The sequence below is a fragment of the Rhizobium sp. CF142 genome (assembly GCF_000281145.1).
Taxonomy (GTDB): domain Bacteria; phylum Pseudomonadota; class Alphaproteobacteria; order Rhizobiales; family Rhizobiaceae; genus Rhizobium.
In genome coordinates, this window is sequence record NZ_AJWE01000033.1 from 1 (window position 1) to 40,975 (window position 40,975).

The 40,975-nt window shown below is 60.1% G+C and carries 37 protein-coding genes; 27 read left to right on the forward strand and 10 right to left on the reverse strand.

The genetic code is table 11. From position 1 onward, the window contains the following. Positions 1–35: 35 nt before the first annotated feature. Positions 36–761, reverse strand: coding sequence for a sugar transferase (locus PMI11_RS09435; protein WP_037071045.1), 726 nt, complete (start codon positions 759–761; stop codon positions 36–38). Between the two features lie 672 nt (positions 762–1,433). Next, positions 1,434–2,231, reverse strand: coding sequence for a 3'(2'),5'-bisphosphate nucleotidase CysQ (gene cysQ / locus PMI11_RS09440; RefSeq protein ID WP_007816021.1), 798 nt, complete (start codon positions 2,229–2,231; stop codon positions 1,434–1,436). A gap of 506 nt (positions 2,232–2,737) precedes the next feature. On the opposite strand from cysQ, the gene PMI11_RS09445 reads away from it, so the two are divergent. The 7 genes from PMI11_RS09445 (at position 2,738) to PMI11_RS09475 (ending at position 9,391) form a co-directional block, all read left to right on the forward strand. Continuing rightward, entirely contained in the window at positions 2,738–3,640 is a 903-nt protein-coding gene (locus tag PMI11_RS09445) for a branched-chain amino acid ABC transporter permease (RefSeq protein WP_007816023.1), read from the forward strand. 3 nt (positions 3,641–3,643) lie between these two features. Continuing rightward, a complete protein-coding gene (gene livM, locus PMI11_RS09450) occupies positions 3,644–5,041 on the forward strand; it encodes a high-affinity branched-chain amino acid ABC transporter permease LivM (protein WP_007816025.1) in 1,398 nt (465 codons plus the stop codon). Then, positions 5,041–5,907 (forward strand): ABC transporter ATP-binding protein, encoded by an 867-nt coding sequence (locus PMI11_RS09455; protein WP_007816026.1) that lies wholly within the window; start codon positions 5,041–5,043, stop codon positions 5,905–5,907. The genes livM and PMI11_RS09455 overlap by 1 nt, the downstream gene beginning before the upstream one ends. Next, positions 5,907–6,638, forward strand: a complete 732-nt coding sequence (locus tag PMI11_RS09460) for an ABC transporter ATP-binding protein (RefSeq protein ID WP_007816029.1) — start codon at positions 5,907–5,909, stop codon at positions 6,636–6,638. The genes PMI11_RS09455 and PMI11_RS09460 overlap by 1 nt, the downstream gene beginning before the upstream one ends. A 25-nt stretch (positions 6,639–6,663) precedes the next feature. Beyond that, entirely contained in the window at positions 6,664–7,017 is a 354-nt protein-coding gene (locus PMI11_RS09465) for a DUF6867 family protein (RefSeq protein ID WP_007816031.1), read from the forward strand. Between the two features lie 120 nt (positions 7,018–7,137). After that, entirely contained in the window at positions 7,138–8,262 is a 1,125-nt protein-coding gene (locus tag PMI11_RS09470) for a branched-chain amino acid ABC transporter substrate-binding protein (protein ID WP_007816032.1), read from the forward strand. A 160-nt stretch (positions 8,263–8,422) separates the two neighbouring features. Further along, a complete protein-coding gene (locus tag PMI11_RS09475; protein WP_007816033.1) occupies positions 8,423–9,391 on the forward strand; it encodes a 2-hydroxyacid dehydrogenase in 969 nt (322 codons plus the stop codon). A gap of 15 nt (positions 9,392–9,406) precedes the next feature. Here the strand turns inward: PMI11_RS09475 and PMI11_RS09480 are convergent, their stop codons facing one another. Continuing rightward, complete coding sequence (locus PMI11_RS09480) at positions 9,407–10,318, reverse strand: response regulator transcription factor (RefSeq protein WP_007816034.1); 912 nt, start codon at positions 10,316–10,318, stop codon at positions 9,407–9,409. Further along, entirely contained in the window at positions 10,311–13,694 is a 3,384-nt protein-coding gene (locus tag PMI11_RS09485) for a hybrid sensor histidine kinase/response regulator (protein WP_007816035.1), read from the reverse strand. Before PMI11_RS09485 ends, PMI11_RS09480 begins: the two co-directional genes overlap by 8 nt. Before the next feature lie 178 nt (positions 13,695–13,872). Between PMI11_RS09485 and PMI11_RS09490 the strand changes: the two genes are divergently transcribed. The 19 genes from PMI11_RS09490 to PMI11_RS09580 all read left to right on the forward strand — a co-directional run bounded on the left by PMI11_RS09490 (position 13,873) and on the right by PMI11_RS09580 (position 31,923). Then, the gene (locus tag PMI11_RS09490) at positions 13,873–15,777 is read left to right on the forward strand and encodes an acid phosphatase (RefSeq protein WP_007816036.1); all 1,905 of its coding nucleotides are present in this window, start codon (positions 13,873–13,875) and stop codon (positions 15,775–15,777) included. A gap of 183 nt (positions 15,778–15,960) precedes the next feature. Continuing rightward, complete coding sequence (gene urtA / locus PMI11_RS09495) at positions 15,961–17,253, forward strand: urea ABC transporter substrate-binding protein (protein WP_007816037.1); 1,293 nt, start codon at positions 15,961–15,963, stop codon at positions 17,251–17,253. Between the two features lie 194 nt (positions 17,254–17,447). Continuing rightward, positions 17,448–19,067 carry an urea ABC transporter permease subunit UrtB gene (gene urtB, locus PMI11_RS09500; RefSeq protein WP_007816038.1) on the forward strand — a complete coding sequence of 540 codons (1,620 nt, stop codon included), beginning with the start codon at positions 17,448–17,450 and terminating at the stop codon, positions 19,065–19,067. Further along, positions 19,064–20,227 carry an urea ABC transporter permease subunit UrtC gene (urtC, locus tag PMI11_RS09505; protein WP_007816039.1) on the forward strand — a complete coding sequence of 388 codons (1,164 nt, stop codon included), beginning with the start codon at positions 19,064–19,066 and terminating at the stop codon, positions 20,225–20,227. Before urtB ends, urtC begins: the two co-directional genes overlap by 4 nt. A gap of 4 nt (positions 20,228–20,231) precedes the next feature. After that, a complete protein-coding gene (urtD, locus tag PMI11_RS09510) occupies positions 20,232–20,987 on the forward strand; it encodes an urea ABC transporter ATP-binding protein UrtD (RefSeq protein ID WP_007816040.1) in 756 nt (251 codons plus the stop codon). Position 20,988: 1 nt separating this feature from the next. Further along, positions 20,989–21,684 carry an urea ABC transporter ATP-binding subunit UrtE gene (gene urtE / locus PMI11_RS09515; RefSeq protein ID WP_007816041.1) on the forward strand — a complete coding sequence of 232 codons (696 nt, stop codon included), beginning with the start codon at positions 20,989–20,991 and terminating at the stop codon, positions 21,682–21,684. A gap of 176 nt (positions 21,685–21,860) precedes the next feature. Continuing rightward, positions 21,861–22,685 (forward strand): urease accessory protein UreD, encoded by an 825-nt coding sequence (locus PMI11_RS09520; RefSeq protein WP_037071047.1) that lies wholly within the window; start codon positions 21,861–21,863, stop codon positions 22,683–22,685. Between the two features lie 20 nt (positions 22,686–22,705). Continuing rightward, positions 22,706–23,008, forward strand: a complete 303-nt coding sequence (locus tag PMI11_RS09525) for an urease subunit gamma (RefSeq protein ID WP_007816043.1) — start codon at positions 22,706–22,708, stop codon at positions 23,006–23,008. Between the two features lie 10 nt (positions 23,009–23,018). Then, positions 23,019–23,270 carry a DUF1272 domain-containing protein gene (locus tag PMI11_RS09530; protein ID WP_007816044.1) on the forward strand — a complete coding sequence of 84 codons (252 nt, stop codon included), beginning with the start codon at positions 23,019–23,021 and terminating at the stop codon, positions 23,268–23,270. A gap of 10 nt (positions 23,271–23,280) precedes the next feature. Beyond that, a complete protein-coding gene (locus PMI11_RS09535) occupies positions 23,281–23,586 on the forward strand; it encodes an urease subunit beta (RefSeq protein WP_007816045.1) in 306 nt (101 codons plus the stop codon). Positions 23,587–23,613: 27 nt separating this feature from the next. Then, positions 23,614–24,024 (forward strand): lysozyme inhibitor LprI family protein, encoded by a 411-nt coding sequence (locus PMI11_RS09540; protein WP_007816046.1) that lies wholly within the window; start codon positions 23,614–23,616, stop codon positions 24,022–24,024. A 16-nt stretch (positions 24,025–24,040) separates the two neighbouring features. Next, on the forward strand, positions 24,041–24,664 hold the full coding sequence (locus tag PMI11_RS09545) for a hypothetical protein (protein ID WP_007816047.1): 624 nt from the start codon (positions 24,041–24,043) through the stop codon (positions 24,662–24,664). Between the two features lie 3 nt (positions 24,665–24,667). Further along, the gene (ureC, locus tag PMI11_RS09550) at positions 24,668–26,380 is read left to right on the forward strand and encodes an urease subunit alpha (protein ID WP_007816048.1); all 1,713 of its coding nucleotides are present in this window, start codon (positions 24,668–24,670) and stop codon (positions 26,378–26,380) included. A 21-nt stretch (positions 26,381–26,401) separates the two neighbouring features. Then, the gene (locus PMI11_RS09555) at positions 26,402–27,076 is read left to right on the forward strand and encodes a TIGR02117 family protein (RefSeq protein ID WP_037071049.1); all 675 of its coding nucleotides are present in this window, start codon (positions 26,402–26,404) and stop codon (positions 27,074–27,076) included. A 407-nt stretch (positions 27,077–27,483) separates the two neighbouring features. After that, entirely contained in the window at positions 27,484–28,347 is an 864-nt protein-coding gene (locus PMI11_RS09560; RefSeq protein WP_007816050.1) for a GGDEF domain-containing protein, read from the forward strand. A gap of 85 nt (positions 28,348–28,432) precedes the next feature. Continuing rightward, entirely contained in the window at positions 28,433–29,035 is a 603-nt protein-coding gene (locus tag PMI11_RS09565) for an urease accessory protein UreE (RefSeq protein ID WP_007816051.1), read from the forward strand. Between the two features lie 5 nt (positions 29,036–29,040). Next, the gene (locus PMI11_RS09570) at positions 29,041–29,712 is read left to right on the forward strand and encodes an urease accessory protein UreF (protein ID WP_007816052.1); all 672 of its coding nucleotides are present in this window, start codon (positions 29,041–29,043) and stop codon (positions 29,710–29,712) included. 87 nt (positions 29,713–29,799) lie between these two features. Then, positions 29,800–30,411 carry an urease accessory protein UreG gene (gene ureG, locus PMI11_RS09575; protein WP_007816053.1) on the forward strand — a complete coding sequence of 204 codons (612 nt, stop codon included), beginning with the start codon at positions 29,800–29,802 and terminating at the stop codon, positions 30,409–30,411. 75 nt (positions 30,412–30,486) lie between these two features. Further along, positions 30,487–31,923: a DUF6880 family protein gene (locus PMI11_RS09580; RefSeq protein WP_007816055.1), complete on the forward strand. Its 1,437-nt coding sequence runs from the start codon at positions 30,487–30,489 to the stop codon at positions 31,921–31,923. Between the two features lie 2 nt (positions 31,924–31,925). Here PMI11_RS09580 and PMI11_RS09585 read toward each other — a convergent pair whose 3' ends face one another. Next, entirely contained in the window at positions 31,926–32,612 is a 687-nt protein-coding gene (locus PMI11_RS09585; RefSeq protein WP_007816057.1) for a Crp/Fnr family transcriptional regulator, read from the reverse strand. A gap of 111 nt (positions 32,613–32,723) precedes the next feature. Beyond that, the gene (locus PMI11_RS09590) at positions 32,724–32,921 is read right to left on the reverse strand and encodes a hypothetical protein (protein WP_007816058.1); all 198 of its coding nucleotides are present in this window, start codon (positions 32,919–32,921) and stop codon (positions 32,724–32,726) included. A 156-nt stretch (positions 32,922–33,077) separates the two neighbouring features. Here PMI11_RS09590 and PMI11_RS09595 point away from each other — a divergent pair, with 156 nt between their 5' ends. Further along, a complete protein-coding gene (locus PMI11_RS09595) occupies positions 33,078–34,139 on the forward strand; it encodes a LacI family DNA-binding transcriptional regulator (protein WP_007816060.1) in 1,062 nt (353 codons plus the stop codon). Positions 34,140–34,196: 57 nt separating this feature from the next. On the opposite strand, the gene PMI11_RS09600 is transcribed toward PMI11_RS09595, so the two are convergent. The 4 genes from PMI11_RS09600 to PMI11_RS09615 all read right to left on the reverse strand — a co-directional run. Beyond that, positions 34,197–37,517, reverse strand: coding sequence for an efflux RND transporter permease subunit (locus PMI11_RS09600; protein WP_007816062.1), 3,321 nt, complete (start codon positions 37,515–37,517; stop codon positions 34,197–34,199). Positions 37,518–37,529: 12 nt separating this feature from the next. Beyond that, positions 37,530–38,762, reverse strand: coding sequence for an efflux RND transporter periplasmic adaptor subunit (locus PMI11_RS09605; RefSeq protein ID WP_007816064.1), 1,233 nt, complete (start codon positions 38,760–38,762; stop codon positions 37,530–37,532). A 411-nt stretch (positions 38,763–39,173) separates the two neighbouring features. Continuing rightward, the gene (locus PMI11_RS09610; protein WP_007816066.1) at positions 39,174–40,145 is read right to left on the reverse strand and encodes an ABC transporter substrate-binding protein; all 972 of its coding nucleotides are present in this window, start codon (positions 40,143–40,145) and stop codon (positions 39,174–39,176) included. Positions 40,146–40,199: 54 nt separating this feature from the next. Continuing rightward, a partial coding sequence (locus tag PMI11_RS09615) for an ABC transporter permease (protein ID WP_007816068.1) occupies positions 40,200–40,975 on the reverse strand: 776 nt, incomplete at its 5' end.

Here is a 40,975-nt window from a genome sequence, read left to right on the forward strand (position 1 = left end):
CGGCTGCTGTAACAGCCGATACCCTTCTTTTCCAATCAGAAGCCTTTGCCGCCAGTCAGCTCGGAAACCAGCGTTCCGATGATGATGCGGATGTCCATCAATATCGAGAAGTTCTCGACATAGTGGAGATCGCTGGCGATGCGGGCGCGTGCCTTGGCCGGACGGTCCGTCGGACCGCGCAGGCCGCGCATCTGCGCCAGGCCAGTGATGCCCGGACGCATGGCGTGGCGGTGATGATATTCCGGAACCAGCTCTTCATAGAGCATGCCGCCGGCACGCATGCCGATTGCATGGCAACGCGGCCCGACAACCGACATGTCACCCTTCAGCACGTTGAGGAGCTGCGGCAGCTCGTCAATGTTCGAGCGGCGCAGGAAGGCGCCGACGCGGGTGACGCGGGGGTCATTCCTGACCGTCTGTGCAACGCCGCTGACGTCCTGCATGTCTGTGCGCATGGAACGGAACTTGTAGACCTTGATGGCCCGGCAGTTCTTACCCCAGCGCGTCTGCTTGAAGAGGACTGGACCGGGGCTGTCCATCTTGATCAAGGCTGCGACGACGAGAAGCAGTGGAGCAAGCACGATGAGTGCGCTGATCGAGGCAAAAATATCGAAGGCACGCTTCATCAAGAACTGCACGGAGGCAGGTGGCGGAACGATGCTGTCGAGTGCGGTAACTGGGAACCTCGCGTTGACCTGACGAACAGGCGTAACGCGAAAGCTCTCTTCAGAAATACTCTTGTTAAGGTCCATGACGCTCAAGGATCTACCCTTTGTATTTTGAAGCTCTCGGCGGTGTGATTAGATGGCTTGGTTAGCGCCACATTAAGGCGCCAGAATGTTAGGCGACGTTTAACCCTACTACATCCTAAATTTGCGACATTTGTTTAACCGAGTCCAGAGAAATTTCGCATCGCAGCAAACTTCGCAGTTGCGTTAAGTTTATGCAAAATCAGGAGTTTTATTTTTCAACCGGGGTTTTTATTAGGAATCTTAGGTGTTTGACCGGATTCGGGACGGCAGACGACGGTTGTAATGGTTGAGGCCTACACCGTGCCAAAACGCTCCATTGCCCGCAGGGCTTGAGAGATCACGGTCCCGGCGGGATCGAATTTATCGTCTAATGTGCGGGGTAGGAGTGGAGGGAGTTAGTGGAAACGCTACTCCATAATTGGGAATATAATTATATAATTACGTATGCCTTTGTCGAAATGTTACCGAAGTCACACGAGGACGACCGTTTCAATTGTGGCGAGAACGTGGCGAGAAAAACATGCCGCCGGGAAAGGGAAAGATGCACCCTTCGAATCAAAGAGGAGACCGGCGATGGAAATTGCCAGTTGATTTTCCTGGTCGGAGACAGTGAAGCACCGGTTGGCGGCAACCGCTAAAATATCACTGCAACAAATTGAAAGACACCGATGTTCGGTATCGCTACGCCTGCTCGAGCGCAGGCTTCGTACCGCCCCAGGAGACGAAATGGGGATTTGCGAAGTCGAAATCGGCAGCTGCACCGGTTTTACCGTAGAGGAGCGGCTGGCCGTCCATGGTGACAGTGGATCCGCCGGCTGCGCGCAATACCGCATCGCCGGCCGCGGTATCCCACTCCATGGTACGGGTGAAGCGCGGGTAGACGTCAGCCTTGCCTTCTGCCAGCAGACAGAATTTCAGGGACGAGCCGATATTGGTGCATTTGGAGATCGCATGCCTGGCGAGGAAGAGGCCGGTCTCGGGACTATCATGCCGAAAACTTGCGAGCGCCATACTTTCTGCCGGCTGTTTGCGCACTTTGATCGGCATTTTCTCCGTTATCGCAAAGTTCTCGTCAATCAGCAGTTTCTCCGCGCTTCCGCGCTCGCCGGAAAAAGCGATGCCGAGCGCTGGGGCATAGACGATACCGGCGACGGGGATGCCATTTTCCACATAGGCAATATTGACGGTGAACTCCTGGCGCTTATCGAGGAATTCGCGGGTGCCATCCAAGGGATCGACCAGAAAGAAGGACTTTCCGGCGATATCAGGCACTCTGCCGGCGGCTACCGATTCTTCGGCGATGACGGGGATCTCGGGGAAATCGTGCTTCAGATGCACCAGTATGATGCGCTCGGCCTCCTGGTCAGCGATCGTCACCGGGCTTTCATCAGCTTTCATTTCCACCGGGCAGCCATCGCAGAAGACTTCTATGATGGCTTTGCCGGCTTCGAGTGCCGCCCGTTCAAATGTCTTCAGCATATTCCTGCCGTTCGTCTGCAAATTCGTCTTGGGACCACCGCGCCATATATAGTGTATAGGAGGAGCTGCTGCACCCCTTTGCTGGAATCCCCGTAACACTAGCACAGGCTTGCAGGGTTTGCACAAAACGCGTCAGAAGCAATTGCCCGTGAAATGCCATTTGCAATTGACAGCATCTTCGAGTTTGAAATTTCGTCGATTTCCTTACTTGTGGAACAGTTTACGCATAAGGCGAGCGTTTCTGGCTTCGTTCGGTGCTAAAATTGATTGACGAAGCCCGCTCTGGCTAAAAAATTGCCAGTCGGTGCCGCTTTTGTGTGGATTTTGGTTTGAATTGCGCCATTTAGGCCTGTTTGCCCAAGATTCTGGCGCGGTAAATCCTTTTTGTCTTCACATTTCCAACGAAACCGCTATGCAATGCGACTAGTGGCTCGTGTGAAAGCACGCGCGATAAAACTAATAAGAGATGCAACTTAAATTTGGTTCGCATCCAGGGGAAATGACATATGGAGTATTTTGTCCAGCAGCTCTTCAACGGGCTGACTCTCGGATCCATCTATGGCCTTGTGGCTATTGGCTATACGATGGTTTACGGCATTATCGGCATGATCAACTTCGCCCATGGCGACATTTTCATGCTCGGTGGTTTCGCTGCTCTTATCGTCTTTCTCGTTCTCACATCCATCTTTGCAGGTCTTCCGGTAGCCGTGCTGCTGCTGGCGATGCTTGTGATCGCGATGCTGATGACGAGTTTGTGGAATTGGACGATCGAGCGTGTCGCCTACCGCCCGCTGCGCGGCTCATTTCGCCTGGCGCCGCTAATTACAGCGATCGGCATGTCGATCACGCTGTCGAATTTCATTCAGGTTACGCAAGGCCCGCGCAACAAGCCGATCCCGCCGCTTGTCGGCACGGTTTATAATATCGGCGGTCTCTCGATCTCGCTGAAGCAGATCATCATCATTGTCGTGACGGTCGTCCTGCTTGCCGCCTTCTGGTATATCGTCAACAAGACGGCACTCGGACGTGCTCAGCGCGCGACCGAACAGGACCGCAAGATGGCCGCCCTTCTGGGCGTCAACGTCGACCAGACCATTTCGATCACCTTCATCATGGGTGCGGCACTCGCAGCCGTCGCCGGTACGATGTACCTGATGTATTATGGTGTCGCGTCCTTCACGGACGGCTTCACCCCGGGCGTCAAGGCCTTCACCGCAGCCGTTCTCGGCGGCATCGGCTCGCTGCCGGGCGCCGTTCTCGGCGGGCTGATGATCGGCCTCATCGAATCCCTGTGGTCGGCCTATTTCACCATCGCGTACAAGGATGTCGCTACCTTCGCCATTCTTGCATTCGTGCTGATCTTCAAGCCGACGGGCATTCTCGGCCGGCCGGAAGTCGAGAAGGTATAAGTCATGGCAAACATCGACACTTCCGCTGGCAAGTCCGACGCTGGGCTTGTCCAGAAGGGGCTTAGGGAAGCCTTCTTCTCCGGCCTCATCGCACTTGGCCTGTTCGTTCTCTATGTCGGTCTCGGCACGCAGCAGAACATCAACAACGAGTTGATCGTCGTTCAGCGCTGGGGATTGCTGGCCATTTTCGTGCTGGTCGCCGCCATCGGCCGTTTCATCATGGTCGTTTTCGTCAGGCCGCATCTCGATCAGCGCAAGCTTTCGAAGGCGCGTCACGGCGACCTGGATATTTCAACGGAAAAGGGCTTCTTCCGGACGCATTTCCTGAAGATCGCGCTCGTGTTCCTTCTGGTCTATCCGCTTGCCACTGCCTATTTCCTCGGCCCGCAGGGCGCGTTGAAGTGGGTGGACAATTTCGGCATCCAGATCCTGATCTATGTGATGCTCGCCTGGGGTCTGAACATTGTCGTCGGCCTCGCCGGGCTGCTCGACCTCGGTTACGTCGCCTTCTACGCGGTCGGCGCCTATTCCTATGCGCTGCTTTCGGCCCATTTCGGCCTGTCCTTCTGGGTTCTGTTGCCGCTCGCCGGCATCTTTGCAGCTCTTTGGGGCGTCATCCTCGGCTTTCCGGTGCTGCGCTTGCGCGGCGACTATCTGGCGATCGTCACGCTTGCCTTCGGTGAAATCATCCGCCTGGTCATCATCAACTGGACGGAAGTGACCAAGGGTACTTTCGGTATCTCCGGCATCGCCAAGGCTTCGGTTTTCGGCATCTTGAGCTTCGATGTCGGCAAGGCGAACAATTTCGCCAAGGTTTTCGGCCTGCCGTCATCATCTGCCTACTACAAGATCTTCCTGTTCTACGTCATTCTAGCGCTCTGCATGCTGACGGCATATGTGACGATCCGGCTGCGCCGCATGCCGATCGGCCGTGCGTGGGAGGCGTTGCGCGAGGATGAAATTGCTTGCCGCTCGCTCGGCATCAACACGGTGACGACGAAGCTGACGGCTTTCGCTACCGGCGCGATGTTTGGTGGCTTCGCCGGCTCCTTTTTCGCCGCACGCCAGGGCTTCGTCTCGCCGGAATCCTTCGTGTTCCTGGAATCGGCTGTCATCCTCGCCATCGTCGTTCTCGGCGGCATGGGCTCGCTGACGGGTATTGCGATCGCTGCCGTCGTCATGGTCGGCGGTACGGAAGTGCTGCGCGAAATGGACTTCCTCAAGGTCGTCTTCGGACCGGAGTTCACACCTGAACTCTATCGCATGCTGCTCTTCGGCCTCGCCATGGTCATCGTCATGCTCTTCAAACCGCGCGGTTTCGTCGGCTCGCGTGAGCCGACCGCCTTCCTGAAGGAACGCAAGGCCGTATCCGGAAGCTTTACCAAGGAGGGCCACGGTTGATGAGCCCTGTCGAGAACACAATGTCGAATGACACTTTGCTCAAGGTCGAGCACCTGTCGATGAAGTTTGGCGGCCTGATGGCCATCAACGACTTATCCTTCGAGGCCAAGCGCGGCGAAATCACCGCGCTGATCGGCCCGAACGGTGCGGGCAAGACGACTGTCTTCAACTGCATCACCGGCTTCTACAAGCCGACCATGGGCATGATTACGCTGACGCAGAAGAGCGGCAAGCAGTACCTGCTCGAGCGTCTGCCGGACTTCCGCATCACCAAGGAAGCCAAGGTTGCCCGTACCTTCCAGAACATCCGCTTGTTCTCGGGCCTCACCGTTCTGGAAAACCTGCTGGTCGCCCAGCACAACAAGCTGATGAAGGCTTCGGGCTTCACGGTGCTCGGTCTGCTCGGCATCGGTCCCTATAAGAAGGAAGCGGCTGCCGCCATCGAGCTTGCGCGCTTTTGGTTGGAGAAGGCCGATCTTATCGACCGCGCCGACGACCCGGCCGGCGACCTGCCTTACGGCGCCCAGCGTCGTCTGGAAATCGCCCGCGCCATGTGCACCGGTCCGGAACTGTTGTGCCTGGACGAGCCGGCTGCTGGTCTCAATCCGCGTGAATCGGCAGCGCTCAATGCCTTGCTGAAAGGCATTCGCACGGAAACCGGGACCTCTATCCTGCTTATCGAGCACGACATGTCTGTGGTCATGGAAATTTCCGATCACGTCATCGTTCTGGAATACGGCCAGAAGATTTCCGACGGCAATCCTGACCACGTGAAGCACGACCCGAGGGTTATTGCGGCCTATCTCGGTGTCGAGGATGAAGAAGTCGAAGAGGTCATTGCGATCGTAGAAGGGGGCGCAATCTGATGGCGGCCGGTGAACAGCTTCTCAAGGTTCAGGGCGTCGAGACCTATTACGGCAATATCCGCGCGCTCGCCGGCATCGATGTCGAGGTGAAGAAGGGCGAGATCGTCAGCCTGATTGGCGCCAACGGCGCCGGCAAGTCGACGCTGATGATGACGATCTGCGGCAGCCCGCAGGCCCGTACCGGCTCGATCATCTTCGACGGCCAGGACATCACCAGGCTGCCGACGCACGAGATCGCACGGCTGCGTATCGCGCAGTCGCCCGAGGGACGGCGCATCTTCCCACGCATGACCGTTCTGGAAAATCTCCAGATGGGCGCGGGTCTCGACAACCTCAAATATTTCAATGAGGACGTCGAGAAGATATTTACGATGTTCCCGCGCTTGAAGGAGCGCCAGTCGCAGCGTGGCGGCACGCTTTCGGGCGGCGAACAGCAGATGCTTTCGATCGGCCGCGCGCTGATGGCGCGCCCGAAACTCCTGCTGCTCGACGAACCCTCGCTCGGCCTCGCGCCGCTGATCGTCAAGGGCATCTTCGAAGCCATCAAGGTGCTGAACGAGAAGGAGGGGCTGACTGTCTTCCTCGTGGAGCAGAACGCATTCGCAGCGCTCAAGCTGTCGCACCGTGCCTATGTGCTCGTGAACGGCAAGGTGACGATGAGCGGCAGCGGCAAGGAACTGCTTGCCAATCCTGAGGTCCGTGCTGCCTATCTCGAAGGCGGGCGGCATTGATCGCGGCAGAAGGGAGAGTTTGATTATGCAGGGACTTTTCTTCGAAAGCGACAATGGCGTAAAGCTCGTCATCCGCGCGCTCGTTGTGCTAATCGGTTTCTGGACGGCGTGGCGCGCCGGCAGGGCGGTTGCGGACGGCTGGAACAACTATCCGCTGGTCGTCGTCTATACCTTCCTGCTCGCATGGGCGATGCAGTTCCTGCATCATGCGCTGTTTAACGGCCCAATGCTCAGCGCCCTCTTCTATATTATCGATTTCGTAACTCTGCTGATCTTCTCGACAGCCGGGTTCCGCTATCGCCGCACCAACCAAATGGTGAACAACTATTACTGGCTGTACGAAAAAACTTCCGCGTTTTCGTGGAAGGAGAAACATTGACAGCCCGTTGAAACTAGGCATGAATTGCCTTCAGAGTGGAACAGCTTTCCCGGCGTAGTCAATGGTGGGTAGTGCGCTGGGTCTTCAAACGAAACCCGCCCAAAAATTGGGAGTAACAATATGAAGAAGTCTCTCTTGTCAGCGGTGGCACTGACGGCGATCGTCGCTTTCGGCGGCATCGCACGAGCTGACATCCTGATCGGCGTTGGCGGCCCGCTCACAGGCCCGAACGCTGCGTTCGGCGCACAGCTGCAGAAGGGTGCCGAGCAGGCAGCCGCCGACATCAATGCTGCTGGCGGCATCAACGGCGAGCAGATCAAGATCGAGCTCGGCGACGACGTTTCCGACCCGAAGCAGGGCATTTCCGTTGCCAACAAGTTCGTTGCTGACGGCGTGAAGTTCGTTATCGGCCACTTCAACTCGGGCGTTTCCATCCCGGCTTCTGAAGTTTACGCCGAAAACGGCATTCTCGAAATTACCCCGGCTGCTACCAACCCTGTTTTCACCGAGCGTGGCCTGTGGAACACCTTCCGCACCTGCGGCCGTGACGACCAGCAGGGCGCCATTGCCGGCAAGTATCTGGCCGACCACTTCAAGGACGCCAAGATCGCCGTCATTCACGACAAGACTCCTTATGGCCAGGGTCTCGCCGACGAAACCAAGAAGGCTCTGAATGCCGCTGGCGTCACCGAAGTCATGTACGAAGGCGTGAACGTCGGCGACAAGGACTTCTCGGCCCTCATCGCAAAGATGAAGGAAGCCGGCGTTTCGATCATCTACTGGGGCGGTCTGCACACCGAAGCCGGTCTCATCATCCGCCAGTCGGCCGACCAGGGCCTGAAAGCAGCGCTCGTTTCGGGTGACGGTATCGTCTCGAACGAACTTGCTTCCATCGCTGGTGACGCCGTTGCCGGTACGCTGAACACCTTCGGCCCGGATCCGACGGTCAACCCGGCCAACAAGGACCTCGTTGCGAAGTTCAAGGCTGCCGGCTTCAACCCGGAAGCTTACACCCTCTACTCCTACGCTGCGCTGCAGACGATCGCTGCTGCTGCCAAGGCTGCCGGTTCTACGGACGCCGAAGCTGTTGCCGCAGCCATGAAGGAAAAGGGTCCGTTCCCGACCGTTCTCGGCGATATCTCCTTTGACGGAAAGGGCGACCCGAAGCTTCCAGGCTACGTCATGTACGAATGGAAGAAGGGCGAAGACGGCAAGTACAGCTACTTCCAGAAGGCTGAGAAGTAAGCCTCTGGCAGTGATGCCTTTCATGGAAGCCCGGTCACCGACCGGGCTTCTTTCGTTTCGCCTGCGCAGTTCAAGATCGCAGTCTTTACGGGTCCGAAAGCCATTCCATTCCCAGCCTTCATGGCCTAAGCCAGAGGCAAAGGATGGAGGATCCAGATTCATGCCAAAACCCCGCATTCTCGTCACCCGGCGCTGGCCTGCTGCGGTAGAGGCCGTGCTCGCCGAGCGCTTCGATCTGACGCTCAACAGAGATGATGTACCGCTTGCTGAAAGCGAACTGCGTCAGGTGCTGGCAGACTATGATGCGGTGCTGCCGACCGTTTCCGACAAGCTGCCGGCTGCGGTCTTTTCCGGGGATGTCCGCGCGAAAATCCTCGGCAATTTCGGGGTCGGCTTCAATCACATAGATATCGCCACCGCCAAGGCGAAGGGCATCGTGGTGACGAACACGCCGGGCGTCCTGACCGATTGCACGGCTGATATTGCCATGCTGCTTCTGCTGTCGGTCGCGCGCCGCGGTGGGGAGGGCGAGCGGCAGGTGCGCGCCGGCGAATGGAAGGGCTGGTGCCCGACGCATATGGTTGGCACGAAGGTGACTGGCAAGACTGTCGGCATTATCGGCTTCGGACGCATCGGCAAGGCTTTCGCACAGCGCTGCCATTTCGGTTTCGGCATGGATATCGTGTTCTACAACCGCTCACAGGTCGATCCCGCCGAAGCGGCACGCTACGGATCACGTCAGCTTGCTTCGGTGGAGGAGGTGCTCGCGGCTTCCGACTTTGTTTCCCTGCATTGCCCCGGCGGCGCAGAAAACCGGCATTTGATGAATGCTGCGCGGCTTGCGGCAATGAAGCCAGGTGCCTTCCTCATCAATACGGCGCGCGGCGACGTCGTCGATGAGACGGCGTTGATCGCGGCGCTCACAGACGGCACGATCCGTGGCGCGGGGCTCGACGTCTACGAGGCGGAGCCGCATGTGCCCGAAGCGTTGCGGCGGATGGAGAATGTCGTTTTGCTGCCGCATCTCGGCAGCGCGACGGAGGAAACGCGCACGGCCATGGGGATGAAGGTCGTGGAGAATGTGACTGATTTCTTCGACGGTCGAGAGGTGCCTGATCAGGTGGCCTAAGGCCTCCCAATATCATCACATCTCATGCAGCACATGCGCCGCCTTCACGGCGGCGGATGCCCTGTTCTCGACGCCGAGCTTCACATAGATCTGTTCTAGGTGCTTGTTCACCGTGCGCGCAGAGAGGCCGAGAATTTCGCCGATGTCGCGGTTGGCCTTGCCTTTGGCGATCCACATCAGCACCTCGGATTCGCGCTGTGTCAGCGCAAAGTGCTGGCGCAGGACCGCGTCGTCGTTGCGCTGGTTGGCGGCCGTCAGGCGGAAGAGATATTCGTCAGGACCGATGACGCCAAGGAAGGCGAGTTGCAGGGCAGCCTGCCCGGCATGAGCGATGGAGATGAGGGCATCGCGGGCGGCTGCGGCGCGTTTATTCATCCAGTTGCTGATCGTGCGGGAGACGACCTCCATGCCGTCGTCGCTGCCCATCGCGGCGTTGACGAGGCGGGTTGCCTGTGGCGTCGACCAGTGGATCGCGCCATTGCCTTTGACCGCCAGCAGGTGGCGGCCGGCGGCATCGAGTGCCACGCGCGCGCTCTGTGCCGACCGGGCATTACGCAGGTGAACGCGGATGCGGGCGCGCAACTCGTCGATATTGATCGGCTTCGACAGGTAATCGACGCCGCCTGATTCCAGCGCATGCACGACATGCTCGGTTTCGGTGAGCCCGGTCATGAAGATGACGGGCACCTGGGCGACGGCGGCATTGGCTTTCAGCCTGCGGCAGGTCTCAAAACCGTCCATCGAGGGCATGACCGCATCGAGCAGGATGAGGTCGGGCGTGATGCGCTCAACGATATTGAGCGCGGCCGAGCCGGAAGTGGCGATCAGCACAGAAAAGCCCGACTGCTCCAGTGCATCGGTCAGGAAGCCGAGGGCTTCGGGCGAATCATCGACCAGCAGAACGATGTCGCGGGGAAGCTCAGCCAACGGTTTCACCTTTTTCTTCGAATTTATGCAGGAAATCAATGAAGCCGGCGAGATCGAAGGCGGCGACATAGGAGCGGAGTTCTTCCGTGAATGGCTGATTTGCCTCCACCTTGGCAAGGTCGGCGAGCTTGGCTTCTATGCCTCTGATGTAGCCGATCTCGCCGAGACGCAGCAGCTCCTGCACATGCGCTGTTCCAGGGCTCTTGAGCGGTATGGCGGCAATCACCGGCGCGGGTGTCTGATCGTCGGCATAGAGCCACTTCAGCGCGAGATGCAGGGCCAGCTTGTCGCGCAGCTGCTTGATATCAACAGGCTTGCCGATCGCGTCACTGTGGCTGTCGTCGCTGTCGCTGTGAGCGGCGGCATCGCCGATATTGGCTGACAGCATCAGGATCGGCGCTGTGCGTCCCGTCTCGCGCAGCCGGGAGACGAGCTGCCAGCCGTTCATGCCGGGCATGGAGATATCGACAAGGAAGAGGTCCGGCTCGATGCCTTCGACAAGCGTCAGGCAGTCGGGACCGCTTGCTGCGGTCAGCACGATGAAATCGAGGGGAACCAGGATTTCCCGCATCATCTCGCGATGATCCTCATTGTCGTCGACAACGACAATGGTGCGGCGCGGGCCGTCATAGCTGACGATCTTTTTCTCCTGCGGCGGGGCTGCAGGGCGCATCACGGCCGACAGCATGAGACGGACGCGGAAGGTGGAGCCCTTGTCTTTTTCACTCGTGACGGAGATTTCGCCGCCGAGCGTGTTGGTCAGAAGGCGTGTGATGGTGAGGCCGAGGCCGAGACCGGGCATGGGGCGCACGCTTTCCGCTTCACCGCGCTGGAAGGGCTCATAGATACGCGTCAGATCCTTCTCGGTGATGCCGCGGCCTGTGTCGGAGACGGTGAAGGTCGCGACCTGGCTGCGATAGCCGACATCGAAGGTGACGCTGCCTTCGTCGGTGAACTTGATGGCGTTGGAGAGCAGGTTGACGAGAATCTGGCGCAGCCGCTTCTCATCGGTGCGCACGAATTGCGGCAGGGACGGAGCACGCTCGTGGATAAAGGAGAGCCCCTTTGCCTGTGCCTGCGGCCTGAACATATCGACGATCTGGTCGAGAAAGTCCTGGATGTTGATCTCGTTCGAATAGACCTGCAGGCGGCCGGCCTCGATTTTCGAGATATCCAGAAGGCCATCGATCAGACCGGAGAGATGTTCGGCGCTGCGGCGGATCACCTTGATCGAGGACTGGCGCGGCGGGGGGATCGTCTCGTCGCGTTCGAGGATCTGGGCATAGCCGAGAACGGCATTGAGTGGTGTGCGCAATTCGTGGCTCAAGCCCACGACATAGCGGCTCTTGGCGCGGTTGGCGGCTTCGGCGGTTTCCTTGGCACTCTGCAGGGCTGCGTCGGTTTTTTTATGGGCGGCGATTTCTTTCAGGAGCAGCGTGTTCTGGCGGGACGATTCTTCCTCGGCGACGACGCGGCTGTCATGGGCAAGCACATAGAACCAGCAGGCGACGCCGGCGATGACCGAGAAGACGAAGAAGACGATCAGGATGGTGCGGTTGACGACTTCGGCCGTTTCCGGCGAGGCCGAGCTGACCTGGTGGGCGATCATGGCAAGGATTGCACCGACGGCCGCCAGCGCCAGCGCCACGGCAATACCGTAGCGGCCGAGGCGGGTGGTCAGCTTCTGGACGATGGTTTCCGGCAGCAGGGTCTTTGCGACGGCGCCGACCTGCGCATTGAAGCGGGCATTCGGCTTGCACATGTCGTGGCAGCGGCTGTCGAGCGAGCAGCAGAGCGAGCAGATCGGTGCGGCATAGGCCGGACACCAGGCCATATCTTCAGGCTCGAAGGGATGTTCGCAGACCGAGCAGGTGATGGTGGTCAGGTTTTTCCAGGCATGGCGCGGCTTGCGGGCGAGATAATACTTGCCCTTCGTTGCCCAGGCGAGGGCCGGTGAGGCGATCAGCGCGATCACGAGCGTGATATAGGGCGCAAGCGAAGCTGCGATCGAGCCGAAGACGCCGAAATGGGCAACCAGTGCGATGCCAGCCGACAGCGTCATTGCGCCGAGACCGACCGGGTTGATGTCGTAGAGATGGGCGCGCTTGAATTCGATGCCGGGAGGGGCAAGGCCGAGCGGCTTGTTGATGAAGAGATCGGCCGAGATCGTACAGAGCCAGGCCATGGCGATGATCGAGAATATGCCGAGCGTTTCCTCAAGCAGCCGATAGATGCCGAGTTCCATCAACAGCAGCGCAATCGCCACGTTGAAGACTAGCCAGATGACGCGGCCGGGATGGCTGTGCGTCAGGCGCGAGAAGAAATTCGACCAGGCAAGCGAGCCGGCATAGGCATTCATCACGTTGATCTTCAGCTGCGAGACGACCACGAAGGCGGCCATCAGCAGCAGGGCGGCATTATGCCAGGGTATCATGTAGCCGAAGGCGGTCAGATACATCTGCGCCGGGTCGGCGGCGCGGTCGAGGGGCACACCGGAGGTGAAGGTCAGCACGACGAGAAATGAACCGGCGAGCAGCTTCGGCGCGCCGATGATGACCCAGCCGGGACCGGCGAGGAAGATGGCGAGGCGATGGCGCCATTTGCGCTGCGGGTCCGGCGGCAGAAAGCGCAGGAAGTCTGCCTGTTCGCCGATCTGCGACATCAGCGCGAGGATGACGGCGGAGGCTGCGCCGAATTCGACGAGATTGAAATCTGCGACCGTGCCCGGCGGACCTGAGACGTGGCGGATACCGGCGAAGGCGCGCCAGACATCGAATTGGCCCCAGTCCATGATGGCAATGAAGATGAAGGGCAGAATGTTCAGGATGATCCAGAAAGGCTGGGTCATCAGCTGGAACTTGCTGATCAGCCTCACGCCATGGGTGACGAGCGGGATCACCATGACGGCGCTGATGATGTAGCCGATCCAGAGTGGAATGCCGAGCGTCAACTCCAGCGCACCCGACATGATCGAGGCCTCGATCGCAAAGAGCATGAAGGTGAAGCTGGCGTAGATCAGCGAGGTGATGGTCGAGCCGATATAGCCGAAGCTTGCACCGCGCGTCAGCAGGTCGATATCGACGCCGTGGCGAATGGCGTATCGGCTGATCGGCAGGCCGATCGCCAGCATAGCGACCGAGGCAACGATGATGGCATAGAAGGCATTGGTGGTGCCGTAGGACAGTGTGATGGCGCCGCCGATCGCCTCCAGCGCCAGGAAAGAGATCGCGCCGATCGCCGTCTGCGAGATGCGCTGGGAGGAGAAGCGGCGGGCGCTCTTTGCGGTGAAGCGCAGCGCGTAATCTTCGAGCGTCTGGTTGGCTACCCAGCGATTATATTCGCGTCTCACCGGAATGATGCGTTGGCGCGCTGTCATGCCCTCTTTCCGGCGTTCCGGTCAGCTTATCGTCTCCAAGCCACTTTTGGCGGGATGGGCGGGAAAGGCAAGGGGCGGAACGCCGGCAGATTCACAGAACGGCAATATTTTTGAAACCGGTCTGTCACATAAGGGCTCTAACTCTCCCGCCGTCCGTCCAATCATTTCGGGTATCACCATGTCTGTTCCAAGCCTCTGCCGCCTGAGCACCGCGCTCGTCTGCCTTCTTTCGATCGTGCCATCGCTTGCCGCTGCCGAGCAGGCCACGGCGGTAAAAGCGCCTTATGTGGAGGCCGGAAACACCAACAAGCGTGGCGACGCCTGCTTCTCGACGGTGGACACCAACGCCGCCGTCCATCTTCTCTCCGGCTTCCTCGAAATCTGGAGGCCGCGCACGCCATACGTCGATGCCGGCGTAGAGGCCCCGGCCAAGGACAATTGCCCTGCGGTTGCCAAGACGGATTGGGACGGCATTCCCTTAAGCAAGACCGATGGCCAGGTCGTCAACAAGCTCGTCCATGATGCGAACATCGCCTATGTCGTCAAGGCGACGCGAGCACGGACGTCCGATCAGGCAGTTGCCGCTTATCTCGACGATCGGCGGGGCAAGAATGCCAGCATCGTCGATGGCCTTGGTCCGCTGACCGATGCCTGGAAGGCGGGTTCCAAACAGACCACCACGATCACCGAAGTCGCGGCCGATGCGACGACGGTCAAATATGACGACAAGGGCAACAATCGCGGCGCCGGCAGCAAGCCGGACACGGAAAACAAGACCGATGCCAATCCGGACATGGGCCTTGCCATCGACTTCATCAATGCCGCGAGCGGTGACGGCTCGACGGAGCCCGCCAAGCGCTATTTCAAATATGCTCGCCCCTACCGCTGGAGCCAGGACGTATCGGTCGTCCCGACGCTGGAGCCTGCCAAGAGCGGCAAGCCGGTCGAGGACGGCGGCTTCCCGAGCGGGCATACGGCTGAAGCTTGGCGTGATGCACTCGCCATGGCTTATCTCGTGCCGCAGCGCTTTCAGGAAATGATCACGCGCGCCAGCGAACTCGGCGAAGACCGCATCCTTGCCGGCATGCATTCTCCGCTCGACGTGATGGGTGGCCGCATGCTCGGGACGGCAACGGTCGTGTACAATCTGAACAAGGCCGACAATTCAGCGTTGAAGAGCGATGCTTACGCCCAAGCGCAGTCATGGCTCATTGCCAAATCAGGCGTTGCGGATGCGGGTGCGCTCGAAGTCGTGGCCCATGCAGCGCCGCTCGCCGCAGACCGTTTCGACGATCATGACGCCAACCGCGCTTACGTGCTGCAGCGCCTAAGCTATGGCCTGCCCACGATCCATGGGACCGACCAGCCGGCCCGCGTGCCGCAAGGCGCCGAAGCGCTTCTCGAAACGCGTCTGCCCTATCTCGACGGCGAGCAGCGCCGCGACGTGCTTGGCACGACGGAGATCGCCTCGGGCTATCCGCTGCTCGACGATGCTGAAGGCTACGGCCGCCTCAACCTGTTTGCCGCCGCAGACGGCTATGGCGCCTTCGATCAGGACGTGATCGTGACGATGGATGCCGCAAAGGGCGGCTTCAATGCGATCGATACCTGGCGCAACGATATCGGCGGCAAGGGCAAACTGGCGAAGCGCGGCAGCGGCATTCTCGGCCTTTCCGGCGCCAACAGCTATGCGGGCGGCACGGTGCTGGAAGAGGGCGTACTGGTGGCAGGCTCGCCCTCAGCCTTCGGTACCGGCGGACTGTCCGTGAACGGCGGTTCTCTCGTCCTGGCGGCTGATAGACCCCTGACCGTTGGCGGTGATTACCAGCAGCTCGCCAATACCGCGGCGAAGCCGATGCTCGGCGCTAACGGCGCGGGCACACTGGTCATCGCGGGCAAGGCGGCGCTCTCCGGCGACCTCGACGTCACACTTGCCCCGGGCTACGCCCCGGTGCCCGGAACGCAGATCGAGATCCTGAAGGCGGGAGCCATCACTGGCATCTTCGACAAGTTCACCATCTCCGGCCACAAGGCGACCCTTTCCTACGGCCCGACATCCGTCACCTTGACGATCGGCGGATAATATCGAACTGACGGGGCATCCTCTCCGTGGGATGCCCTGTCTTGTCTTTGCCTGCCCGTTTGCCCCTGCGCCTACGTCATTTTGCGTATGTGTTTTTGCGTTGCAGCACCCGATAGTCCCCTCGGCAACAGATAATTTCCGTTTCCGGCCTGTTGCGGAACAAGAAGAGGGGAGTTCAACCATATGAATCTCAAATCCACTATTACGGGCGCGGCGCTCGGCGCGGTCATGGCCGCATCGGCAGCCTTCCATGGCGCAGTTGCCGCCGAGGACACGATCAAGGTCGGCGTTCTGCACTCGCTCTCCGGCACGATGGCGATTTCCGAAACCACGCTGAAAGACGCCATGCTGATGCTCATCGATGAGCAGAACAAGAAGGGCGGTCTCCTCGGCAAGAAGCTTGAAGCCGTCGTCGTCGACCCGGCGTCCGACTGGCCGCTGTTTGCCGAAAAGGCACGTGAACTGATCGAAAAGGACAAGGTTGCGGCCGTCTTCGGTTGCTGGACCTCGTCTTCGCGCAAGTCGGTCCTGCCGGTCTTCGAAGAGCTGAACTCGCTGCTCTTCTACCCCGTCCAGTACGAGGGTGAAGAATCCTCGCGCAACATCTTCTACACGGGTGCCGCTCCGAACCAGCAGGCGATCCCGGCCGTCGACTACCTGATGAACACGGAAGGCGTTAAGCGCTTCGTGCTCGAAGGCACCGACTATGTCTATCCGCGCACGACCAACAAGATCCTGGAAGCCTATCTCGAATCCAAGGGCATTCCGAAGGAAGACATCCTGATCAATTACACGCCGTTCGGTTTCTCCGACTGGCAGACGGAAGTCTCCAAGATCAAGGAATTCGGTTCGGCCGGCAAGAAGACTGCCGTCGTCTCTACCGTCAACGGTGACGCCAACGTTCCCTTCTACAAGGAACTCGGCAACCAGGGCGTCAAGGCAACCGACATTCCTGTTGTCGCCTTCTCGGTCGGTGAGGAAGAGCTTGCCGGTCTCGACACCAAGCCTCTCGTCGGTCACCTGGCAGCCTGGAACTACTTCGAATCGGTCGATACGCCGATCAACAAGAAGTTCATCAAGGAATGGCATGCCTATACCAAGAACGACAAGCGCGTGACCAACGACCCGATGGAAGCTGCCTATATCGGCTTCAATGCTTGGGTTAAGGCCGTTCAAGCTGCCGGTACGACCGACACGGATGCGGTTCTCGACCACATCATCGGTGTTTCCGTTCCGAACCTCTCCGGCGGCACCGCGACCGTCATGCCGAACCACCACATCACCAAGCCGGTGCTGATCGGTGAAATCCAGGCGAACGGCCAGTTCGAAATCGTCCAGCAGACCCCTGAGGTCGTCGGCGACGAATGGTCCGATTTCCTGCCGGACTCCAAGGATCTGATCTCCGATTGGCGCAAGCCGATGAACTGCGGCAACTTCAACGTTGCCACGGGCAAGTGCGGCGGCAAGGGTTCCTGAGTTAGCCGATCCGACACGAGCCAGAAGAACTTCCGTCCGGATTTCAAATCCGGGCGGAAGCTCCGTCCCCAGCGGGTAGGCGAACAGGCCGACGCTGGAGCAATTCCAGAAGGACTGCGCAGCGTTTGCGTCCGGAATTGCGAAAACAGGGGGATAGAGCATTTCGAAATGCTCTAGTTTAGGCGGGAAAGCCGATGTATCGCGCCATCAAGATCTTTCTTTTGACCATTTGCCTGACGCTCACAGGGTTGACGGCCGGCCTCAAGGCCCAGGATGACATTCATGCCCTTGTCGATGCGCTTGGCGTCGGCGGTTTTCCGGAGCGTGAAGCGGCCATCAAGGCGCTCGTCGCTTCCAAGGATGCGCATGTCAGCCAGATATTGCAGCAGCTGAGCGACGGCCTGCTTTACGTCAATTCCGATGAGGGCGGTCCCGTGCTACTGCAGGGCGGCACCGATGACGAGCCGACCTATTCCGATCCGCTCACCGGCGAGGCCGTGGCCGATATCGATCCCGACACGATGTCGAAGGTCAGGGTCAACAATTCTGTGCGCACGCTCATTGCCACGCAGATGAGCCAGCTGACGCTGCTGAGCCCCGATCGCGGTGCTCGCCTTACGGCTGCCCAGGGCCTTCTGAAAGATGCCGATCCTGCCAATCTCGATCTGCTGAATTCCGCTTTGGCGGATGAAAAAGACGCCGAGATCAAGGGCACCATGGAAGCGGCGCGCGCCGTGATGGTGCTGAAGAGTGATATGAGTGCCGACGAGAAGAAGGCTGCCATCGATACGGTCGCTGCCCGCGGCGGCCGCGATGCGCTGACCATTCTGACCACGGCGCTGGCAACGGCTCCCGATGATCTCAAGCCTGCCATTCAGGCGCATATTTCCACCATCAACCGCAGCCTGGCTCTCTGGAATATCGTTCAGAACGTCTGGTACGGACTGTCGCTCGGCTCGGTGCTGCTGCTTGCGGCGATCGGCCTTGCCATCACCTTCGGCGTCATGGGCGTCATCAACATGGCGCATGGCGAAATGGTGATGATCGGCGCCTACACGACTTATGTCGTGCAGGAATATATCACCGCGAGTTTTCCAGGTTTGGCGGATTATTCGCTGGCCTTTGCGGTGCCGGCCGCATTCCTCTTCACCGGTTTCGTCGGCCTCGTCATCGAACGCTCCGTGATCCGCTACCTCTACGGCCGGCCGCTGGAAACGCTGCTGGCTACCTGGGGCGTGTCGCTGATCCTGCAACAGGCTGTGCGCACCGTCTTCGGCCCGACCAATCGCGAAGTGCGCAATCCGAGCTGGATGTCGGGCGCTTTCGAGTTCGGCGGTTTGGCGATTACCTGGAATCGTCTGTGGATCATCGTGTTCTCGATGGCCGTGTTCGTTGCGCTGCTGATGCTCTTGAAGCGCTCCGCTTTCGGCCTGCAGATGCGTGCCGTCACCCAGAACCGGCGCATGGCCTCGTCCATGGGTATCCGTACCGGCTGGGTCGATGCCTTCACCTTCGCACTCGGCTCCGGCATTGCCGGCATGGCGGGTGTCGCGCTCTCGCAGATCGATAACGTCTCGCCGAACCTCGGCCAGAGCTACATTATCGACAGTTTCATGGTCGTGGTCTTCGGCGGCGTCGGCAATCTCTGGGGCACGCTGGTCGGTGCTCTGTCGCTCGGCGTCGTCAACAAGTTCCTCGAGCCCTTTGCCGGTGCCGTGCTCGGCAAGATCCTGGTGCTTGTCCTTATCATTCTCTTCATCCAGAAGCGGCCGCGCGGGCTCTTCGCACTCAAAGGAAGGGCGGTGGAAGCATGATTACGGCCTTCCTTCTCCGGTCTCTCGATCGAAGGATCTCCATTGCCATCGCCATCCTGCTGGTGGTCGCGGTTCTGGTGCCGGTGCTTAATCTGGCGACTTCGGCGGACAATCCGCTGCATGTGCCGACCTATATCATGGCGCTGTTCGGCAAATATCTGACCTATGCGCTGCTGGCGCTGGCGCTCGATCTCGTCTGGGGTTTCTGCGGCATTCTCTCGCTCGGCCACGGCGCGTTTTTCGCGCTCGGCGGTTATGCCATGGGTATGTATCTGATGCGCCAGATCGGCCCGCGCGGCGTCTACGGCGATCCTATCCTGCCCGACTTCATGGTCTTCCTGAACTGGAAGGAACTGCCCTGGTTCTGGTACGGTTTCGACCAGTTCTGGTTCGCCGCACTGATGGTGCTGCTGGTGCCCGGCCTGCTGGCCTTCGTCTTCGGCTGGTTCGCCTTCCGCTCGCGCGTCAACGGCGTTTACCTCTCGATCATCACACAAGCCATGACCTATGCGCTGCTGCTCGCCTTCTTCCGCAACGACATGGGCTTCGGCGGCAATAATGGCATGACCGATTTCAAGGATATCCTTGGCTTCAACGTGCAAGCGGACGGCACGCGCGCCACACTCTTTGCGGCGACCGCGATCTTCCTGGCGCTGTCGCTGATGATTGCGTCCGCGATCGTCCGCTCGAAATTCGGCAAAGTGCTTGTCGGCGTGCGCGATGCGGAAAGCCGCACGCGCTTTCTCGGCTATCGTGTGGAACATTTCAAGCTTTTCACCTTCGTCGTCTCGGCGATGATGGCGGGCATTGCAGGCGCGCTCTACGTCCCGCAGGTCGGCATCATCAATCCCGGCGAATTCGCACCCGCCAACTCCATCGAAGTCGTCATCTGGACGGCAGTCGGTGGCCGCGCGACGCTGATCGGGCCGATCATCGGCGCGATCCTCGTCAATGGCGGCAAGACGATCTTTACCGGCCTCTTCCCCGATTACTGGCTATTTGCGCTCGGCGGTCTCTTCGTGCTCGTCACGCTGCTGCTACCCAAGGGCATCGTCGGCACAATCGCCCAGTATCTCGGCAAGCGGAGGCCGGTCTCGACCAGCGTGCCGCCAGCGGCAGCCGAAGAGGGTGTCGACGCGAAAATCCAGGCTGCGGAGTAGACCCATGATCCCTGACGTCAAACCTAACAGCGTGCTTTACCTCAACGGTGTCTCGGTCTCCTTCGACGGCTTCAAGGCGCTGAATTCACTCTCCATCGTGATCGAGCCCGGTGAACTCCGGGCGATCATCGGCCCGAACGGCGCCGGCAAGACGACGATGATGGATATCATCACCGGCAAGACCCGGCCGGATGAGGGTGAGGTCTTCTTCAACGGCACGATCGATCTCACGAAGAAGGATGAGGCCGACATCGCCCAACTCGGCATCGGCCGGAAATTCCAGAAGCCGACGGTCTTCGAAAGCCATACGGTCTGGGACAATCTCGAACTGGCGCTGAACCGCCGGCGCACGGTGTTCTCGACACTGTTCTACCGGCTGTCCGGCGAGGACAAGGACCGCATCGAGGAAATCCTGGAGACGGTGCGGCTGACGCATCGCCGCGACGAATTTGCTGCGAACCTCTCGCATGGACAGAAGCAGTGGCTGGAGATCGGCATGCTGCTGGCGCAGGAGCCGAAGCTCTTGCTCGTGGACGAACCGGTGGCCGGCATGACCGATGCCGAGACGGCGGAAACGGCGATCCTGCTGAAGGATATCGCTAAGACGCGGTCAGTCGTCGTCGTGGAGCACGATATGGGCTTCATCCGCGATCTCGGCGTGAAGGTGACCTGCCTTGCGGAAGGTTCGGTGCTGGCCGAAGGATCCATCGATTTCGTCAGCAACGATCCGAAAGTGATCGAGAACTATCTGGGGCGCTGAGATGCTGACAGTCGAAAACGCAAATCTTCATTATGGCGCAGCTCAGGCGCTGCGCGGCATCTCGATCAAGGCCGAGATGGGCAAGATCACCTGCGTGCTCGGGCGCAATGGCGTGGGCAAGAGTTCGCTCCTGCGCGCTGTCACCGGCCAGCATCCGATATCGGCGGGAACCATCACCTTCAACGATGCGAAGCTGAACGGCCTGCCGCCTTTTGCCCGCGCCAAGCAGGGCATCGGCTATGTGCCGCAGGGGCGTGAAATCTTCCCGCTGCTGACCGTCAAGGAAAACCTTGAAACCGGCTTTGCTCCGCTTGGCCGCCGCGACCGTAACATCCCCGACGATATTTTCAGTCTCTTCCCGGTGCTGAAATCGATGTTGTCGCGTCGCGGCGGCGATCTCTCGGGCGGACAGCAGCAGCAGCTGGCGATTGGTCGCGCCATGGTCACGCGGCCGAAGATCCTCGTGCTCGACGAGCCGACGGAGGGTATCCAGCCGTCGATCATCAAGGATATCGGCCGGGCGATCCGTTACCTGCGCGATTCCACCGGCATGGCGATCCTGCTCGTCGAGCAATATCTCGATTTCTGCCGCGAGCTTGCCGACTATGTCTACATCATGGACCGCGGCGAGATCGTTCACGAGGGCCTTGCCGAGACGCTGGATACGCCGGAAGCGCGTCGCCATCTGACCGTATGACCTCTCTGGCGATCGCGCTGGCATCTGCCGCATTTTGCGGCAGATGCCTTCCGCGCCATCCCTGTGGCCCGTGGGGGCACGGGCTTTCGGAAAGCGGCACGGGACTTGCTTTGTTGCAGTCAACAGACACATTCAACGCAAGTTGCCAGACAGGATGGCATCTGCACGGGGGTGGCATGACAGGCGCGGCGGCGGGCATCACAAGACCGCAGAGAGCGGAAGGACGCGGGCATCTTGCTGCCAAGGTGCAGGATGGGCGTACGCGAATCCGTGAGCTTTATCAGGAAGGTGCGGCAAAGATCCGCCTGCCGGATACGTTCGATTCCTCCATGGAGGCCGTCATCATCAACACGGCCGGCGGATTGACCGGCGGCGACCGGATGAACTGGAGCGTCTCGGCTGGGGCAGGTACGCGCATCGATGTGACGACGCAGGCCTGCGAGAAGATCTACAAGGCATCAGCCGGCACGGCAGAGGTGACGACGCAGATCGAGGTCGGGCCGGGTGCCCGTGTCGACTGGCTGCCGCAGGAGACGATCCTCTTCGATCGCGCATCGCTGTTTCGCCGTCTGGATGTCGATCTCGACGACAGCGCGGAGTTCCTTGCCGTCGAGGCCATCCTGCTCGGTCGGACGGCAATGGGTGAGACGATGGAAACAGGGCTGTTTCGCGATCGCTGGCGCATCCGCCGGTCGGGCCGGTTGATCCATGCCGAGGAGCTGCGCCTTTCCGATGCCGTGGCGCTGCTCGCTGCAGAGCAGGCGGTGCTCGGCGGGCAGGTGGCTTTTGCGACAGTGCTTTATGCCGGGCCGATGTCGGAAGCCTATCTCTCCAAAGTGCGGCCGTTGGTCGACGGTCATATGGGCGGGGCAAGCGCCTGGAGCGACAAGATCGTCGTGCGTCTTGCCGCAGCCGATGGCTTTGCGCTGAGAAAAATCCTGATCCCGGTCATTTCCGCCTTGCGCAATGGAGCGTCTGTGCCGAAAGTCTGGAACCTATGAGTTCAACAAGCGGATAGACGATGAACCTCACCCCGAGAGAAAAAGACAAGCTGTTGATTTCCATGGCCGCCATGGTGGCCCGCCGTCGGCTGGAGCGCGGCGTCAAGCTGAACTATCCGGAAGCCATCGCCCTTATCAGCGATTTCGTCGTCGAGGGCGCGCGTGATGGCCGTCCGGTCGCAGAACTGATGGAGGCCGGCGCCCATGTGATCAGCCGCGACCAGGTGATGGAAGGCATTGCCGAGATGATCCATGACGTGCAGGTCGAGGCGACATTCCCGGATGGCACGAAGCTGGTGACCGTGCACGAACCGATCCGCTGAGGAGTACGCCATGCTGGAGCTTCGACCCAATTGCGAATGCTGCGACAAGGATCTGCCGCCTGCGAGCGCGGAAGCGATGATCTGCACATTCGAATGCACGTTCTGTGCGGATTGCGTTGAAAATGTCCTCAAGGGTCAGTGCCCGAATTGCGGTGGCAATCTCGTTATCAGGCCGATCCGGCCTGCGGCAAAACTTGCGAACAATCCGGCCTCCACGAAACGTGTTCTGAAGGCCGAGGGCTGCGCGCCCAAGGCGGCTTAAGGAGAGATAGATGATCCCTGGCGAAATCATTGCTGTAAGCGGCGAGATCGAGCTCAATGCGGGTGCGCCGACTGTGACGCTCGAGGTTTCCAATACCGGCGACCGTCCCGTGCAGGTCGGCAGCCACTATCATTTTGCCGAGACCAATGCCGGCCTGTCCTTCGATCGCGACAAGGCCCACGGCATGCGGCTCGACATTCCCGCCGGTACGGCCGTGCGTTTCGAGCCGGGCCAGACCCGCTCGGTGACGCTTATTCCTCTGTCCGGCAAACGTGAAGTCTACGGCTTCCGCCAGCTCGTCATGGGCCGGCTCTAATCAAAAGAAAATGACGGGAGGACATTCATGCGCTTGAAGATCGGGCTCATCGGTGGAGCATTTATGCTGCTTGCCGCAGGTGCTGCCCACGCCGAGGACGTGGACTGCGACAATGCGCAGACACAATCCGATATGACGAGCTGCGCGCAGGCGCGCTATGAAGAGGCCGACAAGGCGCTCAATGCCCAGTACAAGCAGACGCGCGCCGCCATGGTTGCGATCGACAAGGATCTTGATGGTGACATGAAGGGTGCCGAACAGGCGCTTCTCAAGGCACAGCGCGCCTGGATCAATTATCGCGACGCTCAATGTGAGAATTACGGCTTTCAGGCACGCGGCGGCACGATGGAGCCGATGCTGGTGGCGGGCTGCCTTGCTGACCTGACGGATCTCAGGACCAAGGAGCTCAAAGAACTCGCCAATGGAATGAGCCAGTAAGGTGGGCAGGACGATCATGATCGTGGGCAACGGCGAAGTGGGAGAAGGAGGGGCTAAGATCATCGATGCCGCCGACTTCGTCATCCGCTTCAACGAGTGCCGCTCCTATGGCGCCGGCGGCACGCATACCGATGTGGTTGCTGTGTGCAATACCGGCCGGCCCGCTAAGGCCATGCTCTGCTCCGAAAGCTGGCGCATCCATCCCGGTGTTGTCGAAGCCTCGGAAATCTGGAGTGTGCGCGATCCCGAAAAATTCGCGGCGATGCGGGCACTTCTTGCGGCTTCGCACCCGGAGCTCGATGATTTCTGCGACGATTACACCAACCAATTCAGCGTTTTCTGTGCTGAAGCTGGCAAGGTGCATCGGATCGTTGACAAAGAGGTTCATGAAGCCGTCGATCAGGCGCTGTCTGCCTTCTCGCCGGCGCCTTACGTCGTGCCGAGCAGTGGCATGATCGTGATTGGCGAAGTGCTCGACAGATTTCCCGACGACGAGGTGACGCTCGCAGGCTTCGGCCATGTGGGCTGGGAATGGCATCCCTTCGCCGCCGAGAAGCAGCTCGTCGACTCCCATATTGCGGCCGGCCGTCTCAGGCGGCTTGCCGGAAAACCATTCGTCTCTTCCTCCCAAGGAGCCTGATAGATGCCCTACAAGATCTCCCGCAAGGCTTATGCCGGCATGTTCGGTCCGACCACCGGCGACAAGGTCCGCCTTGCCGATACGGAGCTTTTCATCGAGATCGAAAAGGATTTCACCACCTATGGCGAAGAGGTGAAGTTCGGCGGCGGGAAAGTCATCCGTGACGGCATGGGCCAGAGCCAGGTGACGCGGGCAGATGGCGCGGTCGATACCGTCATCACCAATGCCGTCATCATCGACCATACCGGTATCTACAAGGCTGATATCGGCCTGAAGGACGGGCGCATTGCCGCGATCGGCAAGGCCGGCAATCCGGATATGCAGCCGGGCGTCAATATCATCGTCGGTCCGGGCACGGAAGCGATTGCCGGCGAAGGCAAGATCATCACGGCCGGCGGCATGGACAGCCATATCCATTTCATCGCGCCGCAGCAGATCGAGGAAGCGCTGATGAGCGGCCTGACCTGCATGCTCGGCGGCGGCACGGGGCCGGCGCACGGGACACTTGCGACGACCTGCACGCCCGGTCCCTGGCATATTGCGCGCATGATCGAGGCTGCCGATGCCTTCCCGATGAACCTTGCCTTTGCCGGCAAGGGCAATGCCTCGCTTCCGGGCGCATTGCAGGAAATGGTGCTCGCCGGCGCCACCTCGCTGAAGCTGCACGAGGATTGGGGTACGACGCCCGGCGCCATCGATTGCTGTCTGTCGGTTGCCGACGAATATGACGTACAGGTGATGATCCATACGGATACGCTGAACGAGAGCGGCTTCGTGGAGGATACGATCGGCGCGATCAAGGGCCGCACCATCCATGCCTTCCATACGGAAGGGGCGGGCGGCGGCCACGCACCCGACATCATCAAGATCTGCGGCCAGCCGAACGTCATTCCGTCATCCACCAATCCGACGCGGCCCTACACGGTCAACACCATCGCCGAGCACCTGGACATGCTGATGGTCTGCCATCACCTGTCGTCGTCGATCCCCGAGGATATCGCCTTTGCCGAGAGCCGTATCCGCAAGGAGACGATCGCGGCCGAAGACATCCTGCATGATATCGGCGCTTTCTCGATCATCTCGTCGGATAGCCAGGCCATGGGCCGCGTCGGCGAAGTGCTGATCCGCACCTGGCAGACGGCCGACAAGATGAAGCGCCAGCGTGGCCGCCTGAAAGAAGAGAAGGGCGACAACGACAATTTCCGTGTCCGCCGATACGTCGCCAAATACACGATCAATCCGGCGATCGCCCATGGCCTGTCGCATGAGATCGGCTCCATTGAAATCGGCAAGCGTGCCGACCTCGTCCTATGGAACCCGGCCTTCTTCGGCGTGAAGCCAGACATGGTGCTGCTCGGCGGCTCCATTGCCGCAGCCCCCATGGGCGATCCGAATGCGTCGATCCCGACGCCGCAGCCGGTGCATTATCGTCCGATGTTTGCCTCCTTCGGCAAGAGCCTGACGAATTCCTCCGTCACCTTCGTCTCTCAGGCTTCGCTTGATGCCGGTCTCAAGGGCGGCCTCGGCGTCGCCAAGGATCTCGTCGCAGTGAAGAACACCCGCGGCGGCATCTCCAAGGCGTCGATGATCCACAACGACCTGACCCCCCATATCGAGGTCGATCCGGAAACCTACGAGGTGCGGGCGAATGGCGAATTGCTGACCTGCGAGCCGGCGACGGTGCTGCCGATGGCGCAGCGTTATTTCCTGTTCTGAGCCCCACCTTTCATGCGCGGTTTGAAGCTGACAGCGCGATGGCTTATACGGGCAATCGCGCTGTTTTTGTTGTTGGTGGCTGGTGGCACCTTCATTCCAAGGCCTATGCTCGGGGCAGCCGAGGCTTCTCCCGATACGACGTCCTCGCAACGCATTCTGTTGCTTTCCGGCCCGATTCATACGGATATTGCGATCCCGCTTGACGATCGGCTCCGAGCCTCCTTTTCATTCCTTGAGGATGCCGGCATTCCGGTGAGCGATCCTGCAGCACAATGGCTGATTTTCGGATGGGGCGGTCGCTCATTCTATCTGGAGACACCGACCTGGGCCGATCTGAAGCCGATGCCGGTATTTCGGGCGCTGACGATCGACGGATCGGTGATGCATGTCGATGTCGCCGGAGGTATCTCCGAAACCCATCCGGCCGTGACGGTTCTCAATGTCGATGGCGGGCACTTCGAGCAATTGCTCGGCTTCATCAATGACAGCTTCATCCGGGAAAATGGAGCGGTCGTGCCGGTCGGCGACAGGGGATATGGCGACTACGACAGGTTCTTCGAGGCGAGGGGCTATTTCAATGCGCTGTTTGGCTGCAATACATGGACTGCCGCTGCGCTACGGACAGGCGGCTTGCGAACGGGTTTCTGGAACCCGTTGCCCCAGACGCTGGTGCTTTCGCTTAGTCTCTATAATTGAAGTATAGAGGCTCTTCTGCAACTTTGCGCTGCTGACGGCGCGGCGTTATCTTCCGTCTTACCCCTTGTGTTTTCGAGACACTGTCCCCCGTTGTTACCCTTAAAGTGAAATCTGAGCATCATTCCCCGACTGGTTGTGAAAATCGGTGGATAGACTGTGATTTTTAAGCCATAGATCATTCTGGAACAGGTGCCGAGAATTCCCCATAAAATGCGTTTGAAATCAAGTTTTTAGATGTATTTCCCATAGTGGACATGCCTGTCCCGAAAAGTTGCACTCTCTGCTAGAAAAAACAGATCGGCCGAATCCCCTGAATTCACTCGAATTTTAGCGATTGGATTAAGACCCCCGCAGCAATTGCAACCCTATCAATGGCCTTGAAACGCTGGGCAGGAAGGTCGATTCTCATGGAAAACTGGATATCGCTTCAGGCTGAGCTAGGCAGTTTCGAGCATCGCAAAACCGTTTATACTTTTGCGCTGAAGATGAGTTTTCTGGCGGTTATTCTGTCCGGCTTCATCATCGTGATCACGCTGCCTCCGCTCAACTTCATGGGAGTGCTACCGATTACCCTCGGGCATGCCATGATCTTTGCCATCATCCTCTCCTGGCTGATCGGCGGAATGGTGTCGGGCGTGCTGTCGCTCGTTGCGGGCTTTGCCATTCATGACCTGACCGTCTCGCGCGCCAAGTTCGAAAAGCTCAGCCGCACAGATACGCTATCCGGGCTCTTGAACCGTCGTGCTTTCACCGATGCCCTGGAAAGGGTGGACGGGGAGGCCTGTCTCGCCATTTTCGATGTCGACCGTTTCAAGGCCATCAACGACCGTTTCGGCCATGGCTGCGGTGATGCCGTCATTACTGCCGTCTCAGCCATGCTTTCTGCGGCTTTCGATGGCGCATCGGTCGTGGCGCGGCTCGGCGGCGAGGAGTTCGGTGTCGTCGTTCAGGGCGGGACGCGGGAGGAGCGGGTGGCGCGCATCGAAGGGGTGAGGGCACAGATTGCCGCGCGGCCGATTCCCGCGGATGGGCATGACGTCACCATCACGATATCGGGCGGTATTGCCGATCTCCACGAGGGACGCGACAAGGAGGCGGTCTATGCCTCTGCCGATAAGGCGCTCTATCTCGCCAAGGCGCTCGGCCGCAATCGTGTCGTCCATGAGCGGGAAGGGCTGAACCATGCCTGGCACGGGCTCGTCGAAAACGGCCTTGGCGTGCAGGGTGTCGGGCCTGACGAGGCGAGCCTGCTGCAGGCATATGGAATCTAGGCTAGCGCGTTACGAAACGTGCATTGGTGCTTGCATCGCGAAGGGCTATTTTGCATGGTCTAGGTTCCAGTTTAACGGATATGTCATGCAGCGCGTCACATCTTACCTTCCCGCCGGTACCCCTTCCTCCCATCCGACCGCACAGGTCAAGCTGCCGCACGATCTGCGGCACCTGCGCCGCAAGCTCCTGCATCTGGAGAACGGCGAGATGGTGATGCTCGATCTCAAGGATCCGGTGCTTTTCGCCAATGGTGACATGCTGGTGCGCGAGGATGGCGAGCTGATCGAAATACTTGCTGCCGACGAGAAACTGTTTGAAGTGCGCGGCCGTGACCGCGCGCATCTGATCGAACTTGCCTGGCATCTCGGCAACCGTCATCTCTCGGCGCAGATCGAGGAGGATCGCATCGTGATCCTGCGCGATCACGTCATCCGCACCATGTTGCAGGGGCTGGGCGCGATGGTGCTTGATATCAACGAGCCGTTCCAGCCGGCGCGTGGCGCCTATCATTCCCACGGCGGACATTTGCACGGGCATGATCATCACGATCACGGCCACAACCATGATCATGAGCATCATGACCACGAGCACCATGATCATGCACATCATGACCATGGACACGATCATCACGACCATGACCACGAGCATGGCCACAACCACGACAACAGCCACCATAAGCACGATTGAGCCTGATGGCTGGGGATCGTGAGCTGCAGGCTTTGCTGCGCCTGACGGCATGGCTTTCGCCGGCTTTTCCCGTCGGCTCCTTCGCCTATTCCGGCGGGCTGGAGCGGGCGGTGGCGGATGGACTCGTCGGCGATGCGGGCATGCTGCGGCGCTGGCTTCAGACGCTGACCAGCAACGGTTCGGTCTGGAACGATGCCGTACTCTTTGCCGCAAGCCATCGTGGTCACAACGATGCCGACCACCTTGCGGAGCTTGCCGAACTGGCAGCAGCGCTTGCCGGCTCGCGCGAGCGGCATCAGGAGACGATGCTGCTTGGCGAAGCCTTCCTGACGGCTGCGCAGGCCTGGCCCGATGACGTCTTCAGCCGGTTGCCGAAGAAGACGGCCTATCCGGTGGCCGTCGGTGCGGTGACGGGCGCGCATGGGATAGCGCTTGAGAAGGCGCTCGCTGTCTTCCTGCATGCCTATCTCTCCCAGGCGGTCTCTTCCGGTATCCGGCTCGGTGTCACGGGACAGAAGGACGGCGTTGCCATTCTTGCCGGTCTGGAGGAGCATGTGATGGATATTGCCGCGCGTGCTGCCCGCTCCAGTGTCGAGGATCTCGGTTCGGCGACGGTTCAGGCTGACATTGCGGGGCTCCGCCACGAGACGCAGGAGACGCGGCTGTTCCGCTCCTGAGCAGGACTTATCCGCGCACCTGCGTCATTTGACGGTGGCGGGAAAGCAGCGCTTCGTTATCATCTGACTTCGATAGGAGTAAGACACATGAAATCAAGAAACGGACCCCTGCGCGTCGGTATCGGCGGACCGGTCGGCTCGGGCAAGACGGCGCTGACCGAAAAGCTCTGCAAGGCGATGCGTGACGACTATTCCGTCGCCGTCGTGACCAACGATATCTACACAACCGAAGATGCCGAGGCGCTGGTGCGCATGCAGGCGCTCCCGTCCGAGCGGATCGTTGGTGTGGAGACTGGTGGCTGCCCGCATACGGCCATCCGCGAGGATGCGACGATTAACCTACAGGCCATCGCAGGTCTCAACGAGCGCATTCCCGATCTCGACGTCGTTTTCATCGAATCCGGTGGTGACAATCTGGCGGCGACGTTCTCGCCTGATCTCGCCGACATCACCATCTATGTGATCTCCGTCTGCCAGGGCGAGGAAATCCCGCGAAAGGGTGGGCCGGGTATCACAAGGTCCGATCTGCTTGTCATCAACAAGAAGGATCTGGCGCCTTATGTCGGGGCTGACCTCGATGTGATGGACCGGGATGCGACGCGCATGCGCGCAACGCGTCCCTTCGTCTTCTCCGACATGAAGCGCGGCGACGGCATCGGTTCGATCGTCGACTTCCTGCGGGTGCAGGGTGGCCTTTAGTTTATTTCGTCGCCCTGAGCTTGGACCTGGATGCCCTGCAGGGTAACGTTGGTAAGAACCAACTAGCGAAGAGCGATGGCGGCGAAGACGACTCTCAATGCGAAGAACCTGGAAGCACTCGGCACACAACGGCTTGCCGAGCTGCTGATCGAAATCAGCACCGGCAGCGCCGCTCACAAGCAACGGCTTCGCATGGAGCTCGCTGGCAACGACAGCAGCGCCGAGATGGCGCGTGAAGTGCGCAAGCGGCTCGCAAGCATCGCTCGCGCACGCACCTTGATAAACTGGCGCAAGGTCAAGAAGATCAAGGCGGATCTTGAAACGCAGCGCAAGGCTATCGGCGATATCGTTGCCGCGGACGATCCGAAAGAAGGCTTCGAGCTGATCTGGCAATTTCTTACGCTTGCCGATTCGATCTTCGAGAGATCCAACAACGGCGGCGACTTGCTGATGGAGAGTTTCCACCAAGCTTGCACGGATGCTGGTGCGATCGCCAAGGCGGCAGGTATCGATACCGATATCCTTGCCGACAAGATTTTCGCCGCCGTCCAAAATAACGCCTACGGCCAGTATGACGGATTGATCCCCGAGATGGTTGCGGCGCTCGGCAACGATGGTCTTGAACATCTGAAAGCCTTGTTCGTACAGTGGTCGAAAGAGCCTCAGGTAAAGCCCGCAGCCGGCGACCGTTGGGTCATCGGCTGGGGCAGCAATGGCGCGGTCTACGAGGACGAAGTCTACGGGGATCGACGCGAGCTGACGGTGCGTATCGCTCTGCAGGAGATCGCCGACGCTCAGGGCGATGTCGACGCATATGTCGCCCAGCAGCCTGCAAAGACCCGCAGGTTCCCTCTGGTGGCTGCAGATATCGCCGGCCGTCTGCTTTGCTCAGGGCGCGCTCACGAAGCACTTCGGACGCTGGATGAAGTCGATACCGGAGGCCGAACCGAAATTCCGGTCGAGTGGCAACTCGCCCGCGTCGAGACGCTCGAAGCCTTGGGACGCGCGGACGATGCTCAGGCGGACCGATGGAAGTGGTTCGAGCAGTCGCTGAACGGCGTGCATCTGCGCGCGTTTCTTAAACGATTGCCAGACTTCGACGATATCGAGGCCGAGGAAAGGGCATTCGCTTATGCCCGGACTATCCCGGATGTCCACAGGGCGCTCGCTTTTTTCCTGGGCTGGCCGGCACTTGCTGAGGCGGCAAAGCTTGTCGTCGAGCGAAAGGCAGAACTCGATGGTGACGTCTATGAACTGATGACACCGGCTGCCGAAGCGCTGGCCGAGAAGCATCCGCTCGCGGCCACAATTGTTTTGCGTTCAATGATCGATTTTACGCTCGATAGCGGGCGATCCAGTCGCTATAAACATGCGGCGCGGCATCTTGCAGAATGCGCGTCTCTCGCCCCCTACATCGTCGACTTCAGCAGCACCGGATCCCACGATGGCTATGTCGCGGAACTGAAGCGCCGACACGGCAAGAAGCATGGCTTCTGGGGCCTGGTACCCTAGATTCAAATCCGCCGCAGCGTGTTGACGTCGCTGATGGCGATGAAGCGGCCGCGTACGGTCACGCCTGCGGATTTCAGCGTCGAGAAGGCGCGGGATAGCGCCTCCGGCGCCAGGCCGAGCTTGCGGGCGAGCAGGTTTTTCGGGAAGGGCAGCCGCAGCGATGCCGTTGCAGGCCCTTCCTCCACGCAATGCGAGAGGAGGTAGTGCGCCACACGTTGCGGCGCCGTCTGCATGCGGTCGTTGGCGAGGCATTCCATCGTCGACAGCAGATGCAGCGACAGGCTGTGCATGATCGCAGTGCCGATCCGCGGGTTTTCAGCCAGCAGGGCGCGCACCTTGCCGATATGGAAGCGGGCAAGGACCGTATTGTCCATCGACTGGGCGCCGTAGCGATAGGTGCCACCCGCCTGGATCAGACATTCGGCGAAGCTGTCGCCTGGCTCGCAGATGCGGATGTCAGCTTCCCGGCCTTCTCCATTCAGACGAAAGAGCCGGACGTAGCCCTCCAGCACGCTGTAGAAATAAACGCCGGGCTCGCCTTCCTGAAAGAGAATGTCGTGCGAAGCGGAAGTGATCACGGTGGAGCAGGCGCGCAGCGCCTCGGTTTCCGCGCTGTCCAGCTCTGCAAATATTCCGGCTCTGGAAAGCAGCGCCCGTTCGCGGCTGCTCGGCATCAGCATCCTGTTCATGTTCCGGCCTCCGGCAGCGGCCAAGGCCGCCAATATCCCCTCGATGATGCCAGAATAGGGGAAGCGGGGCGCGGGGGAATTGATTTTGGTCAAACGCCTCAGGATGGCTTCTTATCGAAGCCGGCGATCGATCGGGATGGTGAAAGACCAGGCGTCCGGACCTTTGCGATTGCCGATGAACCGGCGCATGAACGGCAGGAGGACAAACAGACGCTTGCCGCGTTCGGCCTCCTCGGCAGGTTGGCCATTGCGCGGGTTCCCCCAGCGGTCTTCATAGAGATCCTTGAATAGCGAACTGATCGGGATCATCGCTCTATTCTCCGTCATGTTGAATCGATTCAAAATCTCAATGGATTTATTGAACCGATTCAATCTTCCTCCTCATCCGTAACGCTGTCAAGTTTATTTTGAACCGATACAATTTCTTGCTAGAGTAAGCAAAATTGGTACCCGCAAGGAGTGGCTTTGGGCAAAGGGCATGTGAGACTGGCTGATGTCGCCAAGGCGGCAGGCGTATCGCAGGGCACGGCATCGAATGTATTCAGTCGCCCAGACGTGGTCCGGGAGGAGGTGCGCGAGCGGGTGCTCAATGTCGCCCGCGAGCTCGGTTACGGTGGGCCTGACATCAAGGGCAGGCTGCTCAGGGCAGGGCGGGTGAACGCGATCGGCGTTGCCGCCGTCGAACCGCTCACCTATTTCTTCGACGATCCCTGGGCGCGTTCGCTGATGACCGCGATCGGCGAGGTCTGCGATGCCAGCGGCACCGGTATTGCCGTCGTATCTGCGATGAACGAGGAGCGGCTTGCCTGGAACATCAACAGCGCGCTCGTCGACGGCTTCATTCTGCTGTGCGTGGAAGGCGGAGAGAGGCTGGTGGAACTCACCCGCCAGCGCCAGCTGCCGTTCATCGCGCTGGCGCTCGGTATTGAGGACGAGACGATTCCGGCAATCGGCATCGACAATGTCTCAGGCGGAGCTGCGGCTGCGCGGCATTTGCTGGAACTCGGGCACCGGAACATCGCGATCCTGTCGATCGGCGATGTCGATGGCCTTGTCGGCCTGGTGGCGCCCGAGCGTGTCGATCCTGAAATGGAAGCGACCCCACGCGACCGCATGCATGGCTACTGGCAGGCGTTGGCGGAATACGGCATTCCTCGCGAAGCCGTTCCAATCCAGGGAACATTGCATGACAGGCCGAGCACCATCACGGCGATGGAAACCCTGTTCTCCTCTGCCAATCCACCGACGGCAATTCTGGCAATGTCGGACAAGGTTGCGCTGTTTGCCATGCAGTGGCTCGCCGAGCGCGGGCTAAAAGTGCCAGAGGACGTATCCATTATCGGCTTCGACGGTGTGCCGGAAGCCGCAACCTCGCTTCCGCGCCTGACCACCGTCGCGCAGCCCTTTGCCGAAATCGCACGGCGCGCGGTGACGGCGATCCTCGAAAATACGCTGCCGGAAGATCACGAGGCGCTTGATCTCGAACTTGTCGTGAGAGACAGCACGGCGCCGCCGCATCCACGCTAAGGCTCAGAAAATAAAAAGGCCGGGTCGATGCCCGGCCTTTGCTTCATGGCGTTATTCTTATTCGGCGGCGAAGGGCGGCAGGCGCAGCACGTTGGTGTCGTTGGCAACCTTGCGTTTGCTTTCCGGCTTCTCGATCGCGTTCAGGCGCTCCTCCAGCGAGTCGATGTCGCTGCGGTTCTCGCGGGCGACGCGGGTGAGATCTTCACTCGACATCGGCAGGTCCTCCTTATCCTTCTTGCCGACCAGGCGGCCGAAGATCCAGCCGAGCAGGCGGGAAAGATCGTCCATGATCAGGAAGAAGGAGGGCACGACGACGAGCGAGAGCACCGTCGAGACGATAATGCCGCCGATCACCGCGATCGCCATCGGCGCGCGGAACGAGCCGCCTTCGCCGACGCCGAGCGCGGAAGGCAGCATGCCGGCCGACATGGCGATCGAAGTCATGATGATTGGCCGTGCGCGCTTGCGGCCGGCTTCGACCATGGCCTCGACGCGGGGCATGCCCTGATGGCGCATCTCGATCGCGAAATCGACGAGCAGGATGGCGTTCTTGGTGACGATACCCATCAGCATAAGAATGCCGATCATGACAGGCATCGACAGCGGATTGCTGGTGACGATCAGGCCCGCCGCCACGCCGCCGATGGCGAGCGGCAGCGAGAACAGGATGGTGAAGGGCTGGATAATATCCTTGAAGAGCAGGATCAGCACCGTCAGCACCAGGAGGAGGCCCATCAGCATGGCGTTGACGAAGCTCTGCTGCATTTCGGTCTGTACCTTGGTGTCGCCGCTTTCAGCAAGGTGCACGGTGGCCGGGATCTTGGCGTCATTGACGATCTGGCGGAAGCGGGCCGAAGCCGTGTCGAGCGCCACGCCCTGCGGCAGGTCGGAGCCGATCGAGACGACGCGGTAACGGTTGTTGCGCTTGATCGAGCTTACGCCTTCCGAATAGTCGATATTGGCGACGGTTGCGAGGGGCACGGTGCCGCCGCTGGCCGTCTGGATCTTCAATGCCCGGATGGCGGCGAGATCGCGGCGCATGTCGAGTGACGCCTGAACCCGGATCGGAATCTGGCGATCGTCGAGCGAGATCTTGGCAAGGGCCGCATCGACGTCGCCGATCGTGGCGACGCGGATCGTCTCGGAGATCTGCTGCGGCGTGATGCCGAGGCGGGCGGCCTCGTCCTTGCGCGGACGGACCTGCAGTTCCGGACGGGGAAGGGCGCCGTCGGCGCTGACATTGGCCAGCAGCGGATCGGCGCGCAGCTTGGATTCCAGAATGCCGACCGCGTTATTCAGGTCCTCCTCGTTCTTGGAAAGGAAGTTGAACGAGAGGTCGCGTTCGCCGCGGTCGTTGAGCTTCAGAATATGGACGTCGGGAATGTCGCGCAGCTTAGCGAAGACTTCCTTTTCGATATCCCATTGCGGACGTTCGCGGCCGTGGACCTCCACTTTCGGCAGTTTCGGGCCGATAACGGGGATATGGCCGAGCACGTCGTTGACCACCTTCTTGACCAGCGACTGGTCGAGCTTGTCGAGTGCGAGCGTGATGGTCGCTCGGCGCAGTTCGAGTTCGCCCTTCGGCGATGCGCCGCCGAGGACGAAGACGCTATCGACGCCGTTGATGTCCTTGACCCGGTCATAGATCGCATCCGTCGTCTTCTCTGTATCGTCAAGCCGTGCGTTGGGCGGCAGCTCGACGGAGAGAACGATGCGCGAGGCATCTTCGGGCGGCAGGAAGCTGCCGGGCACCTGCATGAGCAACATGACAGAACCGACCAGAAAGCCGATCGCCACAAGCAACGTCGCATAACGCGTGTACCAGTGGCCGGTCGTGCCGCGTATGAGATGCGTGTATCCACGCATCAGCAGACCGTCATTGTCGTGATGGTCTTCCATGCCGTCTTCGGCACGCATCAGATAGGCGGCCATCATCGGGGTGATGAGGCGCGCGACCATCAGCGAGAAGAAGACGGAGAAAGCGACCGTCAAGCCGAACTGGATGAAGTATTGACCCGGAATGCCCGGCATGAAGGAAACCGGCACGAAGACAGCGATGATCGTGAAGGTGGTGGCGATGACGGCAAGGCCGATTTCGTCCGCCGCTTCGATCGCCGCCCGATAGGGCGTCTTACCCATCTTGATATGGCGGGCGATGTTTTCGATTTCCACGATCGCATCGTCGACGAGAATACCTGTCGCGAGCGTCAAAGCCAGGAAGCTGACGAGGTTCAGCGAGAAGCCCATCATGTCCATGACCCAGAAGGTCGGAATCGCGGAGAGCGGCAGCGCGATGGCTGAAATCAGGGTCGCGCGCCAGTTCCTGAGGAACAGAAGGACGACGATGACGGCGAGCAGCGCGCCTTCGAGCAGCGTATGGATGGCGGCTTCATAGTTGCCGTACGTGAAATAGACCGAATCGTCGATCATCTCGATCTTCACATTCGGGTTTTCGCTCCGCACCTTGTCGAGGCTCTGCCCCACGGTTTCGGCGACGCTGACTTCGCTGGCGCCCTTCGAGCGGAAGACGCCGAAGGTGACAACAGGCGTATCGTTGAAGCGCGAGAAGGATTTCGGCTCCTCGTAGGTGTCCTTGATGACGCCGAGATCAGACAGCTTGACGAAACGGCCGCTCGGCAGCGCTATCGTCGTGTCTGCAAGCTCGGCGACATTGCGGGCGTCGCCGAGAACGCGGATCGCCTGCTCGCTGCCCGCCACCTGGCCGCGGCCTGAGCCGAGATCGACGTTGGTGCCGCGCAGTTGCTGGTTCACGCTTGCAGCGGTGATGCCGTAGGCGTTCAGCTTATCAGGGGTGAGTTCGATGCGCACTTCGCGCTCTGCGCCGCCGTAACGGTCGACACGGCCGATGCCGGCCTGGCCTTGCAGTGCACGCTTGATGGTATCGTCGACGAACCAGGAGAGTTCTTCCAGCGACATATCGGGCGAGGAAACGGCGAAAGTCTGGATTGCCTGGCCTTCGACATCGACCTTTGTGACGATCGGCTCCTCGGCCGTTGCCGGCAGATCGCTGCGAATGCGGTCGATCGCGTCCTTGACGTCCTGTACGGCCTGTTCCGTCGGCACTTCCATCCGGAACATGACGTTGGTCTGCGAGCTGCCGTCGGTCACCGTCGACTGGATTTCGTCGATGCCGGTGATAGAGGCGATCGCGTCTTCGATCTCCTTCGTCACCTGCATTTCGAGTTCGGCCGGCGAAGCGCCGCTCTGCGTTACGCTGATCGAAACGAGCGGCACATCAATGTTCGGGAAGCGCGTGATCGGCAGCTTGTTGAAGGATTGCATGCCGATGAATATCAGCAGGCAGAAGGCCAGGAGCGGCGCGATCGGATTTCGAATGGACCAGGCTGAAAAATTCATCGGATGGTCTCTTTAGTTGGAAGCCGAGGGCTGTTCGCGCACCGGAGTGATGTGGTCGCCGTCGCGGACATAGGCGCCCGCCTTGGCCACGACTTCGTCGCCGGTCTTCAATCCACTTGTGATTTCAACATAGGCTCCGTCCTGGATGCCGGTCTCGATCTTGGCGAATTTCACCACGCCATTCTCGACCCTTCGGGCGGAGGAGCCTTCGCTGCCGGTGAGCACCGCAGTCAGCGGAAGCGATACGCCCTCGGTCTCACGGACGATGATCTCGGCGCTGCCATACATGCCGGAACGCGCCTTGCTGTCATCGTCGATGGAGATATGGACGAGGCCCAGGCGGGTGACCGGATCGACGGTCGGCGACACAAGGCGCACCGCGCCGGAAAGCTTCTCGCGGCTGCCGGAAAGCGAAATCGTCGCCTTCTGGCCGGCCATGACCCTGACAATGTCGCTTTCGGCGACTTCGGCGACAAGTTCCACGTCGCCGTCGCGGATGATGGTGAACAGCGGGTTGCCGGTACCGGCTGCAATAGCGCCGACTTTGGCGTTCTTGGCTGAGATGATGCCCGCGACCGGCGTCTTCACATCGGTGCGCGCCAGCTTCAGGTCCGCATCGGCGATCTGGCTGTCGAAGACCTTGAGGTCGGCTTCGGCGACCTCGATTGCCTGCTCGGCGGAAGAAACGCGGGCATTGGCGGCTGCGGCGGTTGCATCGGCCTGCTCGACCTGGGCGGTCGAAACCGTGCCTTTCTTGCCCATTTCCTGGGCACGGGCCTGCTGCTGCCTTGCCTGCTCGGCATTGGCCTGCGCCTCGATGAGCTGTGCGCGCAGCTGGGCAAGACTTGCCTCGCCCTTGGCTTTCGTCGCCATCATCTGGCTCTTGGTCAGGACCAGAGCATCATCGTTCAGTGTCGCCAGAGTGCTTTCCGCCTGAACCTTGTCGCCGACATCAGCCTTCAGGGTGCGGATGGAGAGGCCTTCGACCTGCGGCTGGATATAGACTTCCTCGACGGGCTTGACAGTTCCCGTGCCGATGACACGGTCGACGAGGGTGCGGTTCACCGCCGTGGTGACGACGATTGCCGGCAGGTTCTGGGAAGCCTGGGCCTGCGGATGCGTGGCCTGGGGTTCCTGAGCAAATACAGCCGAGGCCGCAAAAGCGGTGGCAAGGAGAACCGAGACCGCAGAAGCGGCGACAGGGAAAGTGGAGGCGCGTAGTAGTGCTTGCGGCTTGAGTGCCATGCGTCGTCGTCCAATCTCTTGACGGGATCGGCCGAACTCGCGCGTTCTCAAACAGGCTCGCGGTCGGGCGAATGCCGTCTTCCAAATCTCAGAGGTATTTACCCGCATCCCACTTGCCGGAGCTTATCGTCCCTATCCGGCAAATCCGGCTAGTACGTGGTATCGATTTGCTCCACGTGCAAGCCCGGCAGAAAATAATTCCCCACGAGATACTATTAATTACCATTGCGGGGCTCATCAATCACCTCAGGGTTATGTGAACATGACGATGATTGATCGGCTCTCATATGCTTGACGTTTGACGCCTGACAAATGCGACAGTTGCAAGGCGATTTTTTTCATTGAGTGCAAAAAAATAAAAACGCGCGGGAGGTTTTCCCGCGCGCGTTGCATTTCGGCATCGATACGCCGTTACTTGGCGGCAGCGTCGGTGATGTCGTGGGTCCAGGCGCCCGAGGGTTCCTTGTTGATGATCTTCTGGTCGAGCAGGGCCTTCGCCGTACGATCATAGAGTTTCGTGTCGAGCTTGCCGGTGCCGTCACCGATCAGCTTGGCAACTTCGCCCATCATGCGCTTCTGGTGGTTTTCGTCCTGGCCACCGGCGTCGACGACGATTCCGGCTGCTTCATCCGGGTTCTCCATGGCGTATTTCCAGCCCTTCATGGAGGCGCGGACGAACTTGACCATCTTTTCCTTAAAGGCCGGATCCTTCAGCTTTTCTTCCGACGCATAGAGACCGTCCTCGAGGAGATCGTTGCCCATGGCAGTATAGTTGAAGACGGTGAGATCTTCCGGCTTCAGGCCGGCATCGATTGCCTGCCAGTATTCGTTATAGGTCATGACGGAAATGCAGTCGGCCTGCTTCTGCAGCAGCGGCTGAACGTCGAAGCTCTGCTTGAGTACCGTCACACCATCAGGGCCGCCATCGGTCTTGAGGCCGAGCTTGCTCATCCAGGCGAAGAAAGGATATTCGTTGCCGAAGAACCAGACGCCGAGCGTGTGGCCCTTGAAGTCCGCTTCGGTCTTGACCGGGCCGTCCTTGCGGCAGATCATTTCCATGCCCGACTTCTGATAGGGCTGGGCGATGTTGACCAGCGGAACGCCCTTTTCGCGGGCAACCAGCGCGCCACCCATCCAGTCGACGATCACATCGGCGCCGCCGCCGGCGATCACCTGCTCGGGAGCGATATCGGGTCCGCCTGGCTTGATATCGACGTCGAGGCCCTCTTCTTCATAATAGCCCTTGTCCTTGGCGACGTAGTAGCCAGCGAATTGCGACTGGGTGACCCACTTCAACTGGAGCGCCACTTTGTCGGCCGCCATCGCGTGGGCGGCGGCAAGCGACATGGCGCTCGCCATCATTGCAACCATCAATTTTTTCATTTTCTTGTTCCCTCTGAAGTTATGCCCAGACCCTGGTGCGGGGTCGGGGCACGTCTAACCACCACGGATAGACGGATGCCAGAACGTCACCGCCCTCTCGGCAAGGGCGACGACACCATAGAAGATCGAGCCTGCAAGCGCCGCGACGGCGATCTCGGCCCAGACCATGTCGACATTCATGCGGCCGATCTCCGTGGAGATGCGGAAGCCCATGCCGACGATCGGCGTTCCGAAGAATTCCGCAACGATGGCACCAATCAACGCCAGCGTCGAGTTGATCTTCAGTGCATTGAAAATGAAGGGCATTGCGGCCGGAAGCCGGAGCTTCACGAGCGTCTGCCAGTAGTTCGAGGCATAGGTGCGCATCAGATCGCGCTCCATGTTGCCGGAGGCGGCAAGTCCCGCAACGGTGTTCACCAGCATCGGAAAGAAGGTCATGATGATGACGACGGCGGCCTTGGACGGCCAGTCGAAGCCGAACCACATGACCATGATCGGTGCCACGCCGATCATCGGCAGGGCGGAAACCAAATTGCCGATCGGCAGCAGGCCGCGGCGTAGAAAGGCGAAGCGGTCGGCAAGGATGGCGACGACGAAGCCGCTGACGCAGCCGATGGCGTAACCGATCAGAACGGCCTTGAAGATCGTCTGCCTGATGTCTTCGCCGAGGATCGGCAGGGAACCCACGATGCGTGCGCCGATCGCGGACGGCGGCGGCAGTAGCACGAAAGGGATACCGGCGCCGCGCGTGATCGTTTCCCAGACGATGAGGATCCAGGCGCCGAAGATTGCCGGGATCAACAGGCGCAGCAGCCACTGGCTGGGGGGGG

Bases quoted from the DNA above. Each gene is read 5' to 3' on its own strand.
- urtE (WP_007816041.1), top strand. From the start codon at position 20,989: ATGCTGACAGTCGAAAACGCAAATCTTCATTATGGCGCAGCTCAGGCG.
- cysQ (WP_007816021.1), bottom strand. From the start codon at position 2,231: ATGCTGAAGACATTTGAACGGGCGGCACTCGAAGCCGGCAAAGCCATC.
- PMI11_RS09470 (WP_007816032.1), top strand. From the start codon at position 7,138: ATGAAGAAGTCTCTCTTGTCAGCGGTGGCACTGACGGCGATCGTCGCT.
- PMI11_RS09565 (WP_007816051.1), top strand. From the start codon at position 28,433: ATGCAGCGCGTCACATCTTACCTTCCCGCCGGTACCCCTTCCTCCCAT.
- PMI11_RS09465 (WP_007816031.1), top strand. From the start codon at position 6,664: ATGCAGGGACTTTTCTTCGAAAGCGACAATGGCGTAAAGCTCGTCATC.
- PMI11_RS09545 (WP_007816047.1), top strand. From the start codon at position 24,041: ATGATCGTGGGCAACGGCGAAGTGGGAGAAGGAGGGGCTAAGATCATC.
- PMI11_RS09535 (WP_007816045.1), top strand. From the start codon at position 23,281: ATGATCCCTGGCGAAATCATTGCTGTAAGCGGCGAGATCGAGCTCAAT.
- PMI11_RS09560 (WP_007816050.1), top strand. From the start codon at position 27,484: ATGGAAAACTGGATATCGCTTCAGGCTGAGCTAGGCAGTTTCGAGCAT.
- PMI11_RS09490 (WP_007816036.1), top strand. From the start codon at position 13,873: ATGTCTGTTCCAAGCCTCTGCCGCCTGAGCACCGCGCTCGTCTGCCTT.
- urtB (WP_007816038.1), top strand. From the start codon at position 17,448: ATGTATCGCGCCATCAAGATCTTTCTTTTGACCATTTGCCTGACGCTC.
- ureG (WP_007816053.1), top strand. From the start codon at position 29,800: ATGAAATCAAGAAACGGACCCCTGCGCGTCGGTATCGGCGGACCGGTC.
- ureC (WP_007816048.1), top strand. From the start codon at position 24,668: ATGCCCTACAAGATCTCCCGCAAGGCTTATGCCGGCATGTTCGGTCCG.
- livM (WP_007816025.1), top strand. From the start codon at position 3,644: ATGGCAAACATCGACACTTCCGCTGGCAAGTCCGACGCTGGGCTTGTC.
- PMI11_RS09485 (WP_007816035.1), bottom strand. From the start codon at position 13,694: ATGACAGCGCGCCAACGCATCATTCCGGTGAGACGCGAATATAATCGC.
- PMI11_RS09530 (WP_007816044.1), top strand. From the start codon at position 23,019: ATGCTGGAGCTTCGACCCAATTGCGAATGCTGCGACAAGGATCTGCCG.
- PMI11_RS09580 (WP_007816055.1), top strand. From the start codon at position 30,487: ATGGCGGCGAAGACGACTCTCAATGCGAAGAACCTGGAAGCACTCGGC.
- PMI11_RS09540 (WP_007816046.1), top strand. From the start codon at position 23,614: ATGCGCTTGAAGATCGGGCTCATCGGTGGAGCATTTATGCTGCTTGCC.
- PMI11_RS09475 (WP_007816033.1), top strand. From the start codon at position 8,423: ATGCCAAAACCCCGCATTCTCGTCACCCGGCGCTGGCCTGCTGCGGTA.
- PMI11_RS09455 (WP_007816026.1), top strand. From the start codon at position 5,041: ATGAGCCCTGTCGAGAACACAATGTCGAATGACACTTTGCTCAAGGTC.
- PMI11_RS09570 (WP_007816052.1), top strand. From the start codon at position 29,041: ATGGCTGGGGATCGTGAGCTGCAGGCTTTGCTGCGCCTGACGGCATGG.
- PMI11_RS09610 (WP_007816066.1), bottom strand. From the start codon at position 40,145: ATGAAAAAATTGATGGTTGCAATGATGGCGAGCGCCATGTCGCTTGCC.
- PMI11_RS09605 (WP_007816064.1), bottom strand. From the start codon at position 38,762: ATGGCACTCAAGCCGCAAGCACTACTACGCGCCTCCACTTTCCCTGTC.
- PMI11_RS09600 (WP_007816062.1), bottom strand. From the start codon at position 37,517: ATGAATTTTTCAGCCTGGTCCATTCGAAATCCGATCGCGCCGCTCCTG.
- urtD (WP_007816040.1), top strand. From the start codon at position 20,232: ATGATCCCTGACGTCAAACCTAACAGCGTGCTTTACCTCAACGGTGTC.
- PMI11_RS09445 (WP_007816023.1), top strand. From the start codon at position 2,738: ATGGAGTATTTTGTCCAGCAGCTCTTCAACGGGCTGACTCTCGGATCC.
- PMI11_RS09520 (WP_037071047.1), top strand. From the start codon at position 21,861: ATGACAGGCGCGGCGGCGGGCATCACAAGACCGCAGAGAGCGGAAGGA.
- PMI11_RS09460 (WP_007816029.1), top strand. From the start codon at position 5,907: ATGGCGGCCGGTGAACAGCTTCTCAAGGTTCAGGGCGTCGAGACCTAT.
- PMI11_RS09590 (WP_007816058.1), bottom strand. From the start codon at position 32,921: ATGATCCCGATCAGTTCGCTATTCAAGGATCTCTATGAAGACCGCTGG.
- PMI11_RS09525 (WP_007816043.1), top strand. From the start codon at position 22,706: ATGAACCTCACCCCGAGAGAAAAAGACAAGCTGTTGATTTCCATGGCC.
- PMI11_RS09585 (WP_007816057.1), bottom strand. From the start codon at position 32,612: ATGAACAGGATGCTGATGCCGAGCAGCCGCGAACGGGCGCTGCTTTCC.
- urtA (WP_007816037.1), top strand. From the start codon at position 15,961: ATGAATCTCAAATCCACTATTACGGGCGCGGCGCTCGGCGCGGTCATG.
- urtC (WP_007816039.1), top strand. From the start codon at position 19,064: ATGATTACGGCCTTCCTTCTCCGGTCTCTCGATCGAAGGATCTCCATT.